The organism is Streptomyces similanensis (genome assembly GCF_039543625.1).
Taxonomy (GTDB): Bacteria; Actinomycetota; Actinomycetes; order Streptomycetales; family Streptomycetaceae; genus Streptomyces; species Streptomyces similanensis.
Genome location: NZ_BAABKC010000011.1, coordinates 57672 through 114214, shown reverse-complemented (window position 1 = coordinate 114214; position 56543 = coordinate 57672). Strand labels below are relative to the sequence as shown.

Annotated in this window: 51 protein-coding genes and 3 pseudogenes (2 of these 54 cut by a window edge); 21 read left to right on the top strand and 33 right to left on the bottom strand. The window is 72.8% G+C overall.

The features are described 5' to 3' along the window. From ABEB07_RS03820 to ABEB07_RS03810, 3 genes are all read right to left on the bottom strand, one after another. Positions 1–1809 carry the 5' portion of a polynucleotide kinase-phosphatase gene (locus tag ABEB07_RS03820; protein ID WP_345667011.1) on the bottom strand. It extends 744 nt beyond the left edge of the window, so the window shows 1809 of its 2553 coding nt (coding positions 1–1809); the start codon lies at positions 1807–1809; the stop codon falls past the left edge of the window. After that, positions 1806–3323 (bottom strand): 3' terminal RNA ribose 2'-O-methyltransferase Hen1, encoded by a 1518-nt coding sequence (locus ABEB07_RS03815; protein ID WP_345667010.1) that lies wholly within the window; start codon positions 3321–3323, stop codon positions 1806–1808. The genes ABEB07_RS03820 and ABEB07_RS03815 overlap by 4 nt, the downstream gene beginning before the upstream one ends. A 167-nt stretch (positions 3324–3490) precedes the next feature. Further along, positions 3491–4414, bottom strand: a complete 924-nt coding sequence (locus ABEB07_RS03810) for an LLM class F420-dependent oxidoreductase (protein WP_345667009.1) — start codon at positions 4412–4414, stop codon at positions 3491–3493. 227 nt (positions 4415–4641) lie between these two features. Here ABEB07_RS03810 and ABEB07_RS03805 point away from each other — a divergent pair, with 227 nt between their 5' ends. Continuing rightward, entirely contained in the window at positions 4642–5313 is a 672-nt protein-coding gene (locus ABEB07_RS03805) for a trimeric intracellular cation channel family protein (RefSeq protein ID WP_345667008.1), read from the top strand. 172 nt (positions 5314–5485) lie between these two features. On the opposite strand, the gene ABEB07_RS03800 is transcribed toward ABEB07_RS03805, so the two are convergent. The 4 genes from ABEB07_RS03800 to ABEB07_RS03785 form a co-directional block, all read right to left on the bottom strand. Beyond that, positions 5486–5959 (bottom strand): DUF6099 family protein, encoded by a 474-nt coding sequence (locus tag ABEB07_RS03800; protein WP_164584065.1) that lies wholly within the window; start codon positions 5957–5959, stop codon positions 5486–5488. Positions 5960–6109: 150 nt separating this feature from the next. Continuing rightward, positions 6110–6562, bottom strand: coding sequence for a nucleotide pyrophosphohydrolase (locus tag ABEB07_RS03795; protein ID WP_425588945.1), 453 nt, complete (start codon positions 6560–6562; stop codon positions 6110–6112). Next, positions 6559–7890, bottom strand: a complete 1332-nt coding sequence (locus tag ABEB07_RS03790; RefSeq protein WP_345667007.1) for an AAA family ATPase — start codon at positions 7888–7890, stop codon at positions 6559–6561. Before ABEB07_RS03790 ends, ABEB07_RS03795 begins: the two co-directional genes overlap by 4 nt. A gap of 126 nt (positions 7891–8016) precedes the next feature. Beyond that, on the bottom strand, positions 8017–8436 hold the full coding sequence (locus ABEB07_RS03785) for a cell division protein SepF (protein WP_345667006.1): 420 nt from the start codon (positions 8434–8436) through the stop codon (positions 8017–8019). A 263-nt stretch (positions 8437–8699) separates the two neighbouring features. Between ABEB07_RS03785 and ABEB07_RS03780 the strand changes: the two genes are divergently transcribed. Beyond that, entirely contained in the window at positions 8700–10004 is a 1305-nt protein-coding gene (locus ABEB07_RS03780) for an MFS transporter (protein WP_345667005.1), read from the top strand. Between the two features lie 134 nt (positions 10005–10138). On the opposite strand, the gene ABEB07_RS03775 is transcribed toward ABEB07_RS03780, so the two are convergent. Continuing rightward, positions 10139–10861, bottom strand: coding sequence for a lytic polysaccharide monooxygenase (locus ABEB07_RS03775; RefSeq protein ID WP_345667004.1), 723 nt, complete (start codon positions 10859–10861; stop codon positions 10139–10141). Positions 10862–11273: 412 nt separating this feature from the next. Between ABEB07_RS03775 and ABEB07_RS03770 the strand changes: the two genes are divergently transcribed. From ABEB07_RS03770 to ABEB07_RS03755, 4 genes are read left to right on the top strand one after another with little or no spacing between them, the layout of a single operon-like run. Further along, positions 11274–11957 (top strand): LysE family translocator, encoded by a 684-nt coding sequence (locus ABEB07_RS03770; RefSeq protein WP_345667003.1) that lies wholly within the window; start codon positions 11274–11276, stop codon positions 11955–11957. Positions 11958–12002: 45 nt separating this feature from the next. Next, positions 12003–12677: a TetR/AcrR family transcriptional regulator gene (locus ABEB07_RS03765; RefSeq protein ID WP_345667001.1), complete on the top strand. Its 675-nt coding sequence runs from the start codon at positions 12003–12005 to the stop codon at positions 12675–12677. Between the two features lie 59 nt (positions 12678–12736). After that, a complete protein-coding gene (locus tag ABEB07_RS03760; protein WP_345667000.1) occupies positions 12737–13909 on the top strand; it encodes an epoxide hydrolase family protein in 1173 nt (390 codons plus the stop codon). After that, entirely contained in the window at positions 13893–14714 is an 822-nt protein-coding gene (locus ABEB07_RS03755; RefSeq protein ID WP_345666999.1) for an alpha/beta fold hydrolase, read from the top strand. The genes ABEB07_RS03760 and ABEB07_RS03755 overlap by 17 nt, the downstream gene beginning before the upstream one ends. A 13-nt stretch (positions 14715–14727) precedes the next feature. On the opposite strand, the pseudogene ABEB07_RS03750 reads toward ABEB07_RS03755, so the two are convergent. Next, positions 14728–14823, bottom strand: a pseudogene (locus ABEB07_RS03750) (IS5/IS1182 family transposase); the annotation flags it as partial. A 621-nt stretch (positions 14824–15444) separates the two neighbouring features. Between ABEB07_RS03750 and ABEB07_RS03745 the strand changes: the two are divergent. From ABEB07_RS03745 to ABEB07_RS03720, 6 genes and pseudogenes are all read left to right on the top strand, one after another. Beyond that, positions 15445–15591: a hypothetical protein gene (locus ABEB07_RS03745; protein WP_345666998.1), complete on the top strand. Its 147-nt coding sequence runs from the start codon at positions 15445–15447 to the stop codon at positions 15589–15591. A 58-nt stretch (positions 15592–15649) separates the two neighbouring features. Continuing rightward, entirely contained in the window at positions 15650–16765 is a 1116-nt protein-coding gene (locus ABEB07_RS03740) for a helix-turn-helix domain-containing protein (RefSeq protein WP_345666996.1), read from the top strand. A 402-nt stretch (positions 16766–17167) separates the two neighbouring features. After that, on the top strand, positions 17168–17311 hold the full coding sequence (locus tag ABEB07_RS03735) for a hypothetical protein (RefSeq protein ID WP_345666995.1): 144 nt from the start codon (positions 17168–17170) through the stop codon (positions 17309–17311). Between the two features lie 211 nt (positions 17312–17522). Continuing rightward, a complete protein-coding gene (locus tag ABEB07_RS03730; protein WP_345666994.1) occupies positions 17523–19415 on the top strand; it encodes a DUF2075 domain-containing protein in 1893 nt (630 codons plus the stop codon). 8 nt (positions 19416–19423) lie between these two features. Next, positions 19424–21129 (top strand): annotated as a pseudogene (locus ABEB07_RS03725) (BREX-2 system ATPase PglY); the annotation flags it as partial. A 164-nt stretch (positions 21130–21293) separates the two neighbouring features. Continuing rightward, positions 21294–21497, top strand: a pseudogene (locus ABEB07_RS03720) (integrase core domain-containing protein); the annotation flags it as partial. A 310-nt stretch (positions 21498–21807) separates the two neighbouring features. On the opposite strand, the gene ABEB07_RS03715 reads toward ABEB07_RS03720, so the two are convergent. Next, on the bottom strand, positions 21808–23172 hold the full coding sequence (locus ABEB07_RS03715; protein WP_345666992.1) for a class I SAM-dependent RNA methyltransferase: 1365 nt from the start codon (positions 23170–23172) through the stop codon (positions 21808–21810). A 132-nt stretch (positions 23173–23304) separates the two neighbouring features. Continuing rightward, positions 23305–25356 carry an APC family permease gene (locus tag ABEB07_RS03710; RefSeq protein WP_164588994.1) on the bottom strand — a complete coding sequence of 684 codons (2052 nt, stop codon included), beginning with the start codon at positions 25354–25356 and terminating at the stop codon, positions 23305–23307. Positions 25357–25948: 592 nt separating this feature from the next. Here ABEB07_RS03710 and ABEB07_RS03705 point away from each other — a divergent pair. Together ABEB07_RS03705 and ABEB07_RS03700 are read left to right on the top strand one after the other, a co-directional pair. Then, complete coding sequence (locus ABEB07_RS03705; RefSeq protein ID WP_164589317.1) at positions 25949–26620, top strand: potassium channel family protein; 672 nt, start codon at positions 25949–25951, stop codon at positions 26618–26620. Next, positions 26620–27297: a potassium channel family protein gene (locus ABEB07_RS03700; RefSeq protein ID WP_164589318.1), complete on the top strand. Its 678-nt coding sequence runs from the start codon at positions 26620–26622 to the stop codon at positions 27295–27297. Before ABEB07_RS03705 ends, ABEB07_RS03700 begins: the two co-directional genes overlap by 1 nt. Positions 27298–27488: 191 nt before the next feature. Here the strand turns inward: ABEB07_RS03700 and ABEB07_RS03695 are convergent, their stop codons facing one another. From ABEB07_RS03695 to ABEB07_RS03660, 8 genes are all read right to left on the bottom strand, one after another. Continuing rightward, the gene (locus ABEB07_RS03695) at positions 27489–28283 is read right to left on the bottom strand and encodes a DUF3159 domain-containing protein (protein WP_345666991.1); all 795 of its coding nucleotides are present in this window, start codon (positions 28281–28283) and stop codon (positions 27489–27491) included. Between the two features lie 3 nt (positions 28284–28286). Beyond that, positions 28287–28685 (bottom strand): OB-fold nucleic acid binding domain-containing protein, encoded by a 399-nt coding sequence (locus ABEB07_RS03690; RefSeq protein WP_164581680.1) that lies wholly within the window; start codon positions 28683–28685, stop codon positions 28287–28289. A gap of 43 nt (positions 28686–28728) precedes the next feature. Next, complete coding sequence (locus tag ABEB07_RS03685; RefSeq protein WP_176150850.1) at positions 28729–29415, bottom strand: response regulator; 687 nt, start codon at positions 29413–29415, stop codon at positions 28729–28731. After that, positions 29412–32090 carry a sensor histidine kinase gene (locus tag ABEB07_RS03680; RefSeq protein WP_345666990.1) on the bottom strand — a complete coding sequence of 893 codons (2679 nt, stop codon included), beginning with the start codon at positions 32088–32090 and terminating at the stop codon, positions 29412–29414. The genes ABEB07_RS03685 and ABEB07_RS03680 overlap by 4 nt, the downstream gene beginning before the upstream one ends. A 245-nt stretch (positions 32091–32335) precedes the next feature. Then, positions 32336–33028 carry an ABC transporter ATP-binding protein gene (locus tag ABEB07_RS03675; RefSeq protein ID WP_345666989.1) on the bottom strand — a complete coding sequence of 231 codons (693 nt, stop codon included), beginning with the start codon at positions 33026–33028 and terminating at the stop codon, positions 32336–32338. A gap of 237 nt (positions 33029–33265) precedes the next feature. Further along, the gene (locus ABEB07_RS03670) at positions 33266–34027 is read right to left on the bottom strand and encodes a DUF3710 domain-containing protein (RefSeq protein ID WP_164581673.1); all 762 of its coding nucleotides are present in this window, start codon (positions 34025–34027) and stop codon (positions 33266–33268) included. A gap of 1 nt (position 34028) precedes the next feature. Further along, positions 34029–34598, bottom strand: a complete 570-nt coding sequence (gene dut, locus ABEB07_RS03665; RefSeq protein WP_345666987.1) for a dUTP diphosphatase — start codon at positions 34596–34598, stop codon at positions 34029–34031. Next, positions 34595–35179 carry a PaaI family thioesterase gene (locus ABEB07_RS03660; RefSeq protein ID WP_345666986.1) on the bottom strand — a complete coding sequence of 195 codons (585 nt, stop codon included), beginning with the start codon at positions 35177–35179 and terminating at the stop codon, positions 34595–34597. Before ABEB07_RS03660 ends, dut begins: the two co-directional genes overlap by 4 nt. Positions 35180–35236: 57 nt before the next feature. On the opposite strand from ABEB07_RS03660, the gene ABEB07_RS03655 reads away from it, so the two are divergent. Next, positions 35237–35713 carry a DUF3093 domain-containing protein gene (locus ABEB07_RS03655; RefSeq protein ID WP_345666985.1) on the top strand — a complete coding sequence of 159 codons (477 nt, stop codon included), beginning with the start codon at positions 35237–35239 and terminating at the stop codon, positions 35711–35713. A 41-nt stretch (positions 35714–35754) separates the two neighbouring features. Here ABEB07_RS03655 and ABEB07_RS03650 read toward each other — a convergent pair whose 3' ends face one another. From ABEB07_RS03650 to ABEB07_RS03635, 4 genes are all read right to left on the bottom strand, one after another. Then, positions 35755–36702 (bottom strand): hypothetical protein, encoded by a 948-nt coding sequence (locus ABEB07_RS03650; protein ID WP_345666984.1) that lies wholly within the window; start codon positions 36700–36702, stop codon positions 35755–35757. A gap of 13 nt (positions 36703–36715) precedes the next feature. Continuing rightward, positions 36716–37012 carry a DUF4193 domain-containing protein gene (locus ABEB07_RS03645; RefSeq protein WP_005481602.1) on the bottom strand — a complete coding sequence of 99 codons (297 nt, stop codon included), beginning with the start codon at positions 37010–37012 and terminating at the stop codon, positions 36716–36718. A 393-nt stretch (positions 37013–37405) separates the two neighbouring features. Further along, positions 37406–38707 (bottom strand): sensor histidine kinase, encoded by a 1302-nt coding sequence (locus ABEB07_RS03640; RefSeq protein WP_176150844.1) that lies wholly within the window; start codon positions 38705–38707, stop codon positions 37406–37408. A gap of 6 nt (positions 38708–38713) precedes the next feature. Then, a complete protein-coding gene (locus ABEB07_RS03635; RefSeq protein ID WP_009191109.1) occupies positions 38714–39367 on the bottom strand; it encodes a response regulator transcription factor in 654 nt (217 codons plus the stop codon). Between the two features lie 427 nt (positions 39368–39794). Between ABEB07_RS03635 and ABEB07_RS03630 the strand changes: the two genes are divergently transcribed. Further along, positions 39795–39968: a hypothetical protein gene (locus ABEB07_RS03630; protein ID WP_176150843.1), complete on the top strand. Its 174-nt coding sequence runs from the start codon at positions 39795–39797 to the stop codon at positions 39966–39968. A 140-nt stretch (positions 39969–40108) separates the two neighbouring features. Here the strand turns inward: ABEB07_RS03630 and ABEB07_RS03625 are convergent, their stop codons facing one another. Continuing rightward, positions 40109–40924, bottom strand: coding sequence for an inositol monophosphatase family protein (locus ABEB07_RS03625; protein WP_176150842.1), 816 nt, complete (start codon positions 40922–40924; stop codon positions 40109–40111). A gap of 8 nt (positions 40925–40932) precedes the next feature. Beyond that, on the bottom strand, positions 40933–42060 hold the full coding sequence (locus ABEB07_RS03620; protein ID WP_345666983.1) for a ferrochelatase: 1128 nt from the start codon (positions 42058–42060) through the stop codon (positions 40933–40935). A gap of 146 nt (positions 42061–42206) precedes the next feature. Here ABEB07_RS03620 and ABEB07_RS03615 point away from each other — a divergent pair, with 146 nt between their 5' ends. Beyond that, entirely contained in the window at positions 42207–43445 is a 1239-nt protein-coding gene (locus ABEB07_RS03615) for an MFS transporter (protein WP_345666982.1), read from the top strand. Next, positions 43405–44724: a D-arabinono-1,4-lactone oxidase gene (locus ABEB07_RS03610; RefSeq protein ID WP_345666981.1), complete on the top strand. Its 1320-nt coding sequence runs from the start codon at positions 43405–43407 to the stop codon at positions 44722–44724. The genes ABEB07_RS03615 and ABEB07_RS03610 overlap by 41 nt, the downstream gene beginning before the upstream one ends. Here ABEB07_RS03610 and ABEB07_RS03605 read toward each other — a convergent pair. Then, positions 44648–45562: a hypothetical protein gene (locus tag ABEB07_RS03605; protein ID WP_345666980.1), complete on the bottom strand. Its 915-nt coding sequence runs from the start codon at positions 45560–45562 to the stop codon at positions 44648–44650. The two genes, ABEB07_RS03610 and ABEB07_RS03605, sit on opposite strands and share 77 nt — an antisense overlap. A gap of 488 nt (positions 45563–46050) precedes the next feature. Between ABEB07_RS03605 and sepH the strand changes: the two genes are divergently transcribed. Further along, the gene (sepH, locus tag ABEB07_RS03600) at positions 46051–47091 is read left to right on the top strand and encodes a septation protein SepH (protein WP_176150837.1); all 1041 of its coding nucleotides are present in this window, start codon (positions 46051–46053) and stop codon (positions 47089–47091) included. A 205-nt stretch (positions 47092–47296) separates the two neighbouring features. Here sepH and ABEB07_RS03595 read toward each other — a convergent pair whose 3' ends face one another. Continuing rightward, the gene (locus ABEB07_RS03595; protein ID WP_345666979.1) at positions 47297–48148 is read right to left on the bottom strand and encodes a sulfurtransferase; all 852 of its coding nucleotides are present in this window, start codon (positions 48146–48148) and stop codon (positions 47297–47299) included. A gap of 265 nt (positions 48149–48413) precedes the next feature. Between ABEB07_RS03595 and ABEB07_RS03590 the strand changes: the two genes are divergently transcribed. After that, complete coding sequence (locus ABEB07_RS03590; RefSeq protein WP_345666978.1) at positions 48414–49226, top strand: VOC family protein; 813 nt, start codon at positions 48414–48416, stop codon at positions 49224–49226. Positions 49227–49287: 61 nt separating this feature from the next. Here the strand turns inward: ABEB07_RS03590 and ABEB07_RS03585 are convergent, their stop codons facing one another. The 4 genes from ABEB07_RS03585 to ABEB07_RS03570 form a co-directional block, all read right to left on the bottom strand. Beyond that, the gene (locus tag ABEB07_RS03585; protein WP_164583134.1) at positions 49288–49938 is read right to left on the bottom strand and encodes a thymidine kinase; all 651 of its coding nucleotides are present in this window, start codon (positions 49936–49938) and stop codon (positions 49288–49290) included. 67 nt (positions 49939–50005) lie between these two features. Beyond that, positions 50006–51196: an alkaline phosphatase family protein gene (locus ABEB07_RS03580; protein WP_345666977.1), complete on the bottom strand. Its 1191-nt coding sequence runs from the start codon at positions 51194–51196 to the stop codon at positions 50006–50008. After that, complete coding sequence (locus ABEB07_RS03575; protein WP_164583138.1) at positions 51196–51792, bottom strand: DUF5998 family protein; 597 nt, start codon at positions 51790–51792, stop codon at positions 51196–51198. Before ABEB07_RS03575 ends, ABEB07_RS03580 begins: the two co-directional genes overlap by 1 nt. A 52-nt stretch (positions 51793–51844) precedes the next feature. After that, entirely contained in the window at positions 51845–54838 is a 2994-nt protein-coding gene (locus ABEB07_RS03570; protein WP_345666976.1) for a bifunctional acetate--CoA ligase family protein/GNAT family N-acetyltransferase, read from the bottom strand. A 232-nt stretch (positions 54839–55070) separates the two neighbouring features. On the opposite strand from ABEB07_RS03570, the gene ABEB07_RS03565 reads away from it, so the two are divergent. Beyond that, on the top strand, positions 55071–55352 hold the full coding sequence (locus ABEB07_RS03565) for an HPr family phosphocarrier protein (RefSeq protein WP_009191095.1): 282 nt from the start codon (positions 55071–55073) through the stop codon (positions 55350–55352). Positions 55353–55604: 252 nt separating this feature from the next. On the opposite strand, the gene ABEB07_RS03560 is transcribed toward ABEB07_RS03565, so the two are convergent. Both ABEB07_RS03560 and ABEB07_RS03555 read right to left on the bottom strand, forming a co-directional pair. Further along, positions 55605–56264, bottom strand: a complete 660-nt coding sequence (locus ABEB07_RS03560) for a GntR family transcriptional regulator (RefSeq protein WP_345666975.1) — start codon at positions 56262–56264, stop codon at positions 55605–55607. A 261-nt stretch (positions 56265–56525) separates the two neighbouring features. After that, positions 56526–56543, bottom strand: the 3' portion of a protein-coding gene (locus tag ABEB07_RS03555) for a M23 family metallopeptidase (protein ID WP_345666973.1). The gene runs 741 nt beyond the window's last position; 18 of the gene's 759 nt are visible here — the last part of the coding sequence; the start codon falls outside the window, past its right edge; its stop codon occupies positions 56526–56528.

Sequence of the window (56543 nt, the reverse complement as noted above, 5' to 3'; positions counted from 1 at the left end):
CCAGGGCATCAGCTCGGCGTCCAGCAGCAGCCAGTCGGTGTCCAGTTCCGTCCACAGGCCGGCGCCGGTGGCCGCCGCGCGCAGCCGGGCGAGGATCTCCTCGGTGACCGCCGGGTCGTCGAAGAAGGGGCGGCCGGTGCGGGTGCAGAGCGAGCCGGTGGGGCCGTCCACGCCGAAGCGCCGGCGGGCGGCGTCGGCGTCCCGGCACACCAGGACCACCGCCCGCGAGCCCATGTGCTTCTCCTCGCACACCACCCGCGCGACCCCGTCCTCCCGGTACTGGGCGAACGCCTCCTCGGGGTGCTCCAGATAGCCGTCCACCCGGGAGGTGGCGGTCGGCGCCATGGTGGGCGGGAGGTACGGCAGCAGCCTCGGGTCGACCGCGAACCGGCTGATCACCTCGAGGGCGGCGGCCGCGTTCTCCTCGCGGACGGCGACCCGGCCCGCGTGCCGGGTCTCCACCGCCCGGCGCCCGTGCACGTCGCCGAGGTCCAGCGGCCGCCCGTCGTGCCCGCCGGGCGCCTCGGTGCGCAGCGGCTTGACCGGCTCGTACCAGACCCGCTCGGCCGGTACGTCGACCAGCTCGCGCTCCGGCCAGCGCAGCGCGGTCAGCTTGCCGCCGAAGACGGCGCCGGTGTCCAGGCAGATGGTGTTGTTGAGCCAGGTGGCCTCCGGGACGGGGGTGTGGCCGTAGACCACGGCGGCCCGCCCTCGGTAGTCCTCCGCCCACGGGTAGCGCACCGGCAGGCCGAACTCGTCGGTCTCTCCGGTGGTCTCGCCGTACAGCGCGTGCGAGCGGACCCGGCCGGAGGTGCGGCCGTGGTACTTCTCCGGCAGGCCGGCGTGGCAGACCACGAGACGGCCGCCGTCGAGGACGTAGTGGCTGACCAGGCCGTCGATGAACTCCCGTACCTCCTGCCGGAACTCCTCGCTCTCGCCCGCCATCTGCTCGACGGTCTCGGCCAGTCCGTGGGTGGGCTGGACGCCGCGGCCCTTGAGGTGACGGCCGTACTTGTTCTCGTGGTTGCCCGGAACGCACAGCGCGGCGCCCGAGCGGACCATCGCCATCACCCGGCGCAGCACACCCGGCGAGTCGGGTCCCCGGTCGACCAGGTCGCCGACGAAGACGGCGGTACGGCCCTCGGGGTGCACGCCGTCGACGTAGCCCAACTTGGCAAGCAGCGCTTCCAGTTCGGCGGCGCAGCCGTGGATGTCGCCGACGATGTCGAAGGGGCCGGTGAGGTGGGTGAGGTCGTTGAAGCGCTTCTCGGTGACGACGGTGGCGGACTCCGCCTCCGCCGCGCCCCTGAGGACGTGCACCTTGCGGAAGCCCTCGCGCTCCAAGTGGCGCACCGAGCGGCGCAGTTCGCGGACGTGCCGCTGGATCACCCGGCGGGGCAGGCCGACGCGGTCGGCGCGGGCCGCGTTGCGCTCGGCGCACACCTCCTCGGGCACGTCGAGCACGATGGCGATGGGCAGGACGTCGTGCCGCCTGGCCAGCTCGATCAGCTGCTTGCGGGAGTCGGACTGCACGCTGGTGGCGTCGACGACGGTGCGGCGGCCGGCCGCGAGGCGTTTGCCGGCGATGTAGTGCAGCACGTCGAAGGCGTCGCGGCTGGCGCTCTGGTCGTTCTCGTCGTCGCTGACCAGGCCGCGGCAGAAGTCCGAGGAGATGACCTCGGTGGGCCGGAAGTGGCGGCGGGCGAAGGTGGACTTGCCCGAGCCGGAGGCGCCCACGAGGACGACCAGGGAGAGGTCGGTGACGGGCAGGACGCGTCCCTGCCGGGTGGTGGTTTCGGTCTCGGTCATGCCGCCTTCGCCTCCTTCTCGCCGGTCTTCGCGCGGCTGGTCGTACGGGTGGTCGCGGGGGTGGTCGCCTGGGTGGTCGTGAGGGTGAACACGGCCATCTGGGTGGGCGGGCCCACCTCGGGGTCGTCGGGGCCGACGGGAGTGAACTCGACGGTGTAGCCGTGGCGTTCGGCCACCGCGTCCGCCCAGGCGCGGAACTCGGCGCGGGTCCACTCGAAACGGTGGTCGCCGTGCCGGACGTGCCCGGCGGGCAGGGCCTCCCAGCGCACGTTGTACTCGACGTTCGGGGTGGTCACCACCACCGTGCGGGGGCGGGCCGCGCCGAACACCGCGTACTCCAGGGCGGGCAGCCGGGGCAGGTCGAGGTGTTCGATCACCTCGCTGAGCACCGCGGCGTCGTACCCCTTGAGCCGCTTGTCGGTGTAGACGAGGGAGCCCTGCACGAGCGTGACGCGCGCGGCCTGCCGCTCCCCCATCCGGTCCAGCTTCAGCCGCCGCCCGGCGATGGCGAGCGCCCGCACCGACACGTCGACGCCGACGATCTCGGTGTACCGCGGGTCCTTCAGCAGCGCCTGCACCAACTGCCCCTGCCCGCAGCCCAGGTCGAGTACCCGGGCCGCGGCGGCCGCCGCCAGCGCGGCGGTGATCGCCTCGCGCCGCCGCACGGCGAGCGGCGCGGGCCGCTCCTCGGTCTCGGTCTCCTCCGCCACCGCGTTGTCGAGCTCGGCGACGTCGCTGTCGTCGGTCTCGGCGAGCCGGACCAGTTCGAGGCGCTCCAGCGCCTGCCGGGTCAGCGACCAGCGGCGGGTCAGGTAGCGGCTGGTGATCAGCTGCTGCTCGGGGTGGCCGGGCAGCCAGCCCTCGCCCGCCCGCAGCAGCTTGTCGACCTCGTCGGAGGCGACCCAGTAGTGCTTGGCGTCGTCCAGGACGGGGAGCAGGACGTACAGGTGGCGCAGCGCCTCGGCGAGGGTCAGCGCCTCGCAGTCCAGGGTCAGCCGTACGTAACGGGAGTCGCCCCACTCGGGGAACCCGGTGTCCAGCGGCACCGGTTCGGCGGCGACCGTCCAGCCCAGCGGCTCGAACAGCCTTCGGACGAGCGCGGTTCCGCCGCGGGCCGGCAGCGCGGGTATCTCGATGTGCAACGGACGTGGCTGCGCCGGGAGTTCGGGTTTGGCCCGGCACGCGCCGCGCATCGCGCTGGAGAAGACGCCGCTCAGCGCGACGGCGAGCAGTGAAGAGGCCGCGTAGGGGCGGTCGTTGACGTACTGCGCGAGCGCCGCGTCCGGTGCGCCGCCCCGGCCCCTGCCCTTGCCCCGCCGCACCAGCGCCACCGCGTCGACCTCCAGCAGCAGCGCCGCCGTGCAGCGCGTCTCGTCCGCCTCCGGGTAGAGGACGTGCGCGGTGCCGTAGGAGGTGGAGAACGCCTGCGCCTTGTCGGGATGCTTGTGCAGCAGGTGACCGAGGTCGGTGGCCGGGCGTTCGGGGGTGCCGGTGGTGGTGATGGTGAGGAACATGTCGAGGGCCTCTCCGGCCGGTGGACGACGAGTGGGTCGCCATGCGCGCGAGAGCCCCCGAGAACACTGGCCCGGGGGCTCGGCAGCACGACGCGTCCACCTTGGCACAGGGCTGCTGACCGGCGCGCTTGGTTTTCGGACGGCCCTCGCGGGAGCCTTCCGGACGGCTACGACAGCTGCGACTGCACCTGCGCGGAGATCAGTTCCAGGTGGTCCAGGTCGGCGAGGTCGAGGATCTGGAGGTAGATCCGCCGGGAGCCGGTCTCGGCGTAGCGGCCGATCTTGTCGACGACCTCGGCCGGGGTGCCGGCCAGGCCGTTGGCGCGCAGTTCGGCCACCTCGCGGCCGATGGCGGCGGCCCGCCGGGCGATCTCCTGCTCGTCCCGGCCGACGCAGACGACCAGGGCGTTGGAGTAGACGATGTCGCCGGGGTCGCGGCCGGCCTGCTCGGCGGCGGCCCGCACCCGGCCGAACTGCCGCTCGCTGTCCTCGATCGAGGCGAACGGGATGTTGAACTCGTCGGCGTAGCGGGCGGCCAGGCGCGGGGTGCGGGTGGCGCCGTGCCCGCCGATCAGCACCGGGATCCTGGCCTGCGCGGGCTTGGGCAGCGCGGGCGAGTCGGTCAGCTCGTAGTAGGTGCCGCGGAAGTCGAAGGTCTCGCCGACCTCGGTGGCCCACAGCCCGGTGACGATGGCGAGCTGCTCCTCCAGGCGGGCGAACTTCTCCTTCGGGAAGGGGATGCCGTACGCCTTGTGCTCCTCCTCGAACCAGCCCGCGCCCAGACCCAGCTCGACCCGGCCGCCGGACATCTGGTCGACCTGGGCGACCTGGATGGCGAGCACGCCGGGCAGCCGGAAGGTGCCGGCGGTCATCAGCGTGCCGAGGCGGATGCGCCGGGTCTCGCGGGCGAGGCCGGCCAGGGTGATCCAGGCGTCGGTGGGGCCGGGCAGGCCGTCCGCGCCGCCCATGCGGAGGTAGTGGTCCGACCGGAAGAAGGCGTCGAACCCGAGGTCCTCGGTCGCCTTGGCCACGGTGAGCAGCGTGTCGTAGGTGGCCCCCTGCTGGGGCTCGGTGAAGATGCGAAGATCCATGCCTCCATCCTGCACCCGGCGGCGTGCGACGCGGGCGCCACCCGGTACGGGCGCGGCCGGGTGCGGCCGATCGTGTCGCGCCGGGGGCGGGGGGCCGCCGCGGGTGGTTCGCTGAGGGGACGGGCGGAGGCCGCTGCGCGGTGCGGGGGGCGAGCGAGGAAGGTGCGGTGAGGGGTGCGGGGCAGGAGCGGCGCGGTGCGGGGACGAGCGAGGGAGGTGCGGTGGTCGTGGCCGGTCTGCTGTCGCCGGAGAAGATCTCGGAGGCCACCCGTGCGCTGGACCTGAGCGGTGTCTTCGCCAACGGCATGCTCGGCGGCGTGCTGGCCCGGGAGCGGGAACTCGACCTGTTCGGCTTCCTGGTCATCGGCGTCGTCTCCGGTCTGGGCGGCGGCATCGTCCGCGACACCCTGCTCCAGCACGGCACACCGGTCGCCCTGACCGATTACACGTACATCGCCGTCGCCGTCGCCGGGACCCTGCTGTCGTTCCTGTTCGACGTGAGCCGGCACACCTCCGGACGCGCCTTCAACCTGCTGGACGCCGTCGCGCTCAGCGTCTGGGGCGTCGCCGGCGCGCAGAAGACCCTCGCCGTCGGCCTCGGCTGGCTGCCGGCGGTGCTGCTGGGCACGATCACGGCGGTCGGCGGCGGGGCGGTACGGGATCTGCTGCTGGGCGAGACTCCCCGGGTGCTGGGCGGACGGACCCTGTACGCGACGGTCGCCGCGCTGGCGGGCGCGGTGATGGTGGTGTGCAGCAGGCTGGGCGCGCCGGTCGTCGGCATCCTGGCCGGCGTGGTGACCGGCACCCTGCTGCGGCTCGCCTCGCTGTCCTGGGGGTGGCGACTGCCGACCCACCGGGACTGGCGGCCGCGGGGGTTCCGGGGGTCGCGGCGCGGCTGAGGTGTGCGGACGGGGGCGGTTGGTTGGAGCGGCTGGTGGGGACGGCCGGTGGGAGCGGCCGGTGGGAGCCGGTGGGGACGGCCGGTGGGGACGGCCGGTGGGGACGGCCGGTGGGGACGGCCGGCGTGGGAGCGGCTGAGGTGTGCGGACGGCGGGGGCGGGCGTCCGGCCGTCAGCCCGGCTCGCGCTCCGGCAGGACCGACTGGTCGCGGGCGGCCAGCTTCCGCAGCATCTCGCGCACCCGGTCCCGAGACTCGTCGGCCGCGTCGATGGCCTCCACGCACTGCCAGTACGTCCGCTCGTCCACGGCCGAACCGGCGACGCCGACCAGGGCGATGCCGACCTCGCCCAGCAGACCGCCGAGGCTGAGCAACGTCCGCCGGGCGTCGCTCAGTTCGGTGAGCTGGGCGGCCAGCAGGTCGTCCGGCTCCAGGTCCGGCGCGTCCAGCACCCCGCAGCCCCGGCCGGCCAGCTCGGTCAACCCCAGTGCCTCGCCGCGCAGTTCGGGCGGCCCGGAGACCGCGAGCCGACTGCCGATCGCCTGCGCCAGGGCCTGCGCCTGCCACACCTCCGTCAGGATGGCGGCGGCGTCACCGCTCCCCGCCAGGCCACGCCTGCTCGCCAGGATGAGCCGCACCGCGTCCATGCGCTGCCCCCGTCTCTCCCGACATGCTCCTCGCACGTCAGCCCGAACTGCCTCATTCAGTTCACTACCCAGAGTGAGTGTTACTGAGACCAAAAGCCAGAGCAAGACGGAAATTCATGGACAACAAATCGGTTTCGACTCAGCGAGCGACTACGGAGCGTCACTCTCGCGAGGACCGGTCGGCTCGCCCGGGCCGGTCGGCTCCGCCGCGCCGCCCGCCACCGGGAACCTCCGCTCGTTGCGGTCGATCTTCGCGGCCAGGGCCGCCAGGGGGTCGACGTCCAGGACCTCGCACAGTTGCAGCAGGTAGGCGAGGACGTCCGCCACCTCGTCGCGGACGCGGTACGCGGTCGCCGGGTCCGCCATCACCCGCGCCGACTCCTCCGGGGTCAGCCACTGGAAGATCTCCACCAGCTCGGAGGCCTCGACGCTGAGCGCGGCGACCAGGTTCTTCGGCGTGTGGTACGGCTGCCAGTCGCGGGCCGCGGCGAACTCGGCCAGCCTGCGCCGCAGCGCCGCCAGGTCGGGCGGTCCCTCGGACGGCCCCTCGGACGGCCCGAAGGAGGACGCGGCGGACGTGCGGTCGTCGTGGTGATCGGTCACCGCACCAGGTCTACCATCCGCGCCGCCGGCTCCTCCCCCGTCCAGGCCCTGTCGCTCACCGCCCCGGCCAGCCGGATGTGCCCCCGCTCGCACATCCGCCCGGCCAGCCCCAGCAGCGCGGCCCGCTGCCGCGGGTCGAGGCCCACGTCGAGGCCGTCGACCAGGACCGTCAGCGTCTGGAGCGCCTCCGGCACCTCGCCCGCCGAATCGACCTCCAGCACCCCGGGCCCGGTCAGCAGCACCAACGCCAGGGCCGCGTACCGCAGTTCGCCGTCGCCCAGCCGCTCGAACCCGGTGCGCGTCCCGTTCCCGCGATCCAGCACCGCCCGTACCCGGCCCTCGCCCGCCGGCTCGGCGTACACATCGGCCACCGGCCCGGCGCAGCCCACGCGCACCGCCTCCACCAGCAACGCGTGCCGCCGCCCGCACTCGGCACGGGTGCGCCACAGCACGGCGGCGAGGTTGTCGCACCCGCGCGTCAGCCGCCCGGCGTCGACGGGCGCGGGAGCGCGCATGCGTTCGGGGCGCGGCGCGCAGACGAACACCGACCGCAGGGCGACCACCATCTGCTCGGCCGCGGCGAGGACCTGCCGCTGCCCCTCGGTCCGTCCGGCCACCCGCAGCGGCAGCAGCGCGGTGCCGAGCCGGTCGTCGGGCAGCGCCGCGCGGGTCACCGCCGCCGGCCCACCCGTGTGCCAGGACGCCTCGACCGTCCGCCGCGCCGGGTCCCGCAGCGCGGTCTCCAGCAGGACCAGTCCCCCGGCGCTCAGCCGCTCCCCCACCACCCGCAGCTCCGGCTCCGCCTGTACGGCGATGTCCAGCCGCACCGGGCCCAGGGGGCCGTCCGCCGTACAGCCGATGCGGAAGCCGCGACGGCCCTGGCCGTCGGGCCGGGCGTCCTCGGGCACGCAGGCGGCGGGGTCGGGGAACACCTCGTCGAGCGACGCCCCGCCGGCCAGCCGGGCCAGCGCCTCGTACGCGCGCAGCACACCGGTCTTGCCCGACCCGCTGGGCCCGGCCAGGAGCGTCAGCGGGCCGAACGGGAGACGCACCCGGCGGTGACCGGCGAAGGCGGACAGCCGCAGCTCGGCGACGCACGCCCGCTCCGCCCGTGCCGCCCCCGACGACCCCGACGACGCGGACGCGCCCGAGGCCGAGGGCGAGGGCGAGGGCACCGCCACGGACGCGGCCGGAGACACGGCCGGAGAGGTGGACGCGGCCGAGGAGGTGTGTGGGGCCCGGTCCGTACGCGGGGCCTGGGACGGGTCCCGGGGCGGGGACTGCACGGTCGGGGGCGCGGGTGCGGCGGACGCCGGGAACGCGGTCATGCCCGGACCGTAGGACCCCGCCACCAGGGCGAACCGTTCCGTCCGCACCGGCTTCCCACGATCGGGGGACGGCCCCGCACCCTCCCGCGACGACGGGCTTGACGCCGTCCCCCGGCCGGCGCCGGCTCAGACGCCGGGAACCGCCGCGCTCTCCATCAGCCCGCTCACCTCGGTGCCGGGCGGGGTCAGCAGGAACACGTTGCGGTCGACCCGGTGCATTCCGCTCGCCAGGCCGAACACGACCCCCGTGCTGAAGTCCAGGATCCGCTTGGCGACGTCGCCCTCGGCGCTGGTGAGGTCCAGCAGCACCGGAACGCCCGCCATCAGCGTCTCGGCGACGTCGCGCGCGTCCGCGAACACGTTGACCCTGAGGACGACGAACCGGCGGCGCAGTTCCGTCGCCGCGTCCGGGAGGGCGCGGTGGTCCACCGCCGACGGCCACGAGTCGCGGCCCCGCAACGGAACGACCTGGGCGAGCCCTTCCCACTGTTCATCGGTGACGTCGTGGCTGTTCACCGGCTCCCCCCCGACCTGACTCGCACTCATCGCCTGCACCAGACCAATTCTTACGCCATGTCACCTGTTCGGCCCAACAGCGACACGTTGGGCGACGGACAGGAGGCGAACGTCACGCCCGCTCCCGGTCGCCTGCCCCGTCGCCCGGAGGCCATCCCCGCCCCGCACCACTCAGGCCGCACCGGCCCCGCCGCCCCCTGCGGGGAGGCCCCTCCGGTCGCCCCGGTACGGTACGTGGACCGTCGCGGGAGGCGCGGGGCGGCGGCGTGGGGACAAGCGGGGATAATCCGTGGGTGAGTCCCGTTCGATTTCCTGTTCGCCCCTCGTGGGCCGGACGCAACTACACGCTGCTGACCGCCGCCGCCGTCGTCTCCGGGCTCGGGAGTTCGGGTGCGCTGGTGGCGGGAGCCTTCGCGGTGCTCGCCGTCGGGGGCTCGGCGACCGACGTCGGTCTGGTGGCCGCCGCCCGCACGGTCCCGTTGATCGTGTTCCTGCTGATCGGCGGGGCGCTGGCGGACCGGCTGCCCCGGCACCGGGTGATGGTGGCGGCCAACGCGCTCAACTGCGTCTCGCAGGCGCTGTTCGCCGTCCTGGTGCTGGCCGGCTCCGCACGGGTGTGGCAGATGGCGGTGCTGGCCGCGCTGGGCGGCGTAGGCCAGGCGTTCTTCTCCCCCGCCGCCGAGGGGATGGTGCTGGCCACCGTCTCGGGCAGCCGGTCGGGGCGCGCCTTCGCCGTCTTCCGGATGGGTGTGAACGGCGCGGGCATCCTCGGCGCCGGTCTCGGCGGCGCGCTGGTGGCGGCGGCCGGGCCGGGATGGGTGCTGGCGATCGACGCGGCGGCCTTCGCCGTCGCGGGTTCGCTGCGCGCCTTCCTCGACGTGCGCGGGATGCCCGAGCGGCGTGGCGGCGCGAGTCTGGCGGCGGATCTGCGGGACGGCTGGCGGGAGGTGGTCGGCCGGCCCTGGCTGTGGTCGATCGTGTTGCAGTTCTCCGTGGTGAACGCGATGGTCGCGGCGGCCGAGACGGTGTACGGCCCGCTGGTCGCGCGGGAGCGGCTGGGCGGACCGCAGCCCTGGGGCCTCGCGCTGTCCGCGTTCGGCGTGGGCACGGTGCTGGGCGGGCTGCTGATGACCCGCTGGGCGCCGAGGCGGCTGCTGCTGGTGGGCGTCCTCGCGGTGCTGCCGCTGGCGCTGCCGTCCGCCGCGCTCGCCGTGCCGGTGCCGACGCCCGCGCTGGCGGCGGTGATGTTCGCGACGGGGGTGAGCGTCGAGGTGTTCGCCGTGACGTGGATGTCGGCGCTGCACCAGGAGGTGCCGGAGGAGAAGTTCTCCCGGGTGTCCTCGTACGACTGGCTGGGTTCGCTGGCGATGGTGCCGCTCGCGACGGCGGCCGCCGGCCCGGTGCAGAACGCGGTGGGCCGCCCGGCCGCGCTGTGGGGCTGCTCGGCGCTGGTGCTGCTGCTGACGCTGGCCGTCCTGTGCGTCCCGGACGTACGACGCCTCACCCGCCGGCCGGCGGACCTGCCGAAGACGGAGGCGGCGGGCACGGAGGGTACGGCGGGCACGGCGGATCCCGCCGATCCGATCGCCTCCGCCTGATCCGTCGACGATCGCGGGCGCGGCGACCTGCACGCCGAAGCCGACGGCCCGGCGGGACGCGAACGACCCGGCCGGCTCCCCACGTCACATCACGTCACGCCGGGGCCGGCCGGGGCCGGATCTCGTCGCGGCCGTCAGGCCGGGCAGACCCCGAGGTCCTCCCAGACGCCCCACTCACCGGTGGTGCCGGGCTTGTCGCCGCTCACCCACCACTTGGCGCGCCAGTTGTGGCCGCCGTAGGAGACGGTGTCGCCGCCGTTGTAGACGCGCGCGGCGTCCCAGGCCGGCGCGGTGCAGACGCCGCCGCCCCCGCCATTGCCCCCGCCGGTGCCGCCCCCGCCGCCGCCGATGTTGACGTCCACGCAGGAGTAGAAGGCGTTGGCGGTGTCGGCGATGTTCCAGACGGCCAGGACCTTCTGGCGGCCGGTGAAGCCGCCGAAGTCGACCTGCTGGCTGACGTCGGCGCCGGGCTGCGCGTTGTGCCCGTCGAACTCGGCGATCTTCTGGTTGCCGATGAAGTACTGCCAGTTGGCGGTGGAGTGCCGGGCGGCGTTGTGCCAGGTGAAGGTCGCCGACGAGCCGACCGGCGTGACCTTCCACGCCTTGCTGTCGTCGTCGAGCTCGGCGTACTCGGCGTGGCCGCCGCTGCAACTGTGCAGCCCCTTGGGCCCTTCGACGCTCTGCGGCTCGTACTTGATCTGACCGCAGTCGACGAGTCCCTCGGCGCACTGCTCCTGCCGGCTGGTGGGCAGGGTGACCCAGCCGTGGGCGCTGGCCGAGCTCGCGGGAAGGCTGACGGCGAGCACGGGCGCGGCCAGCGCGCCGATCACACAGGCCACCCGTCTTTTCGTGTTCATGCCACACCACTCTCCTCGATGGACCGAAGCCGACGCCGTGCGGAACGACGCCCGGGGGTTCGAAAGAAGGCACACAGGTCTAGACCTGCCGTGAACTTGGTCTAGACCATACTCGGCAAGCGCACCCGGTCAAGGGGTTGGACAAGGCGAACTGCCCCCGTGGGCCGACGAGATGAGAAAAGAGCACGTCGCTCGGGCGGCCCGCGAGCGAGCCCGCCCCGCAGACGTACGGGGAAACACGCCCGCGCCCACCGGCCGGCGGTCACCCGCGCAACCTCCCCTGCCTGCGCATGCCACGCGCGGGTACCTGACACCCGTGGCACAGGACCGGTCCACAGCACCGCTTCGCACAACCGGATCGCAGGATCGGATCGCAGGATCGGATCGCAGGGGCGGACGGAAGGATGAACGGATGTCGGTCGACCTCGTCGGCTTCCTCGGTGTGGTCTTGGTGGCCTACGTGGTCCCCGGGCCGGACTTCGTCGTGGTGCTCAGATCGGCCGCCGAGCATCCGGCCATGGGGCGGGCCGCGGCGCTGGGCGCGCAGAGTGGGCTGTGCGTGCACATGCTCGCCGCCGCCGTCGGACTGTCGCTGATCGCGGCCCGCTCCCCGGTGGTCTACGACGCGATCAAGCTCCTGGGCGCGGCCTACCTCGTGTACCTGGGCGTCCGCGCGGTGCTGACCGCCCGAAGGACCGCGCGCCGGGCCGCCCACGAGCGACGCGCCGGCCGGCCGGCGGACGGCGATCCGGGAACTCCCGGGGTGCCGGCCGCGCCGGAGGACGGGCCGGGCCGGAACCGCCTGCGGTCAGGCTTCACCCAGGGCTTCCTCACCAACGTCCTGAACCCCAAGGCGGCGCTGTTCTTCCTCAGCATCCTGCCGCAGTTCGTCCACGGCGGCGGTTCCGCGGCCCGGCAGATCTTCTTCCTCGGCACCCTGGACGTCCTGATCGGCGTGGCCTACTGGTTCGCCCTGGTCGCCGTGGCTGCCCGCCTGCGCGCCCTCCTGATCCGCCCGAAGATCCGCCGGCGCTGGGAGCTGGCGACCGGCTGGCTGTTCATCGCCATCGGCATCGGCGTCGCGGCGGCCGCGTGAGGACGCATAAGAACTGACGTTCTTATTTAGTGTACGTTTGTTCCTATGAGCGAAAAGGGGACAGGCGCCCCCGAAGGACACGAGGGACGCGAGGGACGCGAGGCGGCGGGCCCCGGCGGACGACGGGCGCGGCGGCACGATCCGCGGCGCAGGGAACGGATCCTGGACGCCGCTCTGGAGGTGCTCGCCGCGGACGGGATCGTCGGCCTCACGCACCGCAAGGTGGCCTCCCGCGCGGACGTACCGCTGGGCTCGGTCACCTACCACTTCGCCAGCCTGGCCGAACTGCGGACGCGGGCGTTCGCCTGGTACGTCGGACAGCGCTCCGCCGAGTACGCGGCCCTCTTCACGGACGTGGCGACACGCGAGGACCTGGTCGACGTCCTGGTGGACATGGTCCAGGAAGGACCCGCCCGGCACCGCAGCGCGGTCCTCGGTTTCGAACTGCGTCTGGCGGCCCTGCGCGACCCGGCCCTGCGCGCGCTGACCCACGAGTGGACCACCGCCAGTCGCGCCGTACTGGCCCGCTTCACCGGGCCGGAGACCGCCGCCCGCCTGGACGCGCTGCTGGAGGGAATGATCATGCACGCGCTGCTGTCGACGGACCGGGAACCGCGCGAGCGGACCCGGGCGGCCATCGCGCAGACCCTCGGCCCGACCACCGCGACCCCGGCGACGCGCCCCCGTACCGACGCCCGCCCGCACACCCGACACACCTGACGTACCCGACACACTCGACACACCTGATCTGACACACCTGACACACCCGGGAGTACGCCGTGCCGACCCCGACCAGACCACCCGTAATCCAGGTCAGTGACGCCGAACTGGCCGATCTGCGCGCCCGGTTGAACGCCACGAGGTGGCCCGAGCCGTGGCCGGTCGAGGGCTGGGAGGCCGGCGCCGACCTCGCGGAACTGCGCCGTCTCGTCGCCCACTGGGCCTCCGACTACGACTGGCGCACCCACGAGGCCGCCGTCAACGCCCTGCCCTCCCACTTCGCCGACCTCGACGGCACCCCCGTGCACTACCTGCGCTACGACGGCGAACACCCGGACGCGCTGCCCATCGTGCTCACCCACGGCTGGCCCAGCACCGTGCTGGAACTCACCGCCCTCGCCGAACGCCTGGCCGCCCCCTCCCGCCACGGCGGCAGGCCGGAGGACGCGTTCACCGTGATCGTGCCCTCCCTGCCCGGCTTCGCCTTCTCCCCTCAGCGCCCCGCGCTCGACGGCGCCGAACAGACCCACGACCTCTGGCACCGCCTGATGCACGACCACCTCGGCTTCGAACGCTACGCGGCGCACGGCGGCGACCTCGGCGCCGGCATCACCTCACGGCTCGCCGAGGCCCACCCCGAGGCCGTCGTCGGCATCCACCTGCTCGCGGTGGCCGCACCGGCCGACCCGGCGGGACTCACCCCCGAGGAGGAGCGCCACGTCGCCTCCGTGGCGGCCTGGCAGACGGAGGAGGGCGGCTACCTGCACCAGCAGAGCACCCGCCCCCTCACCCTCGCCCCCGCCCTGACCGACTCACCGGCCGGCCTGCTCGCCTGGATCACGGAGAAGTACCGCGCGTGGAGCGACTGCGGCGGCGACCTGTCGGTGCGCTTCAGCGACGACTTCCTGCTCACCCAGGCATCGCTGTACTGGTTCACGGGCACGATCTCCACCTCGTTCCGCCCCTACTACGAGTACGCCCACGGCCTGACCCGGCGGGTACGGCGGGTCGAAGTCCCCACCGCCGTCGCCCTGTTCCCGGCCGACCTGAGCCACCCGCCCCGCAGCTGGGCCGAACGCACCCACCACGTCACCCGTTACACCCGCATGCCCTGCGGCGGCCACTTCGCCGCCCACGAGGAACCCGCCCTGCTCGCCGAGGACATCACCGCCTTCTTCCGCCCCCACCGCCCCCCGACAGAAGAGGAGACCAGCAGTGGACTGGACGCTTGACGAGAAGTTCGAGACACCCGGCGGCGTGGTGCGGTGGGGAACCTTGGGCAGCGGGGACCCGATCGTGCTGGTACACGGCACGCCGTACTCCTCGTACCTCTGGCGGGACATCGCCCCGGCGCTCGCCCGTACCCGGAAGGTCTTCTTCTTCGACCACCTCGGCTTCGGCCGGTCGGACCAGCGCGAGGGTCAGGACCTCAGTCTGGCGGCCCACGCCCGCAACTTCGCCGGACTCCTCGACCACTGGGGACTGTCCCGCCCCAGCGTCGTCGCCCACGACATCGGCGGAGCGGTGGCGCTGCGCACCCTGCTGCTGGAGGAGAGGAGCTACCGGGACCTGACCCTCTTCGACGCGGTGAGCGGCGGCGAGTGGGAGAGAGGACTGTTCCGGCTCTTCCTGGAGCACACGGAGGTGTTCCAGCAACTGCCGGGCTACGCGCACGAGGCCCTGGTCGCCGGCCACCTGCGGCACGCCACGCGGGCGGGCTTCCGGCCGGGTGTCCTCGACGCGTTCCTCGCACCGTGGCGGGGAGAAACGGGACAGGCGGCGTTCTACCGTCAGTACACCCAGATCAGGCAGGCGGACACCGTCCCGTACGAGCACTTGTTGAGCGACATCTCGATCCCGGTACGGCTGATCTGGGGCCGCGAGGACCGCATCCTCCCCCCGCGGTACGCCGAGTGGTTGCACGCACACATCCCGCACGCGGAACTCCACTGGATCGAGGACGCCGGCCACCTCCTCCAGGAGGACGCGCCCGGACAGCTGCTGGCCTACCTGACAGAAGGTTTCCCGTCGCCCTGAGCAGCGTGACACGTGACGGTGGCCGCCCGACGTGGCTCCCCCGGCGTTCGCGGCGGGCGGCCTGGCCAGCGCGCTGGGGGATCACCGCCCGGATTCCACGTCGGCGCAGGTGAGTCCGGCTCACCGGCCGGGACCTCTTCCGACGAGCGGGATGGATCTGACGGAAACGTCCCGGGTGACGCCGGGCAGCAGAGGAACCCTGCCGCCCGGCCGCAGTGGTGTCGCGTCAACAACTCCCCTGCTGGCGGGTCCTGGTCCGGGTCGAGACGCAAGAGGCCCTGAAACGTCGTGGATTGTTCACACTCCACCGACGCTATGAGCATGGTGGCCTGAGGCGGCGTAACCACGCAACCGGCCTTCGTACGCCGACACCGACAAGTGGCGTCTGAGCAGTGGATTCACGGAGAGGAAGAATTCTTCAAAATCGCCTTCCCGATCCGATTATCGAAGAATGACAGCGTCCGATCTTCAGTTTTCGTTCGAGGGGGTGTCTTGTCCTGGTCGGGCCGGTGAAGATGTTCGTGGCAGGGCATCCAGCGTCAACTGGCCCCTGTCGGTACACCTTGTCCGGGTCACTCGGGTCGGGGCCGCGGCTCTCCGTGGCAGCCGGCTCGACAGGAAGAATCGAGACCTCATGTCCTTCGCCCTGCCTCAGGTTCTCTCGTACCACCAGGCCCTCCTGCGATGCTCCGCTCGCGGTGACGCGGTCGTCGCCGCTCCGGGTGCGCTCATGCCGCCTGCGGCTGCGGCGGTGCTCGCCCTGGTGCTCGCAGGAGTGGGCTGGCTGATCATGCTCGGCTGCACGCCGCACGTCGCTGTGGCGACGGTGGCCGCCAGCGGTGTCGTGGCGGCCGAGTTGCGGCTGCGGCTGTCCTGAAACAGGTGAGGGGCAAGGGGTGCTGGGCGTTCGGCGCCCCTGCCCCGTCGAGAGGAGCGTGACCAGCTTGGCACGGCCGAACAACGAACTGCCGGACGAGCCGGATCTGCCCTGTGTGGAGCTGGCGGCGGACTTGCGCGTCCTGCGGAGACGGGCCGGACTCACCATCGGTGCCCTGTCGGAGATCTCCGGGCTGGCGACCGGGACCTTGTCCAGTGCGCAGAGCGGGGTCAGCGTGCCCAGCGAGAAGACGCTCAAGGCGTTCGTCACCGCCTGCGGCGATACCGATGCCACCACGTGGCTGGTCCGTCGGGAGGCCGCGCTGCGCGGGGAGCGTCCGGCGTCGGCGGGGGCTCCCACCCGGCGCATGGTCCACGAGGACCGCATTCGGCCCGCGTGGCGGGGGACTTGGCGACGCTGGGACAAGACCGGTCGGCTCACGCCGCCCTCGGGTGCCACAGGCCCTCGGGCACTGCCGTTCTGGCTGTCGGGGCTGCGGGCCTACCGGTCGATGTCGTTCCGGGCGATGGCCCGGGAGTGCGACTACGCGCACTCCACGCTCGCCGCCATGGCCAACGGATTCCAGCCCGTGACGGTGCGGGGGTTGCTGGCCTTTCTCGACGCCTGCCGGGTTTCGAGCTTCGCGGAGCGGGTCGAGTGGCTGGAGCTGCTGGAACGCACCTGCACCAGCCCTCGCCGTCGGCTCGACGCGGCACGCGAACAGGTGCGTCTGCGCGCTCTGATGACAGGTAGGCCTTCGGATGCCTCGGGGGAGGCCGCATCAACCGGCGGGCACGGCGAGGACGACGGCCCGCGCGACTGGCCCGAACTGCCCAGGCCCGCCTGGCCGAGGCAGCGGGCCGTGCATGTGGATCGGCTTCTCCTCAAGACCGATCTGCAGGCGTTGAACCGGTTCTACGGTGGCCAGTTCGTCCCGCTCCTGGCACGACACACAGGCATAGGCGTCTCGACCTTGCACCGATACCTGCGCAACGAGGTCGGCTTCCTCGGTGCGGATCAGATGAACAGGCTGGCGGCCGCCCTGGTCAGGCTGGGCAGTACGCCTCCGCCCCGGGACCGGCTCGCCTCCCTCCTGCCGCCGCCGGCCGCCTGGCCCGGGGCGGACCGGGATCCGATGCGCCCCTCCGGCTCCGCCGTCAGGGACAGGACGTGAGGGACGGGGCGTGAGGTCGCCGGAACGTCCGGCCTCGGGTCCGTCACCCCGCGCTCTTCGGCCCGGGCCCCGGTCGCACATCATGTGCGTCCATTAAGCCGCAGGTCAGGAGCCCTTCGCTGCAGGCTCCAGAATGACCACGCACTCCACATGATGCGTCATCGGGAAGATGTCGCATGACCAGGGAGCGGGAGCGTACCAGCTCCGAGGGTGCTTATTGCTTCTTCGAGCGGGGTGCTGGGGCCGTAGCGCGCCGAACGAACGGCATCATCCTCAAGGCGACAGAGCCCTGCTCGTCAATGGCTCGATACTCGTCGGATCTGCGGCCGCCGCGCTCTCGAGATGCGCCTCAGCGGGAAGGGGCCCCGGTCCAAGGTGCGTGAGCAAGCTGATAGCAGCCCTGTGCTCCAACTGCGCCCGTTCGGCGGTGGCCGCGAGCGGGACGCCGATCCACGCCACGTCCGGCCCTTGAGCCAGGACGAGCTGCTCAGCGCTCTCCTGTCCGAGGTCAATGCTTGCAGTCAGCAGAGCCACGGCACCAAGTGACCGTACCACCCGTCAACGGCCGTGGCCGAGCCCGTCCAGAACCACTCCTCTTGATCGCCACGCTCACCTAAGATGGCGACCGAAAACATCTCAGCGGCCCGACGGGCTTCCTGATCCGTCACGCACCCGCCCCCGCGGCGGCGCGCGGCGGACACCGGAGGACATGCCCCCACCCGCACGAGTCTTCTTCGTGCTGCCTGGGGGCATTTCCTTGCTGTTCCGTGAGTCCGCGGCGTCCGTCGCCGCCCGCATCCTCGAAGGGTCGCTGGCGCTGCATCTGACCGAGAACTTCCGTCATCTGCACGGTCGGACGCCCGCGCAGGCGGAGATACGGTCTTGGGAGCGCAGTCTGCCCGCCCTCGTCAATGCCCTCACGGAGGCCGGGCTTGACGACATCGAGGTCGTCATCGAGTACAGCCTGCCCCTCACCAGCAAGCGCGCCGACGCCGTCCTGGCCGGCGTGCACCCGACGACGGGACAGCCGTCGTACGTCGTCGTGGAGCTGAAGCAGTGGAGCGAGGCGCACCCGGACGAGGAGGACCCCCTTCTCTGCCGGCTCGACGCCTACCCGCAGCCCGTTCTCAACCCGATCGAACAGGTTCGCGGCTACTGCGAGTACCTGCTGTCCTTCAACGCGGCCTTGGAGCGGATGCCCGGGTCGCTGGCCGGTGTGGCCTTCCTGCACAACGCGACCGAGTCCCGGATCACCGGGCTGCGGAGCGTCAGGGAGGACCAGTACGGCCGGATGTACACGGCCGACCAGCGGGGCGCCTTCCTGGACTTCCTGCGGTCTCGGCTCGCCGCCAAGCCCGGCGCCGAGGCCGCCGACGTCCTGCGGGACGCCAAGATCCGGCCGTCCAGGCAGCTGATGGCCGTCGCGGCGGCCGAGATCCGCGATCGAGAGCAGTTCGTCCTTCTCGCCGAGCAGCGGGTCGCATACGAGATGGTGATGTCCGCCGTACGCAAGGCCAAGCGCGGCAACCACAAGAAGGTCATCGTGGTGACCGGCGGCCCCGGTTCCGGCAAGAGCGTCATCGCTATGTCGCTGCTGGGCGAGCTGTACCGGCGCGGGGAGACCGCCCTGCACGCCACCGGGTCGGCGTCGTTCACCAAGACGATGCGGAAGGTCGCCGGGCACAAGAAGCGCGAAGTGCAGCAGCTCTTCAAGTACTTCAACAGCTTCATGGATGCCGAGCCGAACGACCTCGACGTGCTGATCTGCGACGAGGCGCACCGGCTGCGGAAGACCTCCGCCAACCGCTACACCAAGGCCGAGCTGCGCACCGGCCGGCCACAGGTCTCCGAACTCATCGACGCGGCCCGGGTGCCGGTGTTCCTGCTCGACCAGCATCAGGTGGTGCGGCCCGGCGAGATGGGGACGAAGGAGGAGATCCAGCGGGCCGCCGCCACGGAGGGCCTGGACTGCACTGTGATCGAGCTGGATGGCCAGTTCCGGTGCGGCGGCAGCGACGCGTACGAGAAGTGGGTCATCGACCTGCTCGGCCTGGAGGGCGGTACGCCCGGTCCGTGGGAGCCCGACGGCAAACTGGAGCTGCGGACCGCCGAGAGCCCGCAGGAGCTGGAGGACTTCCTCGTCTCGAAGCGCGCGGAGGGCTTCGGCGCGCGGATGTCGGCCGGTTACTGCTGGAAGTGGACGACCAAGGTCACCCCGGAGATGACGGCGCTTCCCACCGACGTCGTCATCGGCGACTGGGCACGGCCGTGGAACGTGTACGGCGACCGGTCCGTGTTCGGGGCCCCGCCGGCGCCTCTGTGGGCCACGGAACCGGAAGGATTCGGCCAAGTCGGCTGCGTCTACACCGCACAGGGTTTCGAGTACGACTGGTCCGGCGTGATCATCGGCCCCGACCTGGTGTGGCGTACTGACCACTGGGTCGTGGACCGATCCGCGTCCAAGGACCCCATCTTTACGAAGGCCACACCGGAGAGCGAGATCAACCGGCTCATCCGCAACACCTACAAGGTGCTGCTGACGCGGGGCATGGTCGGCACGATCGTCTACTCGACGGACCCGGAGACACGGGAGAAACTGCGCTCGCTGGTGCACCCCTCGTCCGGGGTGGAGGCGCCCGCGCTCGTGTAGTCGGGCAGATCGACATCAAGGAGTCCATCTCCACGTCGGACTTCGCCCTCCAGCTCTCGGAGGCGACGACGCCCGAGGGCGCCGAGCGCGCGCTGCGCGACCAGTGGTCACGGAGCGGCTACTGGAGAACTTCGACGAGGCGCTGGGGCTGATCCGGGCCGCGCTCGACGGCCGCACGTCGAAGGCGGCCTACCTGCACGGCTCGTTCGGTTCCGGTAAGTCGCACTTCATGGCCGTGCTGCACGCCCTGCTCAGCGGCAACCCGGCGGCCCGCGCCCGCACCGACCTCGACCCGGTGCTCACCAAGCACGAGTGGCTGGCACGGAGGGCAAGCGGTTCCTGCTCGTGCCGTACCACATGCTCGGGGCGAAGGCACTGGAGCAGCGGGTCCTCGGCGGCTACGTCAGCCACGTCAAGAAGCTGCACCCTCAGGCGCCGACGCCGCAGGTGTGCCGGACTGACGCCCTGTTCGAGGACATCCGGGCGATGCGCTCCCGCATGGGCGACGCGGCCGTGATCGGAGGACTCACCTCGCCGGACGACGGCGGGGCGGACGAGGAGGACGAGTGGGGTGAGGCGTTCGGCTGGTCGCCCGGACTGCTCGACACCGCGCTGGACGCCGAGGAGGTCCACGAGGGCGGGCAGGCGCTCAACCTGGTCAGCCCGTCCACGCCCGCCGAGCTGCGGGCGCGTCTCGTCCAGGAAGCGAGCACCCACCTGCTGGGTTCATCTCGCTGGACGCCGGGCTGTCCGTAATCGCCGAGCACGCCAAGTCGCTCGGTTACGACGGGTTCATCCCCTTCATGGACGAGCTGATCCGCTGGCTGGCCACCCTCATCCACGACCAGAAGTTCGTGGCTCGGGAAGCCGGCAAGATCACCAACTTCGTGTAGGGCGGCGACGCCCGCCGCGCCGTCCCGGTCATCTCCTTCATCGCCCGCCAGCGCGACCTGCGCGAGCTGGTCGGCGAGGAGACGTCGGGGGCCGCGGAGGCGTCCATCCAGGACACACTCAACCTGGCCTCCGGCCGCTTCGACAAGATCACCCTGGAGGACCGCAACCTCCCCCAGGTCGCCCTTGCCCGGCTGCTCAAGCCGAAGGACGCGGAGGCCGCCGCCCTCGTCGAGGCAGAGTTCGACAAGACCCGCAAGATCCGCCAGGGGGTGTGGGACACGCTTCTGGGGTCCGACCGCGGGGCGGAAGGCGTCGGCGCGGACGAGGAGAGCTTCCGGCTGACGCACCCGTTCTCACCGGCGTTCATGGACACCCTCGTGCACGTCTCCTCCGCGCACCAGCGCAACCGGACCGGCATGAAGCTGATGGGCCAGCTCCTCGCCGACCACCGTGCCGAACTGCGGCTGGCCGACCTGATCCCGGTCGGCGACCTGTACCCGCTGATCACGGCGGGCGGCGACAAGCCGTTCACCCACAGCCTGAAGGTGGTCTTCGAGGCAGCCGACAAGCTGTACCGGACCAAGCTGCGGCCCTACCTCACAGCGTGACGGAGGAGGACGTCGAGCAGTACGCGAACCGTCCCGACAGCGTCACCAACCCCACGCCACGAACCCGAATCAAGCAGTTCACCGGGGACAACCGGATCATCGGCACCCTGCCGCTGTCGGCGCTCGCCCCGAGCGTCCCCGCCCTGTCCGACCTGACCATCCGCCACCTGTCCGCACTGAACTACGGCTCGGTCACCGCTCCGATCCCGGGGAGGCCTACGGACTCGCCGACAGGAAGGCCGCCGACGTAAAACTCGGCTTCTCCGACCACCTGCAATCGCTGCGGAGGTCGACGGGCTCACCCTGTCCTTCGGCCAGTCGCTCCGCGACGGCGTCCGCCCCATCGCGAGCCGGCTGCTCGCCGGCCAGTACCTGGCCCCAGACGAACGGCAAGGTCGAACGCTTCAACCGGACGCTGCCGGACGAATGGGCCTACGCCCACCCCTACCGCAGCGAGCGGGAACGACGCGAAGCGTTTCCCTGCTGGCTGCACACCTACACTCACCACCGCGGACACACCGCGCCCAAGGGTCGACCACCCGCCAGCCGTCTCCCCAACCTCGCAGGGCAATACACCTAGGTCCACGAGATCGTCACTGACCTCATCGGTGTGGTGCTGATCGGGGCTTCCTTATGTCCTCCATGAGCCGCAACAAGCGGCTCGCGGATGCAGAGGTGTCCGGCGCGACAGAGAAGACGGTGATGATCTCCGCGAACTGATCATGTTGTGGCCGGCCGCACTCGATGACGAGCCATCAAAACGACGTCAACGGAGCGCCGAGGCGGTCGGTCTCCCTTCGTGCCGAGAGAAGGGAAGACCGCACCGTCGTCCCAGTACGCCATCTAGAACGCCAGGTCAGACGGCGTTCGCGACCGAGGAAAACCGCAGTTCAGAGCCCCTTTGCAGCAGGCTCCAGAATCGCCACGCACTCCACATGATGCGTCATAGGAAACAGATCGAACGCCCGCAGTGTCCGTACCCGGTAGCCGCCCTCGCGGAAGTAGGCGAGGTCTCGGGCGAGGGCTGCCGGGTCGCAGGCGACGTAGGCGATGCGGCGGGCGGAGAGGGCGGTGAGGTGGGCCACCGTCTGGCGGCCGGCGCCGGCTCGGGGCGGGTCGAGGACGATCAGGTCGACCTCGGTGATGCCGGTGCGCGGCAGGACCGACTCGACCTTGCCCTGTTCGATGCGCACCCGCGGGAACTCGGCGAGGTTGTGCCGCGCGTCCGTCACGGCCCGCTTGCCGGACTCGATGCCGAGGACGGCGCCCTTGTCGCCGATGCGGTCGGCCAGCGCGCCGGCGAAGAGGCCGACGCCGCAGTACAGGTCGAGGGCCATGTCGCCCTTGCGCGGCAGCAGGCCCTGCATGACCGCCTTGACCAGGGTGTCCGCCGCCTTCGGGTGGACCTGCCAGAAACCGCCGGCGCCCACCCGGTGGGTGCGGCCGTCGGCGCGCTCGCGGACGAAGGGGCGGCCGTGGACGCGGTGGACGCCGCCGGTCTTCTCGTCGACGCGCAGGACCGAGACCGGCTTGTCGAGTTCGACCAGCGGGAGGCGGCCGCCGGGGCGCGGGGTCAGGACGACCTGGCGGTCCTGGGAGCCGGTGGCGGCGATCGCCTCGACCGTCTCCATGCCCGTCCAGTCGCGCTGCTCGATGCCGAGTTCGCTGACGCCCTGCGCCGCGATCATGCAGTGCTCGACGGGCTCGACCTCGTGCGAGCGGTGCCGGCGCAGGCCGGCGTGGCCGGTGGCCGGGTCGATCGCGTACTGCACCCGGGTGCGCCACTGCGGGACCTCGCCCGCGGGCAGCTTGTCGCCCTCGGCCGGCATCACCGTGCCGTCCCAGCCGGCCTCCTCGGGCGTGAGGCCCGCGAGCCGCTTCAGCTGCTCGGCGATCACCTCGCCCTTCAGCCGCCGCTGGGCGCCGGGCTTGGCGTGCTGCCAGTCGCAGCCGCCGCAGCGGCCGGGGCCGGCGTAGGGGCAGGGCGCCTCGACGCGGTCCTTGGACGCCTCCAGGACGCGTACCGCGTCGGCGCGCAGGAAGCGCGCGACCTCCTCGCCCTCGGTGACCCGGGCCACGACCCGCTCGCCGGGCAGCGCGTGCCGGACGAACAGCACCTGGCCCTCGGCGGTGCGGGCGATGCAGTGGCCGCCGTGGGCGACGGGGCCGATCTCGACCTCGTACTCCTGCCCCACCAGCGTGTCCGTCTCCGGCCCCGCCTGTCCCACCTGCGTCTTCTTCGGTTCTGCCTGCATGGTGGGGTGACTCCAGATCGGAAAGCGGGAAACGGCCGGACAACAGCCCACCAGTCTACGTGGGTGTCGTCCGGCCGTTCACCACGAGGCACGAGGCACGAGGCACGAGGCACGAGGCACGAGGACGCCGGCTCAGCTCTTCGACGCCGGTGACTCCTTCGGGCGGTCCTGGGCCGGTCCGCGCCGCACGGCGCCCGGCGCGCTCCAGTTCTGGCGCCTGCGGGCGCGCATCTTGGCCGCCTCGGAGGAGGCGAGCTGGTAGGGCACCGAGGTGACCATGACGCCCGGCGTGAACAGCAGCCGGCCCTTGAGCCGCAGCGCGCTCTGGTTGTGCAGCAGGTGCTCGTACCAGTGGCCGACGACGTACTCGGGGATGATCACGGAGACGGCGTCGCGCGGGGACTCGTTGCGCAGTCCCTTGACGTACTCGATCACCGGGCGGGTGACCTCGCGGTAGGGCGAGTCGAGCACCTTGAGCGGTACGTCGATGCCGCGCCGTTCCCACTCCGCGCGCAGCGCCTTCGTCTCCGCCGGGTCGACGTTGACGGTGAGCGCCTCCAGGGTGTCCGAGCGCATCAGCTTGGCGTAGGCCAGCGCCCGCAGCGTGGGGCGGTGGATCTTGGAGATGAGGACGACGGAGTGCACGCGCGAGGGGCGGACCATGTCGTCGCTGGGGCCCTCGGGGGCGGCGATCTCCTCGGAGACGCGGTCGTAGTGCTTGCGGATCGCCGTCATCGTCGCGAAGAAGATGCACATGCCGAGCAGGGCCACCCACGCGCCGTGGGTGAACTTGGTCAGCAGGACGACGACCAGCACCAGGCCGGTGAGGAAGGCGCCGAAGGCGTTGATGGCGCGCGAGCGGACCATGTGCCGCCGCTTGGTCTCGTCGCGCTCGGCGGCCAGGTGGCGGTTCCAGTGCCGCACCATGCCGATCTGGCTGAGCGTGAAGGACACGAACACGCCGACGATGTACAGCTGGATCAGCCGGGTGGAGTCCGCGCCGTACAGGACGGTCAGCAGGGTCGCCGCGCCCGCCAGCAGGACGATGCCGTTGGAGAAGGCGAGGCGGTCGCCGCGGGTGTGCAGCTGGCGGGGCAGGTAGCGGTCCTGGGCGAGGATCGAGCCGAGCAGCGGGAAGCCGTTGTACGCCGTGTTCGCGGCGAGGAAGAGGACCAGCGCGGTGGCCGCGGCCAGGACCACGAACAGGAAGCTGCCCTTGCCGAAGACGGCCTCGGCGACCTGGGAGATCACCGGGTTCTGGACGTAGCCGGAGCCGAGCGGGAGGCCCTTGTGGATCAGGTCGGTGGCCGGGTTCTCGGCCATGTGGACCTTGGTCGTCATGGCGAGGACGATGATGCCGCAGAACATCGTCACGGCCAGCAGGCCCATCATCGCCAGCGTGGTCGCGGCGTTCTTCGACTTCGGCTTGCGGAAGGCCGGGACGCCGTTGGAGATCGCCTCGACGCCGGTGAGCGCGGCGCATCCGGAGGAGAAGGCGCGCAGCAGCAGGAAGACGAGCGCGAAGCCGGCGAGTCCCTGGTGCTCGGCCTTGATGTGGAAGTCGGCGGTCGGCGCGCGCATCGTGTCGCCGAGGACCAGACCGCGGAACGCGCCCCACGCGATCATGATGAAGACCCCGGCCACGAAGACGTACGTCGGGATCGCGAACAGCGTCCCCGACTCCTTCATGCCGCGCAGGTTCATCAGCGTCAGCAGCACGATCACGGCGACCGCGCAGAAGACCTTGTGCTCGACGACGAAGGGGATCGCCGAGCCGAGGTTCTCGATGCCCGAGGAGATGGAGACGGCCACGGTCATGACGTAGTCGACGAGCAGCGCGCTCGCGACCGTCAGGCCGGCCTTGGGGCCGAGGTTGGTGGTCGCCACCTCGTAGTCGCCGCCGCCGCTCGGGTAGGCGTGCACGTTCTGCCGGTAGGAGGCGACGACGGTGAACATCAGCACGACGACCGCGAGCGCGATCCACGGGCTGAAGTGGTACGCCGACACGCCCGCGATGGACAGGACCAGCAGCACCTCGCCGGGCGCGTACGCCACGGAGGACAACGGGTCGGAGGCGAAAACGGGTAGGGCGATGCGCTTCGGCAGCAGGGTCTCCCCCAGCCGGTCGCTGCGCAGTGCGCGCCCGATCAGAATCCGTTTGGGCACGTCGGTCAGTTTGGACACAACAGAGGATCGTAGGGCTTCGAACTGGGGCTCGCCCACCTGCCACCCGAGATCTGCCTCACGAGTGAAAACGGCGGCGGCCAGGGCGACGGATTCCGCAGGTGAGGGCGTCGCCGTGCCTAGATGGCTGAAATCCCGGCGTTTTCTCCGCCCTCGCCGACACCCGGAGGTCCCATGCCCCCGACCGCGGAGCTAATCGGCGCCGCCGCAGCGCTGCTCGGCCTCGGATTCCTGACCCTGTGGAGCGTGCGCAGCATCACTCGGCGGGGGGCGTCGGAGGCGGAATAGGACGTCTGTCAGTCTCTTTCGCGTGCCGGCGTGCGGCTTCCGGCGGGCGCGTACGGCCGCTCTCGCGCGCGCCTGCGCGGGCCACCGTGCGCGCCCGCGGGAGCCGCCGCGCGCGGGGCGGGTCGCCGGGTCCGCCGAGGCCGGGGACGTGGCCGGGGACGTGGCCGGGGGCCGGCGCGCGGGGCGGGGCGCGTCCGGGATGCGGCACGGGGGTGCCCTCCGCGCACGGGGCATGTGTAGCTTGTCCCTCTGTCTGAGACCCTGATGGGGCTGAGCAGTAGCTATTGACACCGGAAGGACGGTCGTGCACATCGTCATCATGGGCTGCGGGAGAGTGGGTTCCGCTCTCGCCCAGACCCTGGAGCAACAGGGGCACACGGTCGCCGTGATCGACCAGGACCCCACCGCCTTCCGTCGGCTGGGCCCCGGGTTCGGCGGCCGCCGGGTCACCGGGATCGGCTTCGACCAGGACACCCTGCGCGAGGCGGGCATCGAGGAGGCCGGCGCCTTCGCGGCCGTCTCCAGCGGCGACAACTCGAACATCATCTCCGCCCGGGTGGCCCGCGAGATGTTCGGCGTGCAGAACGTCGCGGCCCGTATCTACGACCCCCGCCGTGCCGAGGTGTACCAGCGCCTGGGCATCCCGACGGTGGCCACGGTCCGCTGGACGGCCGACCAGATGCTGCGCCGGCTGCTGCCCTCGGGCGCCGAGCCGCTGTGGCGCGACCCCACCGGCGGTGTCCAGCTCGCCGAGGTGCACGCCTCGCCGAAGTGGGTCGGCCACAAGATCAGCAGGCTGCAGGAGGAGACGGGCGTCCGGGTGGCGTTCCTGACCCGCCTCGGCGAGTCGATGCTCCCGTCCTCGCAGACGGTGCTCCAGGAGGGCGACCTCGTGCACGTGATGATGCGGACGGACGAGGTGGAGAAGGTCGAGGCGGCGTTCGCCGAGGGCCCCGAAGAGGAGAGCGGTCACTGATGAGGGTCGCCATTGCCGGTGCCGGAGCGGTCGGTCGGTCGATCGCGGCCGAGCTGCTGGAGAACGGCCACGAGGTCCTTCTCATCGACAAGGCGCCGACCGCCATCTCGGTCGAGCGCGTGCCGCAGGCCGAGTGGCTGCTGGCCGACGCCTGTGAGATCACGTCCCTGGACGAGGCCGCGTTGCAGCGCTGCAACGTGGTGATCGCCGCGACCGGCGACGACAAGGTCAACCTGGTCGTCTCCCTGCTGGCGAAGACGGAGTACGGCGTCCCGCGCGTCGTCGCCCGGGTGAACAACCCGAAGAACGAGTGGCTGTTCAACGAGGCGTGGGGCGTGGACGTCGCCGTCTCCACGCCGCGGCTGATGTCCGCCCTGGTGGAGGAGGCGGTGAGCGTCGGCGACCTGGTCCGGCTGCTGCGCTTCAGCCACGGCGACGCCAACCTCGTCGAGCTGACCCTGCCGGAGGAGTCGGCGCTGGCCGGCACCCAGGTCGGCGACGTCGAGTGGCCGGAGGACACCTCGCTGGTCACCATCATCCGCGGCACCCGGGTGCTCACCCCGTCCCAGGAGGACTCGCTGGAGGCGGGTGACGAACTGCTGTTCGTGGCCGCGCAGGCCCGCGAGGAGCAGCTGGAGGACCTGCTGTCGGTGCGGCGCGAGAGCCCGCAGGGCTGAGGCCCTTCAGGCGTACGACACGAGGGGGCGCCCGGAGATCTCCGGGCGCCCCCTCGTGTCGTACGGGTCGTGCGGGCGCGGTCGTGCGGGCGGTGCGGATCACGGCGCGGTCGTGCGGGCGGTGCGGATCACGGCGCGTCGTGCGGGCGGTGCGGATCACGGCGCGTCGTGCGGCTCGCCGTCGTGCGTGGCTACGCCTCTCGGCGGTGCCGGCCCGCCGCGGGGCCGTCCGCCGCCGGGCCCGCGCCGTCCGGGGTCTCGCCGGGCTCGGCCGCGAGGGCCGCCTTCCGCTCCTCCTCGGCCTTCTCCTCCGCCTCCATCTCCGCGAACACGTCGATGGGCGGCGGCGCCTTCGCCAGGAACATCCAGGTCAGATAGACCGCCAGCAGGAACGGCGGGATCTTCAGGATGACCAGGACCCAGCCGAGCTGGGTGGTGTCCGCCCACCAGTACAGCGGGAAGAGGATCGCGCACTTGGCGAAGAGGATCACACCCCAGGCCCAACTGGCCTTGGTGTACGCCTTCTTGCGGCCCGGGTTGCGGGTGCGCCAGGAGAGGTTCTCCTTGAAGACCGGGCCGAGGATCAGACCGATCAGCGGCACCCCGGCGAGCGCGGTGACGAGGTACGCCAGGCTCAGCCCCAGGGTGTAGAGCATGCCGGGCAGGTAGAAGTCCTTGGCGTTGCCGGTCATCATCGCGAAGACCACGCCGAAGGCCACGCCGAAGACGCCGCTGAAGGCGTGCTTGACGGTGTCCCGCATCGCCAGCCGGACCGCGACCAGGCCAAGGGAGACCACCAGCGCGGCGATCGCCGACCAGTGCAGGTCCTTGTTGATCGTGAAGATGGTGACGAAGAGCAGGCCGGGCAGGACGGTCTCCACCATGCCCCGCACCCCGCCGAACGCCTCGAACAGCGCGGCCTCCGTCACCGCCCTGGCCTCGGCGTCGGCGGTCGTCTCTTCGGTCGGCTTGTCGAGTGACGTCACGGGCTACTCCCGTCCGAGGGGTCGCAATTCGTACTTGGGGTTGAACAGCACCCGGCGGCCCCGGCTCATGGAGATCCGGCCCGATGCGATCAGCTTGCGCCCCGGTTCTATCCCGACGATGGAGCGCCTGCCGAGCCACACCACGTCCAGGGCGGCGGAGCCGTCGAACAGCTCCGCCTCCAGGGCGGGGACTCCGGCGCGCGGGCGCAGGGTGACCGTGCGCAAGGTACCAGTAACGGTGACGACCTGGCGGTCGTGACAGTCGCCGATCCGGGTGCAGCCGGCGGTCTCGGCGTCCTCCCGCAGCTCCTTGGACTCCAGGTCCTCCTGGGACGAGGAGAGCCGGTCGAGCATGCGCCGGAACCGGCCCACCGGCTTTTCGGAACGCGGAACAGCACTCATATCTGAAGCGTACCGGGGTGTCCCGAGGACGCCGTAACCGCGCTCACCTCTCGAACCGGTAGCCCATGCCGGGCTCGGTGACGAAGTGCCGGGGGTGCGAGGGGTCGGCCTCCAGCTTGCGGCGCAGCTGGGCCATGTAGACGCGCAGGTAGTTGGTCTCGGTCCCGTACGAGGGCCCCCACACCTCCTGAAGCAGCTGCTTCTGGCTGACCAGCCGGCCGGTGTTGCGCACCAGCACCTCCAGCAGGTGCCACTCGGTCGGGGTGAGGCGTACGTCCTTGCCCCCGCGGTTGACCTTCTTCGCGGCCAGGTCGACGGTGAACTGCTCGGTCTCCACCGTGGTGACCTCGTCGTCGCCGGCGCCCACGGGCTCGGCCCGGCGGACGGCGGCGCGCAGCCGGGCCAGCAGTTCGTCCATGCCGAAGGGCTTGGTGACGTAGTCGTCGGCGCCCGCGTCCAGCGCCTCGACCTTCTCGTCGGAGGAGTGCCGGGCGGACAGGACGAGGATCGGCACCCGGGTCCAGCCGCGCAGGCCCCTGATCACCTCGACGCCGTCCATGTCCGGGAGGCCGAGGTCGAGGACGACCACGTCGGGGTGGCGGGAGGCGGCCAGGTCGAGGGCGGTACGGCCGTCGCCGGCGGCGTCCACCTCGTACTTGCGTGCCCTGAGGTTGATCACGAGGGCGCGCACGATCTGCGGCTCGTCGTCGACCACCAGCACCCTGGTCATGAAGCCTGCCTTTCGGTGTGTACGGAGCTGCGCCGCGCGCCCCTGGGGCGGCGATCCGGGTCAGGGGCATCGGGGCCGGGGGCATCGGGGTCGGGGCGGCGGTCCGGCTCAAGGCCGGCGGGTTCGGGGCGGCGATCAGGTTCGGGGCCGTCGGGTCCGGGGCCGTCGGGTCCGGGGCGGGGGCCGGCGGCCCGGACGGTGAGGACCATGGTGAGGCCGCCGCCGGGGGTGTCCTCGGCGCCGAGGGTGCCGCCCATCGCCTCGGCGAAGCCGCGGGCCACCGCGAGCCCGAGTCCGACGCCCGCCCCGCGCGGGGCGTCGCCGTGCCGCTGGAACGGCTCGAAGATGCGTTCCTTGGCCTCGTCCGGGACGCCGGGGCCGCGGTCGACGACGCGTACCTCGACCCGCTCGGCGATGGCGCTGGCGGAGACCAGGACCTGCGCGCGGGCCGGGCTGTACTTCACGGCGTTCTCCACGATGTTGGCCATCGCGCGCTCCAGCAGCCCGGCGTCCACGGCGACCATCGGCAGCGTCTCGGGGACGTCCAGGTGCACGCTGTCCTCGGGCACGCCGCCGAGCGCCATCGGCACCACCTCGTCGAGGTCGATCTCGCGGATCAGCGGGGTGACGGTGCCGGTCTGGAGCCGGGACATGTCCAGCAGGTTGCCCACCAGGTGGTCGAGGCGGTCGGCGCCCTCCTCGATGCCGCCGAGCAGTTCGGCCCGGTCCTCCTCGGACCACTCGACGTCCTCGGAGCGGAGCGAGGAGACGGCGGCCTTGATCCCGGCGAGCGGGGTGCGCAGATCGTGGCTGACGGCGGCGAGCAGCGCGGTGCGGATGCGGTTGCCCTCGGCGAGGGCGCGGGACCGGTCGGCCTCCTCCTGGAGGCGGCGGCGGTCCAGTACGACGGCGGCCTGGGCGGCGAAGGCGGCGAGCACCCGGCGGTCGGAGGCGGGCAGTACCCGGCCGGTGAGCGCGAGGGCCATGTGGTCGCCGACGGGCATGTCCACGTCGGCGTCCTCGGGGCGCTGGAGCGGCCGGTCGGCGCCGGCCCGGCCGGCGCAGGTCCAGGGGTCCACGTCGCTCTGCCGTTCCAGCAGGGCCACCGCGTCCATGGCGAACGTCTCGCGGACCCGCTCCAGCAGTGCTTCGAGGCTGGTGTCGCCGCGCAGGACGCTGCCGGCGAGGAAGGACAGTATCTCCGCCTCGGCGCGCAGCCGGGCGGCCTGGTGGGTGCGGCGGGCGGCGAGGTCGACCACGGAGGCCACGGACACGGCGACGCCGACGAAGATCGCTATGGCGACGATGTTCTTGGGGTCGGCGATGGTGAGCCGGTGCAGCGGGGGCGTGTAGTAGTAGTTCAGCAGGAACGATCCGACGGCCGCCGAGCCGAGCGCCGGGAGCAGTCCGCCGAGCAGGGCCGCCGCCACCGTCAGGGCGAGGAACAGCAGCATGTCGTTGGCGAGGCCGAGGTCGACGGTGTTCAGCAGCAGCCCGAGCAGGACCGGTCCCGCCACGGCGATCACCCAGCCGGACACGATCCGGGCCCGGCCGAGCCGCGCGCCCCGGGCCACGGGCAGGCCGCGTCCCTTGGCGATCTGTCCGTGGGTGACGATGTGCACGTCGAGGTCGGGGCCGGACTCGCGGGCGACCGTGGCGCCGACGCCGGGTCCGAAGACGTACTGCCAGGTCTTGCGGCGCGAGGAGCCCAGCACGATCTGGGTGGCGTTGACGCCGCGCGCGAAGTCGAGCAGCGCGGCCGGTATGTCGTCGCCGACCACGTGGTGGAAGGTGCCGCCCAGGTCCTCCACCAGGGTGCGCTGGAGGGCCAGCTCCTTCGGGGAGGCGGAGGTCAGCCCGTCGCTGCGGGCGACGTAGACGGCCATGACCTCGCCGCCGGCGCCCTTCTCGGCGAGGCGGACGGCGCGGCGGATCAGGGTGCGTCCCTCGGGGCCGCCGGTCAGGCCGACCACGATCCGCTCGCGCGAGCCCCAGATCCGGGAGACCTGGTGTTCGCTGCGGTAGCGCTTCAGGTACTCGTCGACCCGGTCGGCCACCCACAGCAGGGCCAGTTCGCGCAGTGCCGTGAGGTTGCCGGGGCGGAAGTAGTTGGACAGGGCCGCGTCGACCTTGTCCGGCTGGTAGATGTTGCCGTGCGCCATGCGGCGGCGCAGCGCCTCGGGCGACATGTCGACCAGCTCGATCTGGTCGGCGCGGCGGACGATCTCGTCCGGGACGGTCTCGCGCTGCCGTACGCCGGTGATGGACTCGACGACGTCGCCGAGGGACTCCAGGTGCTGGATGTTGACGGTGGAGACGACGTCGATGCCGGCGGCGAGCAGGTGCTCCACGTCCTGCCAGCGCTTGTCGTTGCGGGAGCCGGGGACGTTGGTGTGGGCGAGTTCGTCCACGAGGGCGACGGCGGGGGCGCGACGCAGCACGGCGTCGACGTCCATCTCGGTGAACGTGCCGCCGCGGTGGGTCAGCTCGGCGCGGGGCACCTGTTCCAGTCCGTGCAGCATCACCTCGGTGCGCGGCCGGCCGTGGTGCTCCACGAACGCGACGACGCAGTCGGTGCCGCGCTCCACCCGGCGGTGCGCCTCGGAGAGCATGGCGTAGGTCTTGCCCACGCCGGGTGCCGCACCGAGGTAGATCCGGAGCTTGCCGCGTCCCATGGCCTCATTGTCTTCCGTCCCGACTGTGCACGCTGCGACGACCCTACGGCCGGCGATCGGGACAAAAGACGCCGTACAGGGGGTGAGCTGCGGTCCTTGACGCATCTCTGACGGCGGCCGGCCGAGGCGACGGCGGGCGCCGCCGGGCCTGCGGGAGGGGACGACGACCTGCGGGGCCGGTGCGGGTGCGAGTCGGGGTGCGAGTCCGGGTCCAGGTGCTGGTGCTGGTGCGAGTCCGGGTGCGGTCAGTGTTCGACTATCTCGCCGTCGCGCAGTTCCAGGACGCGGTCGGCCAGGCCCAGCAGGGTCGGGTCGTGGGTGGCGACCAGAGCGGTGACCCGGCGGCTGTGCACGACGGCCCGCAGCAGCTCCATCACGGCGAGACCGGTCTCCGCGTCCAGCTGGCCGGTGGGTTCGTCGGCTATCAGCAGCGCCGGGTCGTTGGCGAGGGCGCGGGCGATGGCCACGCGCTGCTGCTGGCCGCCGGACAGCTCGCCGGGCCGCTGCCCGGCGTGGTCGCCGAGGCCGACGAGGGACAGCAGCAGCTCCACCCGCTCCTCGCGCTCGCGCGCGGCCGCGCGCCGCATCCGCAGCGGCACCCCGACGTTCTCGGCGGCGGTGAGGATCGGGATCAGCCCGAAGGACTGGAACACGAACCCGACGCGGTCGCGGCGCAGCGCCAGCAGACCGTCCTCGCCCAGCCCGGACAGGTCGTCCCCGTCGACCTCGACGCGGCCCCGGTCCGGCTCGTCGAGCCCGCCGACGATGTTGAGCAGGGTGGTCTTGCCGGAGCCGGAGCGGCCCTTGAGGGCGACGAGTTCGCCGCGCGGCACCTCGAAGGAGACGCCGCGCAGCGCGTGCACCGCGCCGGCGCCCTGTCCGTAGGACTTGTGGACGTTCTCGACGCGCACCATCGCCTCGGTGACGACCTGGCTCATGGGTCCCTCCCCCGTCGTGCTCCCCCGTGGACCGGGCGCCGGTATCGCCACCGGCGTCCGTCCGTTCAATCCTCCAACGCCCGCCGCCGCGCCATGGTTCCACCGCCCACAAGGACAGCCGGGACAGCAGGGCCGTGGACGGCGGAGGCGGGCAGCGGAAAGGGCCGCGCTCCACGGAGGGCGCGGCCCCTGTGCTGTGCGGCCGGGCCGCCCGGCCGGCCGCTCACGGTCGAACGGTCAGCGCACCTCGGTGATCTCCGGGCCGCGCTGGAGCTGGCCCATGCCGCCGGAGAAGCGGGACTGGCCCTCCTCCTGCTGTACGCCCTCGGGGACCATCTGCGCGTCGTTGGGCAGCTTCAGGACGATCGGGTCGCGAGGCGCCATCGGGCCCTCGCCGCGGACCACGACCGTGTCCCGGAAGATCTGCTCCAGCAGTCCGGCCGCCTGCGGCTGCACCGCGCCCTGGCCGGAGATCACCCCGCGCAGGAACCAGCGGGGGCCGTCCACGCCGACGAACCGCACGACCTGAAAGCCGCCCGTGCCGTCCGGCAGCTGCACCGGGACCTGGGCGCGCAGCTCCCAGCCCAGCGGTCCCTCGACCTCGTCGATGATGCCGCCCTGCTGGGTGATGCCGGTGCCGATCTCCTCGCGCACCTCGCCCCAGATGCCCTCGCGCTTGGGCGCGGCGAATGCCTGGAGCTGTACGGCGCTGTCCCCCAGGACGACGGTCGCCGCGACGATCGCGTCGCCCGCGACCTCCACCCGCAGCTCCATGCCGTCGACGCCGGGCACGAACAGGCCGCCCAGGTCCACCCGGCCCTCGTTCGGGTCTCGCACCTCGGCGCTGTCCCAGGGCCCGTCGGGCCGCGGTTCCGGCTCCAGGCGCACCCGCTCGCGCTCGCCCTCGTCGTCCGCCTCGGTGTCGACGCTGTCGACGACCTGCTCGGCCTCGCCGGCCGCGTCCTCGGCGGCATCCTTCTTCTTGCGACGTCCGAACACGTCACTGTCCTTCCCGGTCGGATACGACCGAAGCGTATCTATTCCCACCCGCCTGACCGCCGTTGGCGGCCCGACCGCTTGTGCCGCTCACGCCGTCCACGGCGGCGTGGCCACCGGTGGACCCGAAGCCCCCCTCGGCCCGCGCCGAGCCGGGAAGCTCCGCCACCTCCTGGAAGCGGACCCTCTCGACCTGCTGGACGACCAGTTGGGCAATCCGGTCGAAGCGCTCGAACCGCACGGACTCGCGCGGGTCGAGATTCACCACGATCACCTTGATCTCCCCACGGTACCCGGCATCAACCGTCCCCGGGGCATTCACGAGGGCGACACCGCAGCGGGCGGCGAGACCGGACCGGGGATGCACGAAGGCCGCGTACCCCTCGGGGAGCGCGACAGACACTCCCGTGGGCAGGACGGCGCGCTCGCCGGGCGCGAGTTCGCACGCCTCGGTGGTGCGCAGATCGGCGCCCGCGTCGCCGGGGTGCTCGTACGCCGGAAGCGGGACGTCGGGGTCCACGCGCCGGATCAGCACGTCCAGGGGCGGGCGGCCGCCGGGGTGCGCGGCGCTCACGGGTTCACCTCGAAGGCGCGGGCGCGGCGGATCTGGTCCGGGTCGTCCATGGCGGCCCGGATCTCCTCCTGGCGGCCGTGGTGCACGAAGTGGTCGACCTTGACCTCGATGAACAGGGCCTGCGCGCGCACGGCGACCGGTCCGTCGGGGCCGCCGACGCGTCCGGTGGCCCGCGAGTAGATCTTCCGGCCGGCCACGGCGGTGACCTCGGCCTCCAGGTACAGGGTGGTGCCGACCGGCACCGGCCGTACGAAGTCGGTCTCCAGCCGTCCGGTGACGGCGATGGTGCGCAGCAGCCAGTTCAGCGAGCCGAGGGTCTCGTCCAGGGCGGTCGCCAGGAGCCCGCCGTGCGCGAGGCCGGGGGCTCCCTGGTGGGCCGGCTGCACGGTGAACTCGGCGGTGATGGCGACGCCCTCGCCGGCGCGGGCCTGCAGGTGCAGTCCGTGCGGCTGGTCACCGCCGCAGCCGAAACACTCGCCGTAGTGCGCGCCGAGGAGTTCGCCGGGCGCGGGCGCGTCGGGATGCCGTACGGGCCGGACGGCGTCGGCGGGGGGCTCAAGAGCTGCGGGACTGGCACTCACAGGCGCAGACCTTACCCGCGCCTGCGGGTATCGCCGACACCGTGCCAAGCTAGCTTCATGCAGCTCTCCGCCCAGCCGTACGAAGAACGTCTCACCGCGCCCCGTTCCTGGTGGCTGATCAGCTTCCTGGTCGGTGTCTCGTTCGCCTTGATCCTCTTCCCCTTCGGCATCCTGCCGACGCTCGGCGGGCTGGTCGGCGGCACCGCCGCGGCGGCGGTCGTGGCCAGCTCCTACGGCTCGGTGCGGATCCGGGTGGTGGGCGGCGATCTGATCGCGGGCGAGGCGAAGGTGCCGGTGACGGCGCTGGGCTCGGCGGAGATCCTGGACGCTGAGGAGGCGCGCGCCTGGCGCACGCACAAGGCCGACACCCGCGCCTTCCTGCTGCTGCGCGCCTACATCCCCACGGCGCTGCGGGTGGAGGTCACCGACCCCGCCGATCCGACGCCGTACCTGTACCTGTCGACGCGTGAGCCGCAGCGCCTGGCGGACGCCCTGGTGGCGGCCCGGGCGGCGGCGAAGCCGGAACCGGCGTAGGCGCCGGCGGGACGCCGAGGGGCCGGGGCGCCCGCCCGCCTTCAGGCGGGGTCGTCGTCGCCCAGCTTCAGCGGGGTCTCGGGGGCGTCCAGGGGCGGCAGCGCCGGCAGGGCGTCCCAGGGGACCTGGATCTTGCGCAGGTCGGCTCTGACGCGGCCGACGAGTTTCCTGGTGTCGCGCCGGTTGATCACGGCGCCGACGGCGGCGCCCACCAGGAAGGGCATCAGGTTGGGCAGGTCGCGCACCATGCGCTTCATGATCTGCTGGCGCAGCCGGCGTTTGGTCTGGCCGCCGAGGGCGGCGTCGATCGTCATGGGCTTGCGCACGTCGATGCCGCGCTCCCCCGACCAGGAGGAGAGATACGCGGCGCTGCGGGCCTTGAGCGGCCCGGGCGGCCGTACTCCGTAGACCTCGTGCAGCTCGGCGATGAGCTTGAGCTCGATCGCGGCGACCCCGGTGATCTCGGCGGCCAGTTCGGTCGGCATCGCCGGCGGCACCGGCAGCATGGCGGCCGCGCCGATCCCCGCTCCGACCGAGGACGTCGCGTTGGCGGCGCCGGCCACGAGTTTGTCGGCGAGCTGTTCGGGGCCGAGGCCCGGGAACTGCCGGCGGAGCGTGTCGAGGTCGCGTACGGGCACGCGCGGGGCGATGTCGATGATCCGGTCGGCGAGGTGGGACAGCGCCGACCTGGCGAGGCTGCCACCGCGGCGGACGCCGTTGAGGGCGGCTTCGCCGGCCCTGCCGCCGAGCGCCGCGACGCGGCGTCGGGCGAGGGGCGCGGGCCGTTCCGCCGAGGCGGGGTCACCGCGCCCGGACACCTGTTCGAGCGAGGCCGATCCCGTTGCCGTGGCATCCGTCCGGTCGGACGGGTGGGATGGGCCTCGCTCGTGGTCACGCGCGCCGTAGGGGCCGTCGGACGGCCCCGGGTCCGCCTTCCCGCGTTTCCCGCGGGTCGAGCGGCGCTTCCAGGGAGGGGTCGAGCCAGTCACGGCCGACCCCGCCTCAGTCGCAGTCGCGGCAGATCGGCTGGCCGTTCTTCTCGCGGGCCAGCTGACTGCGGTGGTGCACCAGGAAGCAGCTCATGCAGGTGAACTCGTCCTGCTGCTTGGGCAGCACCCGGACGGCCAGCTCCTCGTTGGAGAGGTCTGCTCCGGGCAGTTCGAGGCCCTCGGCGGCCTCGAACTCGTCGACGTCCACGGCGGAGGTCGACTTGTCGTTCCGCCGGGCCTTCAGTTCTTCAAGGCTGTCCGAGTCGACGTCGTCGTCGGTCTTGCGTGGGGTGTCGTAGTCGGTTGCCATGTCGCTCTCCCCCTCTGGGTGTCTGCGGTGTCTCCAGCGCACGTAACGCGTGAGAGGCCGGACTTGTGCCCGACCTGAGGCGGAGATTTTGCCTCACATCAAGGTCTGTTACTCAATCGACACCCAACCGATCTCCTCAAGAGTGATCGGCTTGGATGGCGATGGGGACCGTACACGGTTCGAATGCCGCAGTTCAAAGCGGTCTCACCGTGTACTTCCCGTGATCAGGGCCCCCGAAAACCCGGATTTTCCCGGCTTTCCGACCCCTTCCATGATCACGGAGAGTAGATGGCCGGAAAACCGCCCATGTGATCGATCGCACAGGAAGAGGTCGGCGGGCGCGCCCGAAAATTCAGCGCAAAGCGAACATCCTCGAATGTCGAGGCCATGGTCTCAGATCGGCAGGGTGACCCGCATCACGAGCCCTCCCCCCTCACGCGGCTGGGCCGAGATGTGGCCGCCGTGCGCCCGCGCCACCGAGCGCACGATGGACAGGCCGAGACCGACTCCCTTGTCGCTGCCGGTGCGTTCGGTGCGCAGCCGCCGGAACGGCTCGAAGATGTTGTCGATCTCGTACGCCGGCACGACGGGACCGGTGTTCGTGACGACCAGGACCGCCTGTCCGCGCTCGGTGTCCGTGGTGACCTCGACCCAGCCGCCCTCCCGTCTGCCGCCACCGCCCTTGTTCGGAGGCGCTTCGCGCTGCACCCCCTCGTCGGCCAGGTTGTAGCGCACGGCGTTCTGCACCAGGTTCAGCGCGATCCGCTCCAACAGGACGCCGTTGCCCTGGACCACCGCCGGCCGCCGCTCGCCGCGGATCTCGACGCCCTTGGCCTCCGCCTCGCCGTGCACCTGGTCGATCGCCTGCGAGGCGACCTCGGCGAGGTCCACCGGCTTGCGCTCGACGATCTGGTTGTCGCTGCGGGCGAGCAGCAGCAGGCCCTCCACGAGCTGCTCGCTGCGCTCGTTGGTGGCCAGCAGGGTCTTGCCGAGCTGCCGCAGCTCCATCGGCGCGTTCGGGTCGGAAAGGTGCACCTCCAGCAGCGTGCGGTTGATCGCCAGCGGGGTGCGCAGCTCGTGGGAGGCGTTGCCGACGAAGCGCTGCTGGGCGGTGAAGGCCCGCTGGAGCCGCTCCAGCATGTCGTCGAAGGTGTCCGCCAGCTCCTTCAGCTCGTCGTCCGGGCCGTCCAGCTCGATGCGCCGGGACAGGTCGGAACCGGCCACCGCCCGCGCGGTGCGGGTGATGCGGCCCAGCGGCGCCAGCACCCGCCCCGCCATGGCGTAGCCGAAGGCGAAGGCGATCACCGCGAGGCCCAGCAGGGCCAGCAGCGAGCGGCTGAGCAGGCTGTCCAGGGCGACCTGGCGCTGGTGGTCGGTGCAGGCGCTGATCGCGGCGTTGAACTCCGACAGCGACAGGTTGCCGTTGTTGACGCCGGGGCAGTCGTTGCTGGCGACCTTGAGGTTGCTGAAGTCGAGGATCTTGAACAGCGGCTGGTTGCCGGTGCGCAGGGCCTGCGCGGCGAGCAGATAGATGATCGACAGCAGCAGGATGCCGGCGATCAGGAACATGCCGCCGTACAGCAGCGTGAGCCTTATGCGGATGGTCGGGCGCAGCCACGGGAAGGGCGGGTCCGGCCTCCTGGGGTCCCAGGTGGGCTTCGGCGGGGCCTGGGGCGGCGCGGGGGTGGCGGCCACGGCGGGTCAGATCCGGTAGCCGGAGCCGGGCACCGTGACGATCACCGGGGGTTCGCCGAGTTTGCGGCGCAGCGTCATCACGGTGACGCGCACGACGTTGGTGAACGGGTCGGTGTTCTCGTCCCAGGCCTTCTCCAGCAGCTGTTCGGCGGAGACGACCGCGCCCTCGCTGCGCATGAGGACCTCCAGGACCGCGAACTCCTTGGGGGCGAGCTGAACCTCCTTGCCGTCGCGGAAGACCTCGCGGCGGTTGGGGTCGAGCTTGATCCCGGCGCGCTCCAGGACGGGCGGCAGGGGGACGCTGGTGCGCCGGCCGAGGGCGCGCACGCGTGCCGTCAGCTCGCTGAAGGCGAACGGCTTGGGCAGGTAGTCGTCGGCGCCGATCTCCAGCCCCTCGACGCGGTCGCTGACGTCGCCGGACGCGGTCAGCATCAGCACCCGGGTGGGCATGCCCAGTTCCACGATCCGGCGGCAGACGTCGTCGCCGTGCACGAGCGGGAGGTCGCGGTCGAGGACCACCACGTCGTAGTCGTTGACGCCGATGCGCTCCAAGGCGGCCGCACCGTCGTACACGACGTCGACGGCCATGGCCTCCCGGCGCAGTCCGGTGGCCACCGCATCGGCGAGCAGTTGCTCGTCCTCGACGACGAGTACGCGCACGTCGCTTGTCCTTCCTGTGTCCGCCCGCGCGGCGCCGTTCGGGCACGCGTGGGCAGGGTTCTTCATGGGTGTGTGCGTCCATCCTGCCCTTTTCGGCCATAAGTCGGCTGTAAGCCGGGGAGACGCCCGCCGGGGGCGCGGTGCGCGGTCGGCGCGGGGCGCGGCAACGGAGGAATTTTTTCTCGCGCGGGCGAGGTTTTGCCGCGAGGAAGGCTGGGGAGGACGGCTTTACACCCCGCGATCACGCTCTGCATGTGCCGCACCACCATGCGGTACATGGCAGTCCGCTTCCGCAGAGCGGGCGTGGGTGTCCGGCACCGTCGCCGCCCGCACGGCAGCGCTGGGCACCTGCGGGAGACGTGATCGCCCCTTCCCGACGGCACACCCCCGTGCCACCGACCCACGACCCAGGACGAGGGGGCGCAGCATGGACGCATTCACCGCAGGACTTCTGCAGCGCATAAAGGCGACCGAGTCCGACATCACGCGGGCGCGCGACGAGGGCGACGACTTCCTCGTCGACGTGGAGCTGGCCGAACTCGACGACCTGCGCCGCCTCGCCGCCGAGCACGGTGTGGAGGTCGGCATGTCCGGCGTCTGACCGGCCTGTACGCGAACCGGCACGAAGAGCGGGACCCCGGCGAATCCAGCGCCGGGGTCCCGCTCTTCGCCTTGCCCGTCCGTCCGCGTTCACTCCGCTCCGGGCGCGGAATCCCACCCTCGCCGGGCGCGGGGCCTCGTTCAGTCGTGCCAGGCGCCGAAGTCCTCCAGGAGTTCCTGGAGCGGCTCGAAGACGCCGGGTGAGGCGGCCAGGGTCAGTTCGCCCGAGGGGCGCTCTCCGGGGCGGCCACCGGTCACGGCGCCCGCCTCACGGGCGATCAGGTCCCCGGCGGCGTAGTCCCACGCGTGCAGACCGCGCTCGTAGAAGGCGTCGAGGCGGCCGACGGCCACGTCGCACAGGTCGATCGCGGCGGAGCCACCGCGCCGGATGTCGCGCACCAGCGGGATCAGCCGCTGGGCGACGGCGGCCTGGTGGGCGCGGACCTCGGCGACGTAGTTGAAGCCGGTGGAGACCAGGGCCTGGTCGAGCGGCGGCGCGGGGCGGCAGGCGAGCTTGCGCTCACCGGCCCAGGCGCCGGTGGCCCAGGCGCCGCGGCCGCGTACGGCGTGGAACGTCTCGTCGCGCATCGGCGCGGTCACCGCCGCCACGACCGGCTCGCCGTCCTGTTCGGCGGCGACGGAGACGGCCCAGGTGGGCAGCCCGTAGAGGTAGTTCACCGTGCCGTCCAGGGGGTCGATCACCCAGCGGATCCCGCTGGTGCCCTCGGTGGCGGAGCCCTCCTCGCCGAGGATCCCGTCGTCGGGGCGCCGGTCGGCGATCAGGCCGGTGATCAGTTTCTCGGCCGCGAGGTCCATCTCGGTGACCACGTCGATCGGGCTCGACTTGGTGGCGGCGACGGTCAGATCGGCCGGGCGGCCGTCGCGCAGCAGTTCTCCCGCGCGGCCGGCGGCCTGGAGGGCGAGCTGGAGCAGTTCCGTGTGCAGGGCGTCGGTCACGGTGTTCCTCACGCGTAGGGGCTGTCGGCGCCCGCGGCGGCGGGCCGGGCGGTGCGGGCCGGGCAGCAGCCCACCGGGCAGACGTCGTGGTCGGCGCCGAGGGCGCCCAGGGCGCACGGCGTGATCCGCTGCCCGCGCTCGACGGCGGCGCGTTCGGCGATCAGCTCGCGGACGGCGGCGGCGAAGCGCGGGTCGGCGCCGACGGTGGCCGAGCGGCGCACCGGCAGGCCCAGTTCGGCGGCCTTGGCGGTGGCCTCGGTGTCGAGGTCGTAGAGGACCTCCATGTGGTCGGAGACGAAGCCGATGGGGGCCATCACGACGGCCGGGACGCCGGCCGCGTGCCGCTCCTCCAGGTGGTCGCAGATGTCGGGCTCCAGCCAGGGGATGTGCGGGGCGCCGGAGCGGGACTGGTAGACGAGCTGCCAGGGGTGGTCCACCCCGGTGCGCTCGCGGACCGCGTCGGCGATCAGCCGGGCCACGTCGAGGTGCTGGCGCACGTAGGCGCCGCCGTCGCCGTGCTCCGGCGCCGGGCCGGAGGTGTCGGCGGCGGAGATCGGGATGGAGTGGGTGGTGAAGGCGAGGTGCGCGCCGGAGCGGACGTCCTCGGGGAGGCCGGCCAGGGCCTCGACCACGCCGTCGATCATGGGTTCGACGAAGCCGGGGTGGTTGAAGTAGTGCCGCAGCTTGTCGACCCGGGGCGGCTCCAGTCCCTCGGCCCGGAGGGTGGCGAGCGCGTCGGCCAGGTTCTCGCGGTACTGGCGGCAGCCCGAGTAGGAGGCGTAGGCGCTGGTGGCCAGGACGAGGACGCGGCGGCGGCCGTCGCGGACCATGTCCCGCAGGGTGTCGGTGAGGTAGGGCGCCCAGTTGCGGTTGCCCCAGTACACCGGCAGGTCCAGGCCGTGGGCGGCGAAGTCCTCGCGCAGCGCCTCCAGCAGGACGCGGTTCTGTTCGTTGATGGGGCTGACGCCGCCGAACAGGAAGTAGTGCTGTCCGACCTCCTTGAGGCGTTCCTTCGGGATGCCGCGCCCGCGCGTCACGTTCTCCAGGAACGGGACCACGTCGTCCGGCCCCTCCGGGCCGCCGAACGAGAGCAGGAGCAGGGCGTCGTACGGGGTGACATCGAGCGCGTCGGGCATGGTCCCGATCCTGCCACCCGGCATCGACGGCCGAGCGCCCGACCCGCGACCGGTGGTGCGCCGGGGACGGCCGACCCGTAAGCTGTATCAGCTTCCTTCGCGCCTTACCGGACCACCGGAGACGCCCTACCGGACCCGGAGAACCTGTGCCCAGCCCGTACCGCGCCCTGTTCGCAGCTCCCGGCTCACGGGCGTTCAGCGCCGCGGGATTCCTCGGCCGGATGCCGCTGTCCATGATGGGCATCGGCGTGGTCACGATGATCTCCCAGCTGACCGGCCGCTACGGACTGGCGGGGGCGCTGTCGGCGACCATCGCGCTGGCCGCCGCCGCGATCGGACCGCAGATATCCCGGCTGGTGGACCAGTACGGGCAGCGCCGGGTGCTGCGGCCGGCGACGCTGGTGGCGCTGTGCGCGGCGGCCGGGCTGCTGCTGGCCGCGTACTTCCGGTGGCCGGACTGGGTGCTGTTCGTGTGCGCGGCGGGGATCGGCTCGGTGCCGTCGCTGGGGGCGATGGTCCGGTCGCGCTGGGCGGCGGTGTACCGGGGGACGCCGCGGCTGCACACCGCGTACTCGTTCGAGTCGGTGGTGGACGAGGTCTGCTTCATCTTCGGGCCGATCGTCTCCATCGGGCTGTCGACGGCCTGGTTCCCGGAGGCGGGACCGCTGCTGGCCGCCTGCTTCCTGGCGGTGGGGGTCTTCTGGCTGACCGCGCAGCGGGCCACGGAACCCGAGCCGCATCCGCGCGGGCACCAGGGGGCCGGCTCGGCGCTGCGCTCGCGCGGCCTCCAGGTGCTGGTGGCCACCTTCGTGGCGACCGGGTCGATCTTCGGGTCGGTCGACGTGGTCACCGTGGCCTTCGCCGACGAGCGCGGCCACAAGAGCGCGGCCAGTGTCGTGCTCGCGCTGTACGCGGCCGGCTCGTGCACGGCGGGGGTGCTGTTCGGTCTGCTGCGGCCGTCCGGTGCGCCCGGCCGCCGCTGGCTGCTGGGCATCTGCGCGATGGGCGTGAGTATGATCCCCCTCCTACTGGTCGGAAACTTGCCGTTTCTGGCCGTGGCGCTGTTCGTTGCGGGCCTGTCCGTCGCTCCCACCATGATCACGACGATGGCCCTCGTCGAAGAGCACGTACCGCGCGCGCACCTGACCGAGGGCATGACCTGGGTGAGCACCGGCCTGGCGGTCGGGGTGGCGCTGGGCTCGTCGGTGGCCGGCTGGGTGATCGACGCGGCCGGCGCGCGCTCGGGGTACGGGGTTCCGGCGGTGTCCGGGGCCGTCGCGGTCGCGGTGGGTTTCCTCGGGTACCGCCGGCTGAGCAGGCCGGCTCCGGGTCGGGGAGGCTCCGTTGGGCAGCAAGACGAGCGCGAAGAGCGGCACGTGGCGTAACTGGGGCGGCAACGTCCAGGCCCGCCCCGCGCGGGAGGTCGCTCCGGCCTCGGTGGAGGAACTCTCCGCCGCCGTGCGCAGGGCCGCGGAGGACGGCCTGAAGGTGAAGGCCGTCGGTACGGGGCACTCCTTCACGTCCATCGCCGCCACCGACGGCGTATTGATCCGTCCTCAACTGTTGACGGGCATCCGCACCATTGACCGGGACGCCATGACGGTCACGGTGGAGGCCGGCACCCCGCTCAAGAGGCTCAACCTGGCCCTGGCGCGCGAGGGACTGTCCCTCACCAACATGGGCGACATCATGGAGCAGACGGTGTCCGGGGCGACCAGCACCGGCACCCACGGCACCGGCCGCGAGTCCGCCTCGATCGCCGCCCAGATCCGCGGCCTGGAGCTGGTCACCGCCGACGGCACGGTGATCGCCTGCTCGGCGACCGAGAACCCGGAGGTCTTCGCGGCCGCCCGAATAGGGCTCGGCGCGCTGGGCATCGTGACCGCGATCACCTTCGCGGTGGAGCCGGTCTTCCTGCTCACCGCCCGCGAGGAGCCGATGCCCCTGGACCGGGTGCTCGCCGAGTTCGACCAGCTGTGGGCAGAGAACGAGCACTTCGAGTTCTACTGGTTCCCGCACACCACCGGCACCACCACCAAGCGCAACAACCGCAGCGCGGGCCCCGAGCAGCCGGTGGGCCGGCTGGCCGGCTGGGTCGAGGACGAACTGCTCTCCAACGGCGTGTTCCAGGTGGCCAACTGGGTCGGGCGCGCGGTGCCCGCCACCGTCCCGGCCATCGCCCGCCTCTCCAGCCGGGCGCTGTCCGCGCGGACGTACACCGACATCCCGTACAAGGTCTTCACCTCGCCGCGCCGGGTGCGCTTCGTGGAGATGGAGTACGCCGTGCCGCGCGCCGCACTAGGCGACACGCTGCGCGAGCTGAAGACGATGCTGGACCGCTCCGGGCTGCGGGTGAGCTTCCCGGTGGAGGTGCGCACCGCGCCCGCCGACGACATCGCCCTGTCCACCGCCTCGGGCCGCGACAGCGCGTACGTCGCCGTCCACATGTTCCGCGGCACGCCCTACCAGCGGTACTTCACCGCCGCCGAGCGCATCTTCACCGCGCACGAGGGCCGGCCGCACTGGGGCAAGGTGCACACCAGGGACGCGGAGTACCTCGCCGGCGTCTACCCGCGCTTCGGCGAGTTCACCGCGCTGCGGGACCGGTTGGACCCCCAGCGCCTGTTCCAGAACGACTACCTGCGGAGGGTGCTGGGGGCGTAGCGGACGCGCCGGGGGCGGGGGTCGTGCCGCCGCCGGCGCCCGACGAACCGTCCGCCGTTCCGGCGCCGCCGGTCGGCGTGCCGCCGCCCGGTGTGCTGCTGTCCGTTCCGGCTCCGCCGTCGCCCTGCGCGCCGGTCCCCGTGCTCGCGGAGGCGTCGGGAGTCGGGGCGGGGGTCGGCGCCGTGCCGCCGCCGGGGCGGTCGGAGGGGGCGCCGCTCGGCGACGTGCCGCCCGACGCGCCGTCGCCGGCCGTCGCGCCCGGGGTCGGTGACGTGGCGGGGTCCGGCGTGTCGTCGCCGGGCGACGGGGCGGCGTGCCGGCCGGTGACCGCGTCGCCGACCGTCGTGCCGTGCCCGCCGCTGAAGCTGTTGCCCGACATCGTCTCGTACACCGTGATGCCGCCCATGGTGACGCCGAAGACGAGGGCGGCCCCGAGGATCGGCCGCTTCCAGCTCTTGACGCGTGCCCGGTAGACGGTGCCCCGGGAGAACTCGCCCGGCAGCGGCGCGGTCCGCTCGGCGGGCGCGGTGGCGCGCGGTTCCGCCGGGACGTCGGTGGAGCCCGGCCGGGTGGCGACGGCCACCGTGCGGATCTGCTCGCCGGTGCGCCGGAAGAAGTGCTGGAAGACCGAGCCGCCGCAGGTGGCGATGACGCTGACGACACCGGCCCCGAGGATCGTGCCGTAGACGCCGAAGTACGAGGCGAGCTTCGCGGCCACCACCGCCGCCACGGCGCTGCCCGCGACCTGGGCGGCGTTCAGCTCCAGCCGCCTCTTCCTTCCCTCCTCCCCCGCACTCGACACGACACCATTGCCGGGGTTGTCGGGCTTTTCTCGCATACCCGGACCTTGCCTGCCTCTCCCGTACATCGGCGAATCTTCGGGACGTGATCGACCCACTGCACGAGAAAGGGACGTATGGACGAAACGGTTAGTTCCGTTTCTGGCGATTCCGTGAAGTACGCCACGTTCATGATCGATAAATCCGGTCAGGGACGGTCAAGTCCCGTCCCCGGCCAGAAGTTGGCCGCGCGCCAATCCACGCACGTGGTCCGAATGGAGTACTGTTGCGAGCCCTGGGGCCGGTCTCCCGCCAGGGTGTCCGGGACCCGTCTGGACCGCCGGGAGGGGGCTGGTTGCACAGGGTGACGCGGTTGGTCACTTAGCGTTGCGAACAGGTAACCGTGCCATAACGGCGTTCCAGGGCCCGTGCCCGACACGCCGGGCAACTCGGCAAGGTTGTGGCAGGCTGCACCCGGGCAGGCCACACTCGACTAGCGGAAGCAGCGACGCACGTGACGTCGGCAGGCACCACCCGGGAGGTCCCCATGCCCGAACTGCGTGTCGTGGCCGTCTCCAATGACGGCACACGGCTGGTGCTGAAGGCTGCGGACAGCACGGAGTACACGCTTCCGATCGACGAACGGCTCCGTGCCGCCGTGCGCGGCGACCGTCCCCGCCTCGGCCAGATCGAGATCGAGGTGGAGAGCCATCTCCGCCCCCGCGACATCCAGGCGCGGATAAGAGCGGGTGCGACCGCGGAAGAGGTCGCCCAGCTCGCCGGCATCCCCGTCGACCGGGTCCGGCGCTTCGAGGGGCCGGTGCTGGCCGAGCGCGCCTTCATGGCGGAGCGGGCCCGCAAGACCCCGGTCCGCCGCCCCGGCGAGAACTCCGGCCCGCTGCTCGGCGAGGCCGTCCAGGAACGGCTGTTGCTGCGCGGCGCCGAGAAGGACACCGTCCAGTGGGACTCCTGGCGCCGCGACGACGGCACCTGGGAGGTCCTGCTCGTCTACCGGGTCGCGGGCGAACCGCACTCGGCGAGCTGGACGTACGATCCGCCGCGGCGCCTGGTGCAGGCCTTCGACAGCGAGGCGCGCGCCCTGATCGGCGAGTCCGACGACCTCGGCGCGCCGGAGCCGAGCTTCCCGTTCGTGCCCCGCATCGCCCGGCTGCCGCGCGACCGCCCGCTGGACCGCGAGCCCCGCGAGCGGGACCGTCCGGCGCTGCCCGCACAGGGCTCCGAGCCGGCCGAGGAGAGTGCGGGCGAACGCGACTCGCTGACCAGCCTGCTGGAGGCGGTGCCGAGCTTCCGCGGCGATCTGGTGGTGCCCGAGCGGGCGCCGGAGCCCGCGGCGGAGTGCGAGGAGGAGGCGGAGCTGGAGGAGCCGCCGGCCCCCGCGGCGTCCGCGGGCGCCGGGTCGGCCTACGCGGACGTCCTCATGCCCCGCTCCGTCGGCAGCCACCGCGACCGCCTCGTCGGGGCCACCGACCGCCAGGCCGAGGCGGACGGCGTCCGCCCGGGCCGCCGGGCCGCCGTCCCGAGCTGGGACGAGATCGTGTTCGGCACCCGCCGCAAGAAGCAGGAGTAGCCCCGCAGAGCGGTTCCCGCAGGGGCGGGGCGACGGTGGGCGTGGCCGGGCCGCGGTGATCATGCCGTACGGGTGTGCGGGTCACCGCCGTCGGCCGCCGCCCCGCGTCTCGCCTCACCTCGCCGATCGAGGCGGTACCGCGTGTGTCGGGCCATGTGTGTCAGGGGCCGCTCCCGTAAGGGACGGCCCCCTGCGCGTGTCCCCGCTACCGCGGGTCGGGTCCCACGGCCACCGGCCGGGCCGGGTCCGAGGACCACTCCGACCATGAGCCGACGTACAGCGCCGCCGGGATCCCCGCGACGGCCAGCGCCAGCACCTCGTGCGCCCCGGAGACCCCCGAGCCGCAGTAGACGCCGACCTCCTTGCTGTCGCCCGCGCCCAGCGCCCCGAACCGGGCCCGGAGTTCGGCCGCGGGCAGGAACCGGCCGTCGGGGCCGACGTTCTCGGTCGTGGGCGCGGACACCGCGCCCGGGATGTGGCCGCCCACGCGGTCGATCGGTTCCACCTCGCCCCGGTACCGCTCCCCCGCCCGCGCGTCGAACAGCAGCCCGGAGAACGCCAGTTCCCCGGCCGCGTCGGCGTCCAAGAGCGGCACCGCGCCCGGCGCCGGCGTGAAGTCGCCCTCGGCGGGCTCGGGCACCGCCGTCTCCAGCTCGCCCTCCCAGGCCGCGAGGCCGCCGTCCAGGACCCGCACGTCCGCATGACCCGTCCAGCGCAGCAGCCACCAGGCGCGCGCCGCCGCCCAGCCCTGCCCGCCGTCGTACACCACGACCGGCCGGTCCGCGCGCACTCCGGCGCGGCGCATCGCGGCGCCGAACTCCGCGACGTCGGGCAGCGGATGACGGCCGGCGCCGCCCGGCGCCGAGGCCAGTTCGCGGTCCAGGTCGACGAAGACGGCACCGGGGACGTGCCCGGCCGCGTGGGCGGCGCGCCCGTCGAAGGGCGGCTCGCCGGCCGCCTTGGCCACGCTGAGCTGCCAGCGGACGTCGAGCAGCACCGGCGGGTTGGGGCTCGCGAGGGCGGCGGCCAGATCGGCCGCGGAGATGATGGCGTTCATGGTCACCATCCTTGCGCACGGGGTGGCCCCGGCGCCCGGGTGCGGCTACTCTGCACGGCCGCGGGCCCGATCACGAAGGGTACGAATCCGGACACGCGCCGTACGGGCGATCGACACCCGCCGGCCGATGCGCCGCGACGGACGGGACACCGCCGGGAGCACGCTTCGGGCGGCCCCTCCGCCCGACGGGCGCGGGGCGTGTGCCGGACCCGCGGGCCCGGCGCGATCCGAACGACGGGCCATGGAGGCCGGGAAGAGGATGACGATGACCGAGGCAGCGGAGTCCGCCGACGACAGTGGACACGGACCGGCCGGACGCCGGGCGGGCACACCGTGCTGGGCGAGCCTGATGGCCCACTCCGTGTCCGTCGCCCAGGCGTTCTACGGGGAGCTGTTCGGCTGGGAGTTCCGGCCCGGCCCCGACCGGCTCCGCCCCTACGCGCGGGCCGTGCTGGACGGCCGGGACGTGGCCGGGATCGGCCGGCTGCCTGCGGACCTGCCCCTGCCCGTCGCCTGGACGCCGTATCTCGCCTCCGCCGACGTGGACCGGACGGCCGAGACGGTACGGCGGTGCGGCGGCACGATCGGGGTGGGGCCGCTGGAGACCGGCGGGGCCGGGCGGCTGGCGATCGGCTCCGACCCGTCGGGCGCGGTCTTCGGCCTCTGGCGGGCACCCGCGCGCCGGGACACGGATGCGGGCGGCGCGCCCGGCACCCCGGTCTGGCACGAGCTGCACACCTTCGAGACGGCGAGCGTCGCCAAGTTCTACACGAGCCTGTTCGGATACGAGGCCGAACGCCGGGACCCGCAGTCCGGTCCGCCCGCGGACCACGTGACGCTGTCCCTCGCCGGCCGCCCGGTCGCCGCGCTGCACGGCGCGGGCGCCGACCTGCCCCGCGACCGGGGCTCGTACTGGCTGACGTACTTCGCGGTCGCCGACGCCGACGCCTCCCTCGCCCGTCTCACCGCCCTCGGCGGCCGTGTCCTGACCCCGCCCCACGACACCGCCCACGGCAGGGTGGCGACGGCGGCGGACCCGGAGGGGGCGCGGTTCGCGCTGCTGGCGACGGCGCGTTGAGCGGCGTACCGCGACGGGCAGGGCGACCGCGCGGGTGCCGTAGGCGGACGGGCCGCGCCGGTCAGTGCGGGGTGACCGGCAGCACGTCCGGGGACAGGGCCGCCGCGCGGGCCGATGCCGCGGTCATGCGGCGGCGGTGGTGGCGGCGGCACAGCACCTCGTAGCCGATCTCGTCCGCCGAGCGGGTCACATCGCCGACGACGACCTGGGCACCCTCCACCACCATGACGCCGCCCACCGTCCGGGCGTTGTGGGTGGCGCGGGCGCCGCACCAGCACAGCGCCTCGACCTGGAGCACCTCGACGCGGTCGGCGAGTTCGACCAGCCGCTGGGAGCCGGGGAACAGCTTGGAGCGGAAATCGGTCGTGATGCCGAAGGCGAAGACGTCGATCTCCAGGTCGTCCACCACGCGCGCGAGCTGGTCGATCTGCTCGGGCGCGAGGAACTGCGCCTCGTCCGCGATGACGTAGTCGGCGCGGCCGCCCCGGGAGAGCCGGTCGACGAGATAGGCGTACAGGTCCACGCCGTCCTCGACCTCCACCGCGTCCGTGACCAGGCCCAGGCGCGAGGACAGCTTGCCCTCGCCGGCCCGGTCGTCGCGGGTGAGGATCAGGCCGACCAGACCGCGCGCCGAACGGTTGTGCTCGATCTGGAGAGCCAGCGTCGACTTCCCGCAGTCCATCGTTCCGGAGAAGAACACCAGCTCGGGCATGGGAGGTCGGGCACCTTTCGGCGGAGTGGGGGAAGGTCGGTGAGGCGGGGCCGCGCGCGGTAGCGCGTCAGGAGCGTACTTCGAGGAGGGGCACGAGCTGTTCGGCGGGGGTCATCGAGCCGTGGTTGCCGACCATCGAGGACTCCTTCGGCTCCCGCTCGGAGGCGATGAGCAGCACGTCGTCGCGGGCGGCGGCGATCACGTCGCCGAGTCGTCCGTGCACGCGGTCGTCCACCCGCGGCCCGAACCAGCCCGCCGCCACCGCCTCGTCCCGGGAGGCCACCCAGAACTGCTCGCCGAGCACCTCGCGCCAGCAGGTCAGCACGTCCCCGGCGGCGCCCGGCACGGCGTACACGTGCCGCGCGCGGCCCTCGCCGCCGAGCAGGGCGACGCCGGCGCGCAGCTCCCAGTCCTCGTCGAAGTCGATGCGGTGCTGCTCGTCGAACGGGATGTCGACCATGCCGTGGTCGGCGGTGACGTACAGGGCGCTGCGCTCGGGCAGCTGTTCGGCCAGGCGCTGGACCAGCCGGTCGACGTGCATGAGCTGGCCGCGCCAGGTGTCGGAGTCCACGCCGTAGCGGTGTCCGGCGCCGTCGAGCTCGGAGTAGTACGTGTAGACGAGGGCGCGGTCGCCCGCGGCCAGCTGCTCGGCCGCGACGTCCATGCGGTCCTCGCCGGTCAGCCGGCCCAGGAACGTTCCGCCGGAGAGGGCGACCTTGGTCAGCGGGGTGTTCGCGAAGGTCGGCGAGGACACCTGGGCGCTGTGCACCCCGGCCCGCTGGGCCAGCTGGAAGACGGTGGGGTACGGCTGCCAGGCGCGCGGGTCGGTGTACGGCTGCCAGCGCAGCTGGTTCATCAGCGCGCCGGTGGCCGGATCGCGCACCGTGTAGCCGGGCAGGCCGTGGGCGCCCGGCGGCAGGCCGGTGCCGACGGAGGCCAGCGAGGTCGCGGTGGTGGCGGGGTAGCCGGCGGTGATCGGGCGGCCGGTGCCGCCGCGCGAGCTGTCCAGCAGGGAGGTCAGGAAGGGCGCCTCCCCGGGGTGCGCGCGCAGCTGCTCCCAGCCGAGCCCGTCGATCAGGAAGACGCAGGCGCGGTCGGCCGGGGTCAGCTCGGGGATGGCGGCCGTCATGTCGGGCACGCCCATGCCCGCGGCCAGCGTGGGCAGCAGGTCGGCGAGGGAGCCGGAGCCGTACGCGGGGACGGGCGCGGAGGCGACGGCGAGCGGCTCGGGGTGGCCCCAGGCGGTGGAGAGGGTCATCAGCGAGTGACGTCCGCTGTGGCCTCGGAGACGGCCTGGGCGAAGGCGAGGGTCTGGCGCACCGTCTCGGGGCCGTCGCCGGCCTCGCTGACGCGCAGGCTCAGGTCGTCCGCCGTCGAGTTGCCCGTGTAGCCGTGGTCGGCCTCGCAGTTGGGGTCGCCGCAGGCGGCGGGCTCCAGGTCGATGCGCGAGACGGCGCCCCAGCCGATGGTGAGGACCACTTCGCGGGGCAGGGTGCCCGGCGTGTACTGCTCGGGGTTGGCGACCATCCGGCTGACCACGACCGACGAGATCCGGCCGATCTTGACCGACTCGGTGGAGGTGGTGGCGTAGGGCGTCGGGGAGGTGGTGTCGGCGGCCTGCTCGTCGGTGTGGCTGACGATGAAGCGGTTGCCCGTGAGGACGAGCACCGTCACATGGCGGCGCACCTCGTTCTGGTCGAAGGTGGTCTCCTGGTGGACCAGGTACGACCGGATGGGCTCGCCGCCCACGGCGGCCTCCACCGCCTCGGCCACGAGAGCCGGGTAGTAGCCGCTGCGTTCGATCGCCGCCCGCAGCCCCTGGGTCGTCGTACTGGTCTTGGCCATGCCGTCCATCCTACGGGGGCGTACCGACTGCGAGGCACCGCTGCGCGCGGGAGAAGCGCCCTCAGTACGCCGGGAGCGTGCGCGGCCCGAGATCGTCCCGCGCGGGCGGCGGCGCCAGGCGCACTCCGGCGCTCAGGACGCTCACCCCGTGCGGGGCGACGACGGCCGGCTCCAGGGTGACGGCGACCACTTCCGGGTGGTCGTCCACGAGCCGCGACACGCGCAGCAGCAGCTCCTCCAGGGCGGGCGTGTCGACCGGCGCGGAGCCGCGCCAGCCGAACAGCAGGGGGGCCGTCCGGATCGAGCGGACCATGGAGATCGCCTCCCGGCCGGTGACCGGAACGAGCCGGTGCGCCATGTCGTCGAGCAGCTGGGAGGCGGCGCCGGCCAGCCCGAAGGAGAGCACCGCGCCGGCCGCCGGGTCGATGACGGCGCGCACGACGGTGTCGACGCCCCGGGGCGCCATCGCCTGCACCACCGGCCGCAGTTCCTCCGGCGTGCCGAACAGCTCGGTCAGCTCGGCGTAGGCGCGGCGCAGTTGCTCCTCGTCGGCGAGGTCCAGTCGTACGCCGCCGAGGTCGGCGCGGTGGCGCAGGTGCGGGGCGGTGGCCTTCAGGGCGACGGGGTAGCCCAGGGCGCGGGCGGCTTCGGCGGCGGAGTCGGGGGTGGGCGCGGGCAGCGCCCGGCGGACGTGGATGCCGTAGCGGGCGAGCAGTTCGCAGGCGTCGTCGGCGCCGAGCGTGCGGCCCTGGCCGCGGGCGAGCAGGGAGCGGATCAGCTCGGCGGCGCCCTTCTCGTCGATGTCGTCGTACTCGGGCACCTTGCCGGGATCGGCGGCCTCCCGCCGCCACTGCCCATACCGGACGGCCTCGGCGAGGGCGCGGACGGCGCGCTCGGCGGCGGGGTAGGCGGGGATGAGACGCGAACCGGCGCCGGGGCCGGCGGGTGCCGGGGCCGCGTCGGACGGCTGCGCGGGCGGGGAGGGCGGGGTGGGGGACGTAGTTGAGGCGGGGGTGCTGGTGGGGGCGGTCGGGGACGCGGCGGGACCGCCGGAGGCCGTCGTGGGGGTGACGGGGCCGGGGTTGGCGGAGCCGGGGGCGGTCGCCGGGGTGACAGGGCCGGGGGCCGTCGTGGGAACGGCAGGGCCGGGAGTGGCCGTCGGGGTGGCGGGGGCGGTTGTGGCCTGGGGGCCCGTGCTGGCCGCGGCGGACAGGGCCTCGGCCAGGCCGCCCAGTTCGACGTGGACCACCAGCACCGGCTTGCCGGGCGCCGCCCCGGCGGCCGACCGCAGCGCCTCGGCGAGCGCGGCGTCCTCGGTGGCGCCCTCCCCCAGTGCCGGTATGGCGGTGACGACCACCGCGTCGCTGGTCTCGTCGGCGAGCGCCTGGGCCAGCGCGGCCCGGAAGTCCGCCGCCGACGCGGCGGTCGTCAGGTCGCGGGGCGGCTGCGGGCGCAGCCCTTCGGCCAGGCACCGGTCGTACGTCAGTACGCCCAGCGACTCGGAGTTGCCGAGGATCGCCACCCGGGGTCCGGTGGGCAGCGGCTGGCGGGCGAGCAGCAGTCCGGTGTCCACCAGTTCGGTGATGGTGTCCACGCGGATCACGCCGGCCTGCCGCAGCAGCGCGGACACCGTCGCGTGCGGCAGCCGGGTCGCCCGTACGGCGTGCCCCTGCGGGGCCGAACCGGAGCCCTGCACGACGACCAGCGGCTTGGCGGCCGCCGTGCGCCGGGCGAGGCGGGTGAACTTGCGCGGGTTGCCGATGGACTCCAGGTACATCAGGGCGACGTCGGTGTCCGGGTCGTCGTACCAGTACTGGAGGACGTCGTTGCCGGAGACGTCCGCGCGGTTGCCGGACGAGACGAACGTCGACACGCCGGTGGTGCCGGTGACGCCGCCGCCGCGCCGGTGCAGCCGGGAGAGCAGGGCGATGCCGATGGCGCCGGACTGCGCGAACATCCCGATCCGGCCGGGCCGGGGCATCTCGGGGGCGAGGGAGGCGTTGAGCCGGACGCCGGGCGAGGTGTTGACGACGCCGAAGGCGTTCGGCCCGATGATGCGCATGCCGTACGAGCGGGCCTGCCGCACCAGGGCGCGCTGGCGCTCGCGTCCCTCGGGGCCGCTCTCCGCGTACCCGGCGGAGATCACGACGAGGCCCTGCACGCCGTGCTCGCCGCACTCGGTGACGACCCGCGGGACGTGCTCGGCGGGGACGGCGACCACGGCGAGGTCGACCGGCCCGTCGATCTCGCGCACCGACCGGTGGGCGGGCACCCCGTCGATCTCGGTCCGGTCCGCCTCGAAGGCCCGGTTGACGGCGTGCAGCCGGCCGGTGAAGCCGCCGTCGCGGATGTGGTCGAGGATGCTGCGCCCCACGCCCCGGTGCGCGCGGCCCACCCCGACGACCGCGACCGAGCCGGGCCCGAGCAGGCGGCGCACCGAGCGGGCCTCGGCGCGCTGTTCCCGCGCGCGCTGCACGGCCAGCGAGCGGTCGGTGGGTTCGAGGTCGAACTCCAGGCGGACGACGCCGTCCTCGAAGCTGCGCTTCTGGGTGTACCCGGCGTCCGTGAACACCTTGATCATCTTGGTGTTGGCGGGCAGCACCTCGGCGGCGAAGCGGCGGATGCCGCGCTCCCTGGCGACGGCCGCGATGTGTTCGAGCAGCGCGGAGGCCACTCCGCGGCCCTGGTGGGCGTCCTGGACCAGGAAGGCGACCTCGGCCTCGTCGGAGGCGTCCGAGGCGGCGGGCAGCCCGGTGGCTCCGATGCGGTCGTAGCGGACGGTGGCGATGAACTCGCCGCCGATCGTGGCCGCGAGCCCCACCCGGTCCACGAAGTCGTGGTGGGTGAAGCGGTGGACGTCCTTCGCGGACAGGCGCGGGTAAGGCGCGAAGAAGCGGTAGTACTTGGACTCGTCCGACACCTGTTCGTAGAAGCTGACCAGCCGGTCGGCGTCCTCGGCGGTGATGGGCCGGATCCGCGCGGTGCCGCCGTCGCGCAGCACCACGTCGGCCTCCCAGTGGGCTGGATACTCGTGCCGGTCCGACGCGGTCTGCATGGGCCCCAGAGTACGGCTAGCCTCCGACGGCGGCGCGAGGCAGTCTGTGGGGAACACACCGGAGGAACCCGCCCGGACCCGGCGGAGAACACCGGGGTCGCGGGGACTTAGCGGACGCCGGGGCGCCGCGGTCCGTCGCGGTTCCCGGGGCGGCGGCCGGGCCGCTCGGGGCGGTGCCTCAGGTGTGGGAAACTGGTCTAGACAACTTGGTACACCTGAAGGGCAGCATCACATGGCTGAGCGCCGCGTCAACGTCGGCTGGGCCGAGGGCCTCCACGCCCGCCCCGCCTCCATCTTCGTCCGGGCCGCCACGGCCTCCGGCGTCCCCGTGACGATCGCCAAGGCCGACGGCGCGCCCGTCAACGCGGCCTCCATGCTGGCCGTCCTCGGCCTCGGGGCGCAGGGCGGCGAGGAGGTCGTCCTGGCCTCCGACGCCGAGGGCGCGGACGCCGCGCTCGACCGCCTGGCCAAGCTGGTCGCCGAGGGGCTCGAGGAGCTTCCCGAGACCGTCTGATCCACCGGGTCCGGCGGCTCGCCCCCGGACCGGACGCCGAAGCCGCGCCGCCCTTTTCCGGACGGGGCGGCTTCGGCTTTTCCGTTCGGCGCGACGGCCCCGGCCCGCGCGTCTCCGGCGGGCCGACTCGTATTTCTCGGGGCAGCCTTCGGGAAGCGTCCACACCGCACCCGTACATGAATTCAGGGACACCGAAAAAGGCGGCACGAATTCTCCACCGCCGGATATCCCTCTTTGTATACGGGCACCGTGTTAATGCCACGCGCCCGACATGTTGACGGGATGTTGCGAAGTCCTCACGCGGCAGCCGGCGGCCGTCCGCTCGGTGTGCGCGGCGGTCAGCGCACGCGCGCGCTCGCCGTCGCGGCGCGCCACGGCGTCCACGATGGCGCCGTGCTCGGCCCAGGCGGCGACCGGGTCGGCCGGGGTCTCCACCACGTACATCCAGGCGATCTTGTGCCGCAGCTGGGTCAGCGTGGCGGTGAGCGCGGGACTGCCGCAGGCCTGCGCCAGCGTCTCGTGGAACCAGCCCCCCAGGGCGCGCAGTTCCTCGCCCAGGCCGCTCGCGGCCCGCTCCTGGCCCAGTCTGACCAGGCCGCGCAGCACCCTGAGGTGGGCCTGGGTGTGCCGCTCGGCGGCCCGGGCGGCGCACAGCGGCTCCAGCAGCCGGTGCATCTCCAGCAGGTCGGCGGCCTCCTGCCCGGTCGGCTCCGCCACGCACGCGCCCGCGTGCCGGCGCGTCACCACGAAGCCCTCGGCCTCCAGGGTGCGCAGCGCCTCGCGCACCGGAACGCGGGAGACGCCGTAGCGGCGGGCGAGGACTTCCTCGGTGAGCCGGCTGCCGCGCTCATGGACACCGGCGACGATGTCGTCCCGGATCGCCGTGCACACCGAGTGCGCCGGAACACGCATTCCCGACCTCCGCCCGAATCCCGCTGAAATCACCGTGCCGCTTCGGCGACGGACGCTTGTTCCCGTGACTCTATTGCAATGCGCCGGGATTTCCGACGGACGGCCGAGGTCCATGGGTAATTTTTGGACAGCAAAATACCCGTGGCTGTCGAAAACACCGAAAACCCCGGCGCGGGGCCGGGGTTCTCGCGGGGTGCCGCGGACCGTGGACGGTCCTCGGGAGGGCTTCGGCGCGCTCGCGCCGTCGCCGTGCGGGGTCGGTCAGACGTTCACGCCGTG

Bases quoted from the DNA above. Each gene is read 5' to 3' on its own strand.
- ABEB07_RS03815 (WP_345667010.1), bottom strand. From the start codon at position 3,323: ATGTTCCTCACCATCACCACCACCGGCACCCCCGAACGCCCGGCCACC.
- ABEB07_RS03810 (WP_345667009.1), bottom strand. From the start codon at position 4,414: ATGGATCTTCGCATCTTCACCGAGCCCCAGCAGGGGGCCACCTACGAC.
- ABEB07_RS03800 (WP_164584065.1), bottom strand. From the start codon at position 5,959: ATGGACGCGGTGCGGCTCATCCTGGCGAGCAGGCGTGGCCTGGCGGGG.
- ABEB07_RS03790 (WP_345667007.1), bottom strand. From the start codon at position 7,890: ATGACCGCGTTCCCGGCGTCCGCCGCACCCGCGCCCCCGACCGTGCAG.
- ABEB07_RS03785 (WP_345667006.1), bottom strand. From the start codon at position 8,436: ATGAGTGCGAGTCAGGTCGGGGGGGAGCCGGTGAACAGCCACGACGTC.
- ABEB07_RS03775 (WP_345667004.1), bottom strand. From the start codon at position 10,861: ATGAACACGAAAAGACGGGTGGCCTGTGTGATCGGCGCGCTGGCCGCG.
- ABEB07_RS03770 (WP_345667003.1), top strand. From the start codon at position 11,274: ATGTCGGTCGACCTCGTCGGCTTCCTCGGTGTGGTCTTGGTGGCCTAC.
- ABEB07_RS03765 (WP_345667001.1), top strand. From the start codon at position 12,003: ATGAGCGAAAAGGGGACAGGCGCCCCCGAAGGACACGAGGGACGCGAG.
- ABEB07_RS03745 (WP_345666998.1), top strand. From the start codon at position 15,445: ATGCCGCCTGCGGCTGCGGCGGTGCTCGCCCTGGTGCTCGCAGGAGTG.
- ABEB07_RS03715 (WP_345666992.1), bottom strand. From the start codon at position 23,172: ATGCAGGCAGAACCGAAGAAGACGCAGGTGGGACAGGCGGGGCCGGAG.
- ABEB07_RS03700 (WP_164589318.1), top strand. From the start codon at position 26,620: ATGAGGGTCGCCATTGCCGGTGCCGGAGCGGTCGGTCGGTCGATCGCG.
- ABEB07_RS03690 (WP_164581680.1), bottom strand. From the start codon at position 28,685: ATGAGTGCTGTTCCGCGTTCCGAAAAGCCGGTGGGCCGGTTCCGGCGC.
- ABEB07_RS03685 (WP_176150850.1), bottom strand. From the start codon at position 29,415: ATGACCAGGGTGCTGGTGGTCGACGACGAGCCGCAGATCGTGCGCGCC.
- ABEB07_RS03680 (WP_345666990.1), bottom strand. From the start codon at position 32,090: ATGGGACGCGGCAAGCTCCGGATCTACCTCGGTGCGGCACCCGGCGTG.
- ABEB07_RS03675 (WP_345666989.1), bottom strand. From the start codon at position 33,028: ATGAGCCAGGTCGTCACCGAGGCGATGGTGCGCGTCGAGAACGTCCAC.
- ABEB07_RS03655 (WP_345666985.1), top strand. From the start codon at position 35,237: ATGCAGCTCTCCGCCCAGCCGTACGAAGAACGTCTCACCGCGCCCCGT.
- ABEB07_RS03645 (WP_005481602.1), bottom strand. From the start codon at position 37,012: ATGGCAACCGACTACGACACCCCACGCAAGACCGACGACGACGTCGAC.
- ABEB07_RS03630 (WP_176150843.1), top strand. From the start codon at position 39,795: ATGGACGCATTCACCGCAGGACTTCTGCAGCGCATAAAGGCGACCGAG.
- ABEB07_RS03620 (WP_345666983.1), bottom strand. From the start codon at position 42,060: ATGCCCGACGCGCTCGATGTCACCCCGTACGACGCCCTGCTCCTGCTC.
- ABEB07_RS03605 (WP_345666980.1), bottom strand. From the start codon at position 45,562: ATGCGAGAAAAGCCCGACAACCCCGGCAATGGTGTCGTGTCGAGTGCG.
- sepH (WP_176150837.1), top strand. From the start codon at position 46,051: ATGCCCGAACTGCGTGTCGTGGCCGTCTCCAATGACGGCACACGGCTG.
- ABEB07_RS03595 (WP_345666979.1), bottom strand. From the start codon at position 48,148: ATGAACGCCATCATCTCCGCGGCCGATCTGGCCGCCGCCCTCGCGAGC.
- ABEB07_RS03590 (WP_345666978.1), top strand. From the start codon at position 48,414: ATGACCGAGGCAGCGGAGTCCGCCGACGACAGTGGACACGGACCGGCC.
- ABEB07_RS03585 (WP_164583134.1), bottom strand. From the start codon at position 49,938: ATGCCCGAGCTGGTGTTCTTCTCCGGAACGATGGACTGCGGGAAGTCG.
- ABEB07_RS03580 (WP_345666977.1), bottom strand. From the start codon at position 51,196: ATGACCCTCTCCACCGCCTGGGGCCACCCCGAGCCGCTCGCCGTCGCC.
- ABEB07_RS03575 (WP_164583138.1), bottom strand. From the start codon at position 51,792: ATGGACGGCATGGCCAAGACCAGTACGACGACCCAGGGGCTGCGGGCG.
- ABEB07_RS03570 (WP_345666976.1), bottom strand. From the start codon at position 54,838: ATGCAGACCGCGTCGGACCGGCACGAGTATCCAGCCCACTGGGAGGCC.
- ABEB07_RS03565 (WP_009191095.1), top strand. From the start codon at position 55,071: ATGGCTGAGCGCCGCGTCAACGTCGGCTGGGCCGAGGGCCTCCACGCC.
- ABEB07_RS03560 (WP_345666975.1), bottom strand. From the start codon at position 56,264: ATGCGTGTTCCGGCGCACTCGGTGTGCACGGCGATCCGGGACGACATC.